The 56,883-nt window shown below is 54.6% G+C and carries 50 protein-coding genes, 1 tRNA gene, 2 pseudogenes and 1 riboswitch; of the genes and pseudogenes, 32 read left to right on the top strand and 21 right to left on the bottom strand.

Features of this window, described 5'->3' with window-relative positions:
* Positions 1-23: 23 nt before the first annotated feature.
* The 3 genes from Q3A88_RS13840 to Q3A88_RS13850 all read right to left on the bottom strand — a co-directional run bounded on the left by Q3A88_RS13840 (position 24) and on the right by Q3A88_RS13850 (position 1,633).
* Positions 24-99, bottom strand: a tRNA-Asn gene (locus Q3A88_RS13840).
* 110 nt (positions 100-209) lie between these two features.
* Complete coding sequence (mtfA, locus tag Q3A88_RS13845) at positions 210-1,007, bottom strand: DgsA anti-repressor MtfA (RefSeq protein ID WP_317178114.1); 798 nt, start codon at positions 1,005-1,007, stop codon at positions 210-212.
* Between the two features lie 239 nt (positions 1,008-1,246).
* Positions 1,247-1,633: a lysozyme inhibitor LprI family protein gene (locus Q3A88_RS13850; RefSeq protein WP_014914890.1), complete on the bottom strand. Its 387-nt coding sequence runs from the start codon at positions 1,631-1,633 to the stop codon at positions 1,247-1,249.
* Positions 1,634-1,875: 242 nt separating this feature from the next.
* On the opposite strand from Q3A88_RS13850, the gene Q3A88_RS13855 reads away from it, so the two are divergent.
* Positions 1,876-2,355: a hypothetical protein gene (locus Q3A88_RS13855; protein ID WP_317178115.1), complete on the top strand. Its 480-nt coding sequence runs from the start codon at positions 1,876-1,878 to the stop codon at positions 2,353-2,355.
* A 54-nt stretch (positions 2,356-2,409) separates the two neighbouring features.
* Here the strand turns inward: Q3A88_RS13855 and Q3A88_RS13860 are convergent, their stop codons facing one another.
* On the bottom strand, positions 2,410-3,006 hold the full coding sequence (locus tag Q3A88_RS13860) for a YolA family protein (RefSeq protein WP_205546296.1): 597 nt from the start codon (positions 3,004-3,006) through the stop codon (positions 2,410-2,412).
* 441 nt (positions 3,007-3,447) lie between these two features.
* On the opposite strand from Q3A88_RS13860, the gene Q3A88_RS13865 reads away from it, so the two are divergent.
* Positions 3,448-3,615 carry a YqaE/Pmp3 family membrane protein gene (locus tag Q3A88_RS13865; RefSeq protein ID WP_010280855.1) on the top strand — a complete coding sequence of 56 codons (168 nt, stop codon included), beginning with the start codon at positions 3,448-3,450 and terminating at the stop codon, positions 3,613-3,615.
* An 82-nt stretch (positions 3,616-3,697) separates the two neighbouring features.
* Here the strand turns inward: Q3A88_RS13865 and Q3A88_RS13870 are convergent, their stop codons facing one another.
* The gene (locus Q3A88_RS13870) at positions 3,698-5,173 is read right to left on the bottom strand and encodes a sensor domain-containing diguanylate cyclase (RefSeq protein ID WP_317178144.1); all 1,476 of its coding nucleotides are present in this window, start codon (positions 5,171-5,173) and stop codon (positions 3,698-3,700) included.
* A 283-nt stretch (positions 5,174-5,456) separates the two neighbouring features.
* On the opposite strand from Q3A88_RS13870, the gene Q3A88_RS13875 reads away from it, so the two are divergent.
* Entirely contained in the window at positions 5,457-6,365 is a 909-nt protein-coding gene (locus Q3A88_RS13875; protein ID WP_317178116.1) for a lipid kinase, read from the top strand.
* A 76-nt stretch (positions 6,366-6,441) separates the two neighbouring features.
* Here the strand turns inward: Q3A88_RS13875 and Q3A88_RS13880 are convergent, their stop codons facing one another.
* From Q3A88_RS13880 to moeA, 3 genes are all read right to left on the bottom strand, one after another.
* Positions 6,442-7,041, bottom strand: a complete 600-nt coding sequence (locus Q3A88_RS13880; RefSeq protein ID WP_193398864.1) for a nitroreductase family protein — start codon at positions 7,039-7,041, stop codon at positions 6,442-6,444.
* Positions 7,042-7,141: 100 nt separating this feature from the next.
* Entirely contained in the window at positions 7,142-7,900 is a 759-nt protein-coding gene (gene moeB / locus Q3A88_RS13885) for a molybdopterin-synthase adenylyltransferase MoeB (protein ID WP_317178117.1), read from the bottom strand.
* 2 nt (positions 7,901-7,902) lie between these two features.
* Positions 7,903-9,138 (bottom strand): molybdopterin molybdotransferase MoeA, encoded by a 1,236-nt coding sequence (gene moeA, locus Q3A88_RS13890; protein WP_317178118.1) that lies wholly within the window; start codon positions 9,136-9,138, stop codon positions 7,903-7,905.
* A gap of 601 nt (positions 9,139-9,739) precedes the next feature.
* Between moeA and Q3A88_RS13895 the strand changes: the two genes are divergently transcribed.
* The 4 genes from Q3A88_RS13895 (at position 9,740) to gsiD (ending at position 15,155) form a co-directional block, all read left to right on the top strand.
* Positions 9,740-11,641, top strand: a complete 1,902-nt coding sequence (locus Q3A88_RS13895; RefSeq protein WP_317178119.1) for a dipeptide ABC transporter ATP-binding protein — start codon at positions 9,740-9,742, stop codon at positions 11,639-11,641.
* A gap of 25 nt (positions 11,642-11,666) precedes the next feature.
* Entirely contained in the window at positions 11,667-13,211 is a 1,545-nt protein-coding gene (gene gsiB / locus Q3A88_RS13900; protein WP_010280876.1) for a glutathione ABC transporter substrate-binding protein GsiB, read from the top strand.
* Between the two features lie 108 nt (positions 13,212-13,319).
* Complete coding sequence (gsiC, locus tag Q3A88_RS13905) at positions 13,320-14,240, top strand: glutathione ABC transporter permease GsiC (protein WP_010280879.1); 921 nt, start codon at positions 13,320-13,322, stop codon at positions 14,238-14,240.
* Positions 14,241-14,249: 9 nt separating this feature from the next.
* Positions 14,250-15,155, top strand: a complete 906-nt coding sequence (gene gsiD, locus Q3A88_RS13910) for a glutathione ABC transporter permease GsiD (RefSeq protein WP_317178120.1) — start codon at positions 14,250-14,252, stop codon at positions 15,153-15,155.
* Positions 15,156-15,213: 58 nt separating this feature from the next.
* Here gsiD and Q3A88_RS13915 read toward each other — a convergent pair whose 3' ends face one another.
* The 5 genes from Q3A88_RS13915 to bioA all read right to left on the bottom strand — a co-directional run bounded on the left by Q3A88_RS13915 (position 15,214) and on the right by bioA (position 20,774).
* Positions 15,214-16,911, bottom strand: a complete 1,698-nt coding sequence (locus Q3A88_RS13915) for an NAD-dependent malic enzyme (protein ID WP_110162597.1) — start codon at positions 16,909-16,911, stop codon at positions 15,214-15,216.
* A 206-nt stretch (positions 16,912-17,117) separates the two neighbouring features.
* A complete protein-coding gene (cdd, locus tag Q3A88_RS13920) occupies positions 17,118-18,008 on the bottom strand; it encodes a cytidine deaminase (protein WP_233990638.1) in 891 nt (296 codons plus the stop codon).
* 174 nt (positions 18,009-18,182) lie between these two features.
* On the bottom strand, positions 18,183-18,878 hold the full coding sequence (locus Q3A88_RS13925) for a CidB/LrgB family autolysis modulator (RefSeq protein ID WP_014914902.1): 696 nt from the start codon (positions 18,876-18,878) through the stop codon (positions 18,183-18,185).
* On the bottom strand, positions 18,878-19,285 hold the full coding sequence (locus tag Q3A88_RS13930; protein WP_014914903.1) for a CidA/LrgA family protein: 408 nt from the start codon (positions 19,283-19,285) through the stop codon (positions 18,878-18,880). Before Q3A88_RS13930 ends, Q3A88_RS13925 begins: the two co-directional genes overlap by 1 nt.
* Before the next feature lie 184 nt (positions 19,286-19,469).
* Positions 19,470-20,774 carry an adenosylmethionine--8-amino-7-oxononanoate transaminase gene (gene bioA / locus Q3A88_RS13935; protein WP_317178121.1) on the bottom strand — a complete coding sequence of 435 codons (1,305 nt, stop codon included), beginning with the start codon at positions 20,772-20,774 and terminating at the stop codon, positions 19,470-19,472.
* Positions 20,775-20,869: 95 nt separating this feature from the next.
* Between bioA and bioB the strand changes: the two genes are divergently transcribed.
* The 6 genes from bioB to Q3A88_RS13965 all read left to right on the top strand — a co-directional run bounded on the left by bioB (position 20,870) and on the right by Q3A88_RS13965 (position 27,869).
* A complete protein-coding gene (bioB, locus tag Q3A88_RS13940) occupies positions 20,870-21,907 on the top strand; it encodes a biotin synthase BioB (RefSeq protein ID WP_010280900.1) in 1,038 nt (345 codons plus the stop codon).
* 39 nt (positions 21,908-21,946) lie between these two features.
* Positions 21,947-23,104, top strand: a complete 1,158-nt coding sequence (gene bioF / locus Q3A88_RS13945; protein ID WP_317178122.1) for an 8-amino-7-oxononanoate synthase — start codon at positions 21,947-21,949, stop codon at positions 23,102-23,104.
* Positions 23,085-23,846 (top strand): malonyl-ACP O-methyltransferase BioC, encoded by a 762-nt coding sequence (gene bioC, locus Q3A88_RS13950; protein ID WP_039469331.1) that lies wholly within the window; start codon positions 23,085-23,087, stop codon positions 23,844-23,846. The genes bioF and bioC overlap by 20 nt, the downstream gene beginning before the upstream one ends.
* Positions 23,839-24,519 (top strand): dethiobiotin synthase, encoded by a 681-nt coding sequence (gene bioD / locus Q3A88_RS13955; protein WP_233990632.1) that lies wholly within the window; start codon positions 23,839-23,841, stop codon positions 24,517-24,519. Before bioC ends, bioD begins: the two co-directional genes overlap by 8 nt.
* An 877-nt stretch (positions 24,520-25,396) precedes the next feature.
* Complete coding sequence (gene uvrB / locus Q3A88_RS13960) at positions 25,397-27,409, top strand: excinuclease ABC subunit UvrB (protein ID WP_010280912.1); 2,013 nt, start codon at positions 25,397-25,399, stop codon at positions 27,407-27,409.
* Between the two features lie 28 nt (positions 27,410-27,437).
* Complete coding sequence (locus Q3A88_RS13965) at positions 27,438-27,869, top strand: glyoxalase (protein WP_233990678.1); 432 nt, start codon at positions 27,438-27,440, stop codon at positions 27,867-27,869.
* Here Q3A88_RS13965 and yvcK read toward each other — a convergent pair.
* Positions 27,845-28,777: a uridine diphosphate-N-acetylglucosamine-binding protein YvcK gene (gene yvcK / locus Q3A88_RS13970; protein ID WP_039518982.1), complete on the bottom strand. Its 933-nt coding sequence runs from the start codon at positions 28,775-28,777 to the stop codon at positions 27,845-27,847. The two genes, Q3A88_RS13965 and yvcK, sit on opposite strands and share 25 nt — an antisense overlap.
* Positions 28,778-29,188: 411 nt before the next feature.
* A riboswitch (molybdenum cofactor riboswitch) is annotated at positions 29,189-29,337 on the top strand.
* Between yvcK and moaA the strand changes: the two genes are divergently transcribed.
* From moaA to Q3A88_RS14000, 6 genes are all read left to right on the top strand, one after another.
* Entirely contained in the window at positions 29,325-30,314 is a 990-nt protein-coding gene (moaA, locus tag Q3A88_RS13975) for a GTP 3',8-cyclase MoaA (protein ID WP_317178123.1), read from the top strand. It overlaps the preceding riboswitch by 13 nt.
* Before the next feature lie 34 nt (positions 30,315-30,348).
* Complete coding sequence (gene moaB, locus Q3A88_RS13980) at positions 30,349-30,867, top strand: molybdenum cofactor biosynthesis protein B (RefSeq protein WP_317178124.1); 519 nt, start codon at positions 30,349-30,351, stop codon at positions 30,865-30,867.
* Between the two features lie 18 nt (positions 30,868-30,885).
* Entirely contained in the window at positions 30,886-31,380 is a 495-nt protein-coding gene (gene moaC / locus Q3A88_RS13985; protein ID WP_205592650.1) for a cyclic pyranopterin monophosphate synthase MoaC, read from the top strand.
* Complete coding sequence (moaD, locus tag Q3A88_RS13990) at positions 31,377-31,622, top strand: molybdopterin synthase sulfur carrier subunit (protein WP_010280925.1); 246 nt, start codon at positions 31,377-31,379, stop codon at positions 31,620-31,622. Before moaC ends, moaD begins: the two co-directional genes overlap by 4 nt.
* A 2-nt stretch (positions 31,623-31,624) precedes the next feature.
* Complete coding sequence (gene moaE / locus Q3A88_RS13995) at positions 31,625-32,077, top strand: molybdopterin synthase catalytic subunit MoaE (RefSeq protein WP_010280927.1); 453 nt, start codon at positions 31,625-31,627, stop codon at positions 32,075-32,077.
* Positions 32,078-32,189: 112 nt separating this feature from the next.
* Entirely contained in the window at positions 32,190-32,897 is a 708-nt protein-coding gene (locus tag Q3A88_RS14000) for a Bax inhibitor-1 family protein (protein WP_010297658.1), read from the top strand.
* A 321-nt stretch (positions 32,898-33,218) separates the two neighbouring features.
* Here the strand turns inward: Q3A88_RS14000 and Q3A88_RS14005 are convergent, their stop codons facing one another.
* From Q3A88_RS14005 to hlyD, 4 genes are read right to left on the bottom strand one after another with little or no spacing between them, the layout of a single operon-like run.
* Positions 33,219-34,355 (bottom strand): ABC transporter permease, encoded by a 1,137-nt coding sequence (locus Q3A88_RS14005; protein WP_317178125.1) that lies wholly within the window; start codon positions 34,353-34,355, stop codon positions 33,219-33,221.
* Positions 34,356-34,364: 9 nt separating this feature from the next.
* Positions 34,365-35,540, bottom strand: a complete 1,176-nt coding sequence (locus Q3A88_RS14010) for an ABC transporter permease (protein ID WP_100017108.1) — start codon at positions 35,538-35,540, stop codon at positions 34,365-34,367.
* Positions 35,533-37,275, bottom strand: coding sequence for an ATP-binding cassette domain-containing protein (locus Q3A88_RS14015; RefSeq protein ID WP_317178126.1), 1,743 nt, complete (start codon positions 37,273-37,275; stop codon positions 35,533-35,535). The genes Q3A88_RS14010 and Q3A88_RS14015 overlap by 8 nt, the downstream gene beginning before the upstream one ends.
* Positions 37,268-38,296: a secretion protein HlyD gene (gene hlyD / locus Q3A88_RS14020; RefSeq protein ID WP_233990622.1), complete on the bottom strand. Its 1,029-nt coding sequence runs from the start codon at positions 38,294-38,296 to the stop codon at positions 37,268-37,270. The genes Q3A88_RS14015 and hlyD overlap by 8 nt, the downstream gene beginning before the upstream one ends.
* A 552-nt stretch (positions 38,297-38,848) precedes the next feature.
* Between hlyD and Q3A88_RS14025 the strand changes: the two genes are divergently transcribed.
* The 7 genes from Q3A88_RS14025 to rhlE all read left to right on the top strand — a co-directional run bounded on the left by Q3A88_RS14025 (position 38,849) and on the right by rhlE (position 47,472).
* The gene (locus tag Q3A88_RS14025) at positions 38,849-40,954 is read left to right on the top strand and encodes a TonB-dependent receptor (protein WP_110162731.1); all 2,106 of its coding nucleotides are present in this window, start codon (positions 38,849-38,851) and stop codon (positions 40,952-40,954) included.
* A complete protein-coding gene (locus Q3A88_RS14030; RefSeq protein WP_233990620.1) occupies positions 40,944-41,963 on the top strand; it encodes an ABC transporter substrate-binding protein in 1,020 nt (339 codons plus the stop codon). Before Q3A88_RS14025 ends, Q3A88_RS14030 begins: the two co-directional genes overlap by 11 nt.
* On the top strand, positions 41,960-42,949 hold the full coding sequence (locus tag Q3A88_RS14035; RefSeq protein ID WP_233990618.1) for a FecCD family ABC transporter permease: 990 nt from the start codon (positions 41,960-41,962) through the stop codon (positions 42,947-42,949). The genes Q3A88_RS14030 and Q3A88_RS14035 overlap by 4 nt, the downstream gene beginning before the upstream one ends.
* Complete coding sequence (locus tag Q3A88_RS14040; RefSeq protein WP_233990616.1) at positions 42,942-43,973, top strand: FecCD family ABC transporter permease; 1,032 nt, start codon at positions 42,942-42,944, stop codon at positions 43,971-43,973. The genes Q3A88_RS14035 and Q3A88_RS14040 overlap by 8 nt, the downstream gene beginning before the upstream one ends.
* A gap of 12 nt (positions 43,974-43,985) precedes the next feature.
* Complete coding sequence (locus Q3A88_RS14045; protein ID WP_317178127.1) at positions 43,986-44,837, top strand: ABC transporter ATP-binding protein; 852 nt, start codon at positions 43,986-43,988, stop codon at positions 44,835-44,837.
* Complete coding sequence (locus tag Q3A88_RS14050) at positions 44,827-45,639, top strand: IucA/IucC family C-terminal-domain containing protein (RefSeq protein WP_110162578.1); 813 nt, start codon at positions 44,827-44,829, stop codon at positions 45,637-45,639. The genes Q3A88_RS14045 and Q3A88_RS14050 overlap by 11 nt, the downstream gene beginning before the upstream one ends.
* Positions 45,640-46,059: 420 nt before the next feature.
* On the top strand, positions 46,060-47,472 hold the full coding sequence (rhlE, locus tag Q3A88_RS14055; protein ID WP_317178128.1) for an ATP-dependent RNA helicase RhlE: 1,413 nt from the start codon (positions 46,060-46,062) through the stop codon (positions 47,470-47,472).
* Positions 47,473-47,510: 38 nt separating this feature from the next.
* Here rhlE and Q3A88_RS14060 read toward each other — a convergent pair whose 3' ends face one another.
* Positions 47,511-48,410, bottom strand: a complete 900-nt coding sequence (locus Q3A88_RS14060; RefSeq protein WP_317178129.1) for a DMT family transporter — start codon at positions 48,408-48,410, stop codon at positions 47,511-47,513.
* Positions 48,411-48,525: 115 nt separating this feature from the next.
* Here Q3A88_RS14060 and Q3A88_RS14065 point away from each other — a divergent pair, with 115 nt between their 5' ends.
* The gene (locus tag Q3A88_RS14065; protein WP_100017092.1) at positions 48,526-49,398 is read left to right on the top strand and encodes a helix-turn-helix domain-containing protein; all 873 of its coding nucleotides are present in this window, start codon (positions 48,526-48,528) and stop codon (positions 49,396-49,398) included.
* Between the two features lie 82 nt (positions 49,399-49,480).
* On the opposite strand, the pseudogene Q3A88_RS14070 reads toward Q3A88_RS14065, so the two are convergent.
* Positions 49,481-50,329 (bottom strand): annotated as a pseudogene (locus Q3A88_RS14070) (peptidase T); the annotation flags it as partial.
* Between Q3A88_RS14070 and Q3A88_RS14075 the strand changes: the two are divergent.
* Positions 50,329-51,570: pseudogene (locus tag Q3A88_RS14075) on the top strand (ABC transporter substrate-binding protein); the annotation flags it as partial. The pseudogenes Q3A88_RS14070 and Q3A88_RS14075 overlap by 1 nt on opposite strands.
* A 50-nt stretch (positions 51,571-51,620) precedes the next feature.
* On the opposite strand, the gene Q3A88_RS14080 reads toward Q3A88_RS14075, so the two are convergent.
* Positions 51,621-52,292 carry an epoxyqueuosine reductase QueH gene (locus tag Q3A88_RS14080; protein ID WP_110162572.1) on the bottom strand — a complete coding sequence of 224 codons (672 nt, stop codon included), beginning with the start codon at positions 52,290-52,292 and terminating at the stop codon, positions 51,621-51,623.
* 209 nt (positions 52,293-52,501) lie between these two features.
* Here Q3A88_RS14080 and dusC point away from each other — a divergent pair, with 209 nt between their 5' ends.
* From dusC to Q3A88_RS14100, 4 genes are all read left to right on the top strand, one after another.
* The gene (dusC, locus tag Q3A88_RS14085) at positions 52,502-53,434 is read left to right on the top strand and encodes a tRNA dihydrouridine(16) synthase DusC (protein WP_039519016.1); all 933 of its coding nucleotides are present in this window, start codon (positions 52,502-52,504) and stop codon (positions 53,432-53,434) included.
* Positions 53,435-53,622: 188 nt separating this feature from the next.
* Entirely contained in the window at positions 53,623-55,035 is a 1,413-nt protein-coding gene (mmuP, locus tag Q3A88_RS14090) for an S-methylmethionine permease (RefSeq protein ID WP_039519018.1), read from the top strand.
* Entirely contained in the window at positions 55,028-55,975 is a 948-nt protein-coding gene (gene mmuM / locus Q3A88_RS14095; protein ID WP_317178130.1) for a homocysteine S-methyltransferase, read from the top strand. The genes mmuP and mmuM overlap by 8 nt, the downstream gene beginning before the upstream one ends.
* Positions 55,976-55,991: 16 nt before the next feature.
* Positions 55,992-56,540 carry a hypothetical protein gene (locus Q3A88_RS14100; RefSeq protein ID WP_317178145.1) on the top strand — a complete coding sequence of 183 codons (549 nt, stop codon included), beginning with the start codon at positions 55,992-55,994 and terminating at the stop codon, positions 56,538-56,540.
* The last annotated feature ends 343 nt before the right edge of the window (positions 56,541-56,883 follow it).

Here is a 56,883-nt window from a genome sequence, read left to right on the forward strand (position 1 = left end):
GTGAACGTCTGCTTTCTTTAAATTGGCTCCTCTGACTGGACTCGAACCAGTGACATACGGATTAACAGTCCGCCGTTCTACCGACTGAACTACAGAGGAATCGTGTGAACGGGGCGCATGATATCCGCCACCCGCGGTACTGTCAACGGCAAAATCAGCTTTATCGTCTGACTGTTTAGGCTGTGTACAATTCGCTGTTTTTTTATGAGTTAGTAAATCGATGGCGCACGGTAATGGGTGCTGCTTTGCCAGTTTTTTAGACGGGTTAGCGGATCCTGCTGATAGAACTTTTGGAAGCAGCGGTACAGATCGGGGAAACGCGCGTCGAGAAGTTCGGGGGCGCTGAAGAAGTATTCCGACAGCACCGCAAAGCACTCTGCTGGATCGTGGACGGCGTAGGGATCCATGCTGGCGGCATCTTCGCCCACCAGATCGATTTCTTCCTGCAAGGCATCCATCGCGCCGTGCAGATGCTGTTCCCACGCAGCAATCTCACGCAGAGGGATAAGGGGAACGCCCGTCGCTTCGCCGCTGCTGCGGATGTCCAGCTTGTGCGCGACTTCATGAATGATGAGGTTGAAACCGGAGAGGTCGAAGGAATCCTGCACTTCCTGCCAGTTGAGGACAATCGGCCCCTGATCCCAGCTTTGGCCGGATTGCACCATTTTTCCCTTATGCACGAGCCCGATGTCATCCTGCCACTCTTCCTCAACAATAAACGGGCCGGGGTAAATCAGAACTTCATGGAAGCCATCCAGCGCATCTATTCCCAGCGACAGCACCGGCAGGGAAAACAGCAGGGCGATGCGCTGCTGCATGATGTCCGTCAACACCAGCTCCTGCAACGGAATCAGGCGCTTTTGCTTCAGAAACTGATCGGCAAGGGCGACCAGCTGCTGGCGCTCTTCATCGCTCAACGGCGCGAGAAGCGGGATGGAAATCGCAGCGTGCCAGTGTTCAAGCGTCTGCACCTGAGGTTGAGTGTTTTTCCACGGCCATTTAATCATTGTTATTGCTCGTTCAGTCGTCACTTGAATTTAAAGGCGAGGGCGGGTGCTGTTAACATGCCGTAAAAATAGGCATCATGGCAACTGCTAACGAGAGATGCTGGAGCGACTGACCGAACCCGTCCCGAAAACGGGAGTAGGGCAACGCTACCGGGGGTTCAAATCCCCCCGTCTCTCTACCGCTATTCAAACACTTACCCCGCATTGAGTCTGTGACGCTTTCCACACTTGGTAGTGGCTTAAAGCGGACAGCTCAAATCCCCTTCTTCACAACGTAGCATGCTTTTAAATTCTTCTACGCGCTCGGCGGTTTTCTGCGTCAGGCACTGGGAATACACCATGCCATGCACCGATCCCCCGGTTGTCGGGAAGGTCTGAAACTCACAGTCAGCGTCGCGGTACGCGATCCATTTTCTCTGTGCTGATTTAAGCAACGCCTTGTGTTCTTCAATCACCAGACGTTTGACGACGTCCTGATACAGCCGATTAAGCTCGCCATCCACTTTTTTATATTCATTAGCCGCACACTGGCTCATCTCCAACTGCGTGTTGGCGTTGCCACAATCTGTGGCGGCGGCTTGAGTGATGGGCAGTAGCGCAAAAAGAGCAATGGCTCGCTTTTTCATTATTGATCCTCTGTAAGTCGGTACTAGGTATGAGTATTTATTATACCTGCCATGCGTTCAGGTACACATAAGCTGAGCGAGGAGGGCGCTTTTATGTCGCTGAACATTTGAGCACGTTGAAGTTTACGGTGCTATTCCTCCAATCAAATAGGGACATTTTCATCGAGAATCCTATACTGAAAGCGCTGACATATCGTTTGCTTGGATGCATTGCATATTCATAACGACTGAGAGGGAAGAATATGAAAATTGAGACTGGAGAGAATGGCCTTTTTGCGCATCGCGCTTCGATCGCTAACTCAACGGCTCAGGTTGGTAATCAAGCCTCGTTTGCTGCTGTTTTAGCTGAAAAAACGCAGGAAACGAGTGCAAATAACGCTGCCACCTCCGCTACTCAGGTTAAGAAATACGATTTCACGAATATGACGCCACAGGCGTTAACCGAAGCCGTAAATAGCCTGATCCAAAGTGGAGAGATGGATCTCGACGAATCGTCATCATTGTTGGGTTTCATGGCCCCTAGCGCGTTGTCTAAAGTCGTTTACGATGGCACCGCACCCGCTTCATCGCACCAGCCTATGAACGTGTTCTCCAAAATTCAGGAAGGGATTGATGGCGCACTATCGCGTAATGAAAGGGCGAGCGCAGAAGGCCTGCAACGCGCTGCTGATGCATTGCTTCGTTTTCAGGATAAAGCCGTAAAGGTTAATATGTTCGCGTAATAAAAAAGGCCAAGTGTGAATTGGCCTTTATTTATTGATGGGGACGGAGATAGATTATTGAATGCTGATCTGAGTGTATAGGGTATTCCAGGGCGCGTTGATTGAGGTGTCCTGGAATTTAAATATACCATTCTGCGAACCGTCAAGGTTGTAATATTTCATCCAGCCAACAACCGTGCCACCGACGGGGCAAGGGAAAACGTAGGATGTCCCTACCACGCAAATAGAATCATTTTGGTAATTCTTAGAATTTGCTAATTGGCCTGAGTTCATCCAGGCAATGGCATTACCACCATAGCCAATTTCCTGTACGGCAACGCGAAGTTGTGCTCCTCCGTGATCGCACGTTGTTGAAAATTGGCCAACCGTGGTCATATATTCCCAATTGCAGTTTGATGAACCGACAGCATAGATAGCAAGCCGACTCAGCGGTGGCGCAGGTGCCCGCAGTGCACCGTTTTGTGCAGGTGCCTCTCCCGTTTCAGAAGCGGATAATACGCTGTTGCTTCCATCCAGTTGGGCGAAGGCTGTTTCGGCGAATTTAACTGGCGGGCCTTCTTTATCATTAAGACTGGATGTTTCTGAATAAGCATACGCGCTAAAAATCGTAGTCAGTGACAATAATAAAGGGAATGCGAATTTCTTTTTCATAACAATCTCCAATGTTAATCGCTGTTTTTAGATGCAAGTCCTTGCATCGCGATTAAGTGTAGAAAATTAAGTCTGGTTTGCAAGGTGCTCGGAAAATATAAATTCAGAGCGTATTTAATTATTGAGGGAATTATTTTTCCTCTGCTATGTATTTCAAATAATATGTTTTGACGGTTTTTCTTATTATTATGAATAGTTAATTGAATTAATAATGAGGAGAGTAGTACGTGGCATAACGCCTTCGGTCATCTTATCAATAGGGCGCAGAGACGAGTACTCGCCATGTGACATGTCCTGATGGATGGCGGTGTGGTTCTGGGGCACTGAAACACAGGCTTTCATTTTACCAGCAAAGATTACTCTCAATCATCTCGTACCGTACTGACAAATCCCATGTGCTGAACTACTTTCATAAGGAATCATCACGTTACGGAGGTTGATATGGGATTTTGGCGTATTGTACTGACTATTCTCCTGCCACCGTTGGGCGTGTTACTGGGGAAAGGCATCGGTGGGGCATTTATTCTGAATATTATTCTGACGCTGTTAGGTTATTTTCCTGGGTTGGTGCATGCGTTTTGGGTGCAGACAAAAGATGATGGTATTTAGTGGCTGAAAAGCCTGTTTGACGATTTAGGATGAAATAACGGGGAGACATAATGCTCCCCGTTACCTTTTTATTGATGGCGCGCTATTGCGCGGCACCGACCACCTGATTACGTCCTTGCTGTTTTGCCTGATAGAGCGCGATATCGGCGCGGTTAATCAGCATGTTTAGCGTTTCGCCCGCCCGATATTCAGCAACGCCGCAGCTGGCTGTCACCTGAATTCTTCCTTCACGGTAGGGAAGATGCGTGGTTTCAATACTCTGACGCAGGGCCTCGGCGCGCTGTTGTGCGGCGTTGAGATCGCAATCGTCGAGCAAAATGACGAACTCTTCTCCTCCCCAACGGCAGGATTGATCGCTGGAGCGGGTATTGGCCGATAGGATGGCGGAAACCTCTTTTAAAACCATATCTCCGACATTGTGGCCGTACTTGTCATTAATTTTCTTAAAGTGGTCAATATCAATCAAAATAATGGAGAGCGATTTATGCTGTAAGGCATTTTTCGTCCCGAGACGACGGAATAAATAATCGAATGCCTGACGGTTCATGAGGCCCGTTAATTTATCGGTCGTCGCCATCTGTTCCAGACGGCGTTGATATCCGCCAATCGTCAACCACAGCAGAAACAGAAAAAGGATGCTGACAAACGTGCTGATACCCAGATTTTTTAGCAATGTGGTGAACAGTCGTTTTTCACTGGGATGACTGGTTTGCTCAACCATCAAATACCAGCCGAATTCAGGGATTAAACGGGTATTGAGGAAAATATGTTCTCCGTTTGACTGATATTCGTAAGCGCCGCCGGGGGAAGTTAAAATCGTGGTCGCGATCCGGTTCAGCCCCTCCTGCTCTTGAAGTTTTAGTGAGCGCGCGTAAGTTTCTCCATGTAGCGTAATATTACCTTGTTTATCAACGAAATAGATCGTCCTGTTATAGCGCTGTTCGTATTTTTCAATCAGGTGCTTAACACGATCAACCGGGATGCCCACGCCAGTAATGCCAATGAAGTTGTCTTCATAATCCATCACTTTGTGGTTGATGAAAATGTCCAGACGCGTGCGGTTCTCAGGATCGACGCGGAGATCGACAACGTAAGGCATGTCATCCGATAGCGCTTTGTGCTGGAAATACCATTGATCGTCGGGGGACGATTCCGAGACGGTTTTCAGGATGCGCTGCTGATCGTAATAGAGCCCGGTTTTATCAGAAATGAAAAAAGAAAATACGGTGTTGAAGCGGCGATCGATCTCTTTCAGATAGCGGAATAGGGCCTGTGGATCGCTTTCATTTTTTAGTACCCAGTCACGTAAAAACGTATCGTGCGCCATTAGGGATGAAATAAAGATAGGCTTCAACAAATCCTGCTGGATTTCAGAATAGACATTATCGCTGGTGAGCGGCAGGGTATTTTCTTCGATTTCTTCTTCCAGTGATTCTTTAGCCACTTCATAGCTGGTCCAACTGATAACCAGAAAGGCGGCAAGCAGCATGGATCCAAGTATTACGACTGCGCGCGTTTTGTCTAACCAACGTGAGTTATTAATGAATCCGGTCTGCAACATAGTTTCCCCAGAGAATCATTCATGAGATAGGTGAATAAGTAATAAGTCTCTGTTTTCGCCTAAAAATAGTGGTGCGACATTTTACTGGAATGACGCCATAGCACAACTGGCTAAAGAGTTCGCTGGCTTGTTGGATTCAGTATAGTGGTTTCGGTGTGGAAGTATGAGCAGCAGGCTGCTGGAACGTAATGTTTTGTATTTTATTGTGGGCTTGTTAAAGCTCCCTTGTCGGTTTGATTATCCCTATGGTTAGATTTAATCAATCAATGATGTTGGGTGGATGACCATGAGCCATTATTCAGCAGCGAAGGAGTCAGGCCCAACAGCGCTTTTATTGATTAATAAACATGCGCGGAATGGCGATTCCTCAGCACGCTATGTGAAAGAATTATTGCAACAAAGCCAGATCAATATCGTCGAACCTGATGAAAAAGAGACGGGTTCATGCAGTGATATTATACGTGCGTATGCGGATCGGGTGGACTTTGTCATTATTGGCGGTGGCGATGGCACGCTAAATTCAGCCGCGCCAGGTCTGGTGGATACTGGCTTGCCGCTGGGCGTGCTGCCCTTAGGGACAGCGAATGACTTTGCCCGTACGGTGGGAATCCCCCGAGAGATTCGGCAGGCCGTGCAGGTTATCGCTAGCGGGCAGCGGCGCGCCGTTGATTTGGGGGAGGTCAACGGGCATCTGTTCTTTAACGTTTCCAGTATTGGGTTTTCTGCGGCCTTGGCGCGCGGACTGTCGGCGAAATCCAAGAAACGGTGGGGCACATTGGGCTATGCGCTGGCGGCCTTCAAGCTTTTGAAGCAAAGTCGTCCTTTCCGCGTCGAGATTGAGCACGATGGCATCAAAGAGCGGGTGAGAACCGTGCAGGTGTCGGTGGGAAATGGGCGTTTCTACGGCGGCGGCATGGCGGTGGCAGACAGTGCCGCGCCCGATGATGGCCGGCTGGATGTATATAGCCTGGAGGTGTCTCACTGGTGGGAAATGGTGGCACTGATCCCCTTTATCCGCAAGGGAACGCACGGTCGCTGGCGCAAAGTCCGCGCCTTTTCCGCCAGACAACTGACGCTGAATACCTCGAAGCCGCACGATATCAATGCCGACGGTGAGCTGATTGGTAAAACGCCCGCGGTATTCGGGATCAGAGAAAAGGCGATTCAGGTTTTTGCGCCACCGCGTTGATGCCGTAAATAGGGGAGAAAACAAACAGGGACACCGCGCGGTGTCCCTGTTTGTTGATAAAGGCTGATTCAGCGGATTATTTAAATACGCGGAAACGCTCTTCAAAGGAAATATAGGTTTTCTCACCGGCTGGCTGCTCGATTGAGCCAAATGGCATTTGAGCACGCAACTTCCAACTGGCTGGCAGATTCCACTGTGATTTAACATCATCGTCAATCAGCGGATTGTAGTGCTGGAGCGAAGCGCCAATTTTTTCCTGCGCCAGCGTAGACCACACGGCAAACTGAGCAATACCGGTTGAATGTTCAGACCAGACCGGGAAGTTATCGGCATAAAGCGCGAATTTTTCCTGTAGCGCTTCAATCACGGCGGTGTCTTCAAAAAACAGGACGGTACCTGCGCCAGCGGCAAAGGAAGCCAGTTTATTTTCTGTCGGGGCAAAAGCGTCTGCCGGTACAATTTTCTTCAGCTGCTGTTTAACAATATCCCACAGTTTGTGATGCTGCTCGCCGAACAGAATCACAACGCGTGAGCTTTGTGAATTAAAAGAGGAGGGGCTTTCATTAACGGCTTCGGTAATGAGGGCGGTAACCTGATCTTCTGATATCGGTAATGTATTGCCGATGGCATAGATTGAACGACGGGCCTTGATTGACTGCAAAAAAGCATTACTCATGGTGTGTTCCTCAGTTTACGTGATGATTCGCCTTGATAATGTGTCACTGATTTTCGCCGTATTCAATGGCTTATCGTGCCGGATGCCAATCTTTCCTTTGTCAGCCCGCTCCGCCGCAGACGTCGCAGTGCGGGTTTTTCGGCAGCATCATTTCGCGAAATTGCAGCGTCATCGCATCGAACATCAGCAGTCGGCCTGTCACTAGCCTACCGTAACCGGTTAGCAGCTTAATGGCTTCCATCGCCTGCAAACTGCCGATGGTGCCTACCAGCGGCGACATCACGCCTGCCTCGACGCAGGTCAGCGCATTGGCACCGAACAGACGGCTGAGACAATGATAGCAAGGTTCCTCGGGCTGATAGGTAAAGACGCTGATTTGGCCTTCCATCCGAATTGCCGCTCCAGAGATCAGCGGCTTCTTGAGCTGAAAGCCAATGCGGTTTAGGCGGTTGCGAATGGTGACATTGTCGGTACAGTCCAGCACGGCATCGTGTTTGCTGACCAGTTCGCTCAACGCCTCGTCATCGAGATCGCCATCAATCGTATCGAGCGAAAGATGCGGATTCATATCGGATAACGTCAGACGCGCAGATTCGACCTTCGCCATGCCGATACGATCATCACGGTGCAGCACCTGACGTTGCAGGTTAGACAGAGAGACGGTATCAAAATCCAGCAGCGTTAAATGGCCGACGCCCGCCGCGGCCAGATACTGCGCGGCGGCACAGCCTAGCCCACCCAGCCCGACAATCAGCAGACGTGACGCTTTCAGCTTTTCCTGTCCGTCAAAATCAAAGCCGCGCAGCACAATCTGTCGATTGTAGCGCAGCATCTCTTCATCGCTCAGCTCCGGCAACATGCTCAGTGCCCCAGCAGCGCGTTGAAGGGCTCGATCTCGACCCATTCGCCAGCGGCGACGCGACCGCGATCTTGCTCCAGTACGATGAAGCAGTTACCGAGGCTGAACGAGCTGAAAACATGTGAACCCTGATGCCCGGTGGTTCTGACTTCCAGCTCACCCTGTGCGTTGCGACTGAAAACACCGCGCTGGAAATCGGTGCGCCCCGGTGTCTTTTTCAGTGCGCTGGTGGTTTTGACGCGAACCCGTGGCGGTAAGCGCCATTGCGTATAGCCAGACAGGCGAGCCAGCAGTGGCTGAACCAGTTGATAGAACGTCAGCGCAGCAGAAACCGGATTCCCCGGCAGGCCGCAGAACCAGGCGTGTTGTAATTTGCCAAAAGCGAAGGGCTTACCGGGTTTGATCGCCAGCTTCCAGAAATGGATATCACCCAGCTCATCCAGCATTTGTTTGGTGTAATCCGCTTCGCCAACGGAAACACCGCCGCTGCTAATCACCAGATCGGCAAGCTTATCTGCTTCATGAAAAGCGGCGCGCAGGGCTGCCGGATCGTCGCGGATAATCCCCAGATCGTGAACCTCGCAACCTAGCTGTTCCAGCATCAAACGGACGGCGAAACGGTTGGTGTCATAAATCTGGCCGTCTGCCAGCGGTTCGCCGACGGGTTGCAGCTCATCACCGGTTGAAAACACTGCGACTTTCAGGCGGCGCACCACGTCAATCTGCGCAATCCCCAGCGAAGCCAACAACGGCAGCTCCGCCACGCCTAGCTTACAGCCCGCAGGCAGCACGCTGGCACCAGCCTGAATGTCTTCTCCTGCCAGACGAATATTCTGGCCGGGTTTTACCTCGTTCGGAAAGCGGATGCCGTCCTCGCTGACGTCAGCCTGTTCCTGCATGATGACGGCGTCGGCTCCTGCGGGAATCGGCGCGCCGGTCATAATGCGAATGCAGGTTCCCGCCGGCCAGTCGCCGGTGAAGGGCGCACCCGCAAAGGCTTTGCCGGCCAGCGGCAGCGTTGCTGAGGCGAACAAATCGGCGCAGCGTACGGCATAGCCATCCATCGCGGAATTGGCGAAAGGTGGGACGTTAATCGGGGAGGCGATGGCATGGGCGGTAATCCGTCCTGCGGCGTCGAACAGGGATACGCGCTCTGTCTCGGTAAGGGAAGGAACCTGAGAAAACATGTTTTCCAGAGCTTGTTCAAGAGTCAGTAAACCTGCGTTAACGCTTTCCATCTTCACTCCACAGTGTGTTTCATCAATACGACTGATTTCATTAATATGATTTATTTCATCAGTAAGAATCGTGTTCCGGCAACGCGTCATTCATGGGCGAAAACTCGTTTCCTATGCCAGTATTAATTATGTCAGAGTTCGTAACGTGGGTGAATGTACGCAGGTCAATGAATAGGGCTTTTATACCCGTCATACTTCAAGTTGCATGTGCGTTGGCTGCGTTCAGTCACCCGAATCACTTACTCAAGTAAGCTCATCGGGACTCCTTCGCTTGCCGCCTTCCTGAAACTCGAATTATTTAGGGTATAGCGCATGACTTGTCAGGCATCAAACGACAGGGGCGGGGTGCGAAAGCGTCACTTTTTTCCCACAAGTCGAACCATTTCGGGCAAAAGTGGGCGGATTTGCAGGACATATTGCCCCTGATGGCGTGTCTTTATGACAATTAACTTAATGTTATAAAAAGAAATTTTTCACCGTGCCGATTTCAGTTTCCGCTTTACATCATACCTTGCGCTAAATATAGTCGAAAATCGCTGATAATTTGTCCCTGACCGCGTTGCGCTGATTCCAGCCGCATTTATATGGAGATTCGCCGTTCATGTCGCCCACACAGGATCATTATGCCTCGCTGTCTTCCCCTGTTCCGGGGCTGATTTTGCCTGAAAAACGGGTGGTGGAGGTGCGCAACCTGAGCGTCTATTTTGAGCAGCAGGGGCAGCGGACAGATGCGGTGCGTAATTTGACGTTCTCTGTCGATCGGGGCGAGACGCTGGCTATCGTCGGAGAATCGGGATCGGGTAAGTCGGTAACGTCGCTGGCGCTGATGCGGCTGGTTGAACATGCGGGCGGCGTGATTCATCAGGGCGACATGCTATTTCGCCGTCGCGATGGGCAGGTGCTGGATATCCGCGGTGCCCGTCAGCGTGCGATGCGCGTATTGCGTGGGGCGGATCTGGCGATGATTTTCCAGGAGCCGATGACGTCGCTGAATCCGGTTTTTCCCGTCGGCGAACAAATTGCCGAGTCGATTCGTTTGCACCAGGGGATGGACAGACGCGCCGCGCGGGCAGAAACCTTGCGTATGCTGGATCTGGTCAGAATACCGGAAGCGCGCAACGTGCTGGATCGCTATCCCCACCAGTTGTCTGGCGGTATGCGCCAGCGGGTGATGATTGCTATGGCGCTCTCCTGCAAGCCGTCGCTGCTGATTGCCGATGAACCGACGACCGCGCTGGATGTCACCATTCAGGCGCAAATTCTGCAACTTATTCGTGTGCTACAGCGTGAAATGGAAATGGCCGTGATTTTCATCACCCATGACATGGGCGTGGTGGCGGAAATGGCCGAGCGTGTACTGGTTATGCACCGTGGGGAAAGTGTCGAAGCGGGGAGCGTTGGGCAGATCTTTACTGCACCGCAGCATCCGTATACGCAGGGGCTGCTGGCGGCAGTACCGGCGTTAGGGTCTATGCGCGGCCAACCGTTCCCGGAAAAATTTCCGCTGCTGGATCAACTCTCGGGGCGTATTGCGGACAACGTACCGCAGGATACCGTTCCCGCGCAGTCAGAACCGATCTTACAGGTGAGCAATCTGGTGACGCGTTTTCCCATTCGCAGTGGTTTATTGAACCGCGTGACCCGGCAAGTGCATGCGGTGGAAAACGTCAGCTTCGATCTCTGGCCGGGGGAAACGCTCTCGCTGGTCGGCGAATCGGGATGCGGCAAATCCACCACCAGCCGTGCGTTGCTCCAGCTAGTTGAAAGCCAGAAAGGCGAAATTACTTTTAATGGTCAGCGAATCCATCAGATGAAAGGGGCGGCGTTACAGCACCTGCGGCGTGATATTCAGCTGATTTTTCAGGATCCCTATGCGTCGCTGGATCCCCGTCTGACGGTCGGTTTCTCCATTATGGAACCGCTGCTGGTGCACAACATTTGCCGTCGGCAGGAAGCGGAAAAACGCGTTGAGTGGCTGTTGTCGCGCGTAGGGCTGGAGCCGGAACACGCTCGCCGCTATCCGCATGAATTTTCCGGCGGCCAGCGCCAGCGCGTTTGCATCGCCAGAGCGCTGGCGCTGAACCCGAAAGTCGTGATTGCGGATGAAGCGGTATCCGCGCTGGACGTGTCGATTCAGGCACAAATCATCAACCTGATGCTGGAACTGCAACGTGAATTCGGCATCGCGTTTTTGTTTATTTCACATGATATGGCGGTGGTTGAGCGTATTAGCCATCGCGTGGCGGTGATGTACATGGGGCAGATTGTCGAGATTGGCTCGCGGCAAGATGTATTCGAGCGCCCTCGGCACCCTTATACCCGCAAGCTGATGTCGGCAGTATCGGTTGCTGATCCCGCACGCCGTCAGCGTGAGCAGGTGCTGCTGGTTGATGAAATACCCAGCCCGATTCGGGCGCTTGGCGACGAGCCGATCATGGCGCCTTTGGTTCAGGTCGGTGAGCGGCACTTTGTTGCGCACCATCCGATAGCCGGCGCGTATTGACAGTGATTCACAAGGAGAACGTAGCATGAGCGTAATGACGATAAAGCGGCGCTGGTTAGTGGCCGCAGGCGTAACCGCTGCGATGGCGGCTTCACCCGTCTGGGCAGCCAAAGATGCGGTTATCGCCGTGGGTTCCACGTTTACCAGTCTGGATCCGTATGATGCCAACGATTCGCTATCGCAGACGGTGGCGAAGTCCTTCTATCAGGGGCTCTTTGGCTTTGATAAAGAGATGAAGCTGGTGAACGTACTGGCGGACAGCTATGACGTGAGCCCCGATGGTCTGACGTATACCGTCAAGCTGCATCCGGGTGTCAAATTTCACGATGGAACGGCGTTCAACGCCGCCGCCGTGAAAGTGAATCTGGATCGCGCCAGTAACCCCGACAATCGCCTGAAGCGATATAACCTGTTCAAGATGATCGAAAAAACCGAGGCGGTTGACGATCTGACGGTGAAAATTACGCTGAAGACGCCGTTCTCGGCGTTCGTTAACAATCTGGCGCATCCGGCGGCGGTGATGATCTCGCCGGCAGCGTTAAAGCAGTACGGCAAGGACATTGGTTTCCATCCGGTCGGCACCGGCCCGTACCGTTTTGTGACCTGGAATCAGACCGACTTTGTCAAAGTCGAGAAATTCAACGGCTACTGGAAGGCTGGGCTGCCTAAACTGGACAGCATTACCTGGCGTCCAGTCGTCGATAACAATACGCGTGCGGCGCTGCTGCAAACCGGTGAAGCGCAGTTTGCTTATCCGATACCGTTTGAGCAGGCCAAAGTGCTGGAGAAAAATGACAAGCTGGCGCTGGTGGCGTCGCCGTCGATTCTGCACCGCTACATCAGTATGAATGTCACGCAGAAGCCGTTTGATAACCCAAAAGTACGCGAGGCGTTGAACTACGCGATCAACAAAGAGGCGCTGATTAAAGTGGCGTTCTCCGGCTATGCGACGCCAGCCGAAGGGCCACTGCCGAGCAGCATTGATTATTCAGTAAAATATCACCCGTGGCCTTACGATCCGGCCAAAGCGCGCGAACTGCTGAAAGAAGCGGGCTACCCGAACGGCTTCACCACTACGCTCTGGTCATCGCATAACCACAGTACGGCGCAGAAAGTCTTGCAGTTCACGCAGCAACAGCTGGCACAGGTTGGCGTGAAAGTGCAGGTGACTGCGATGGATGCAGGACAGCGGGCGGCGGAAGTGGAAGGCAAGGGCGTGAAAGAAACGGGCGTTCGCCTGTTCTACACCGGCTGGTCGGCCTCGACGGGCGAAGCTGACTGGGCGCTGTCGCCGCTGTTTGCCACGGCTTCCTGGCCACCCGCGCAGTTCAACACGGCGTTTTACAGCAACCCGCAAGTTGATGCGGATCTGGCGAATGCGCTGAAAACGACGGATCGGACGGAAAAACAGAAGCTGTACAAAGATGCACAGGACAAAATCTGGGCAGATGCGCCGTGGATTTTCCTGGCGACAGAGCGCCTGGTGTCGGCAAACAGCAAAAAACTGACCGGGTTCTACGTGATGCCGGATACCTTATTCAGTTTTGAGGATGCCGATCTCGCGGAGTAATCCGCTGCAAAAGAATGACCAGGGAGTCGGGTGGCCGTGAGGCTGCCCGCAGTGGTCAACACACGTTCACTGATAGGGAGTCCGACGCATGTCTGTGGAAAACTGTTCATGCTGAATTATTTTATTAAACGACTACTGGGACTGATTCCCACGCTCCTGATTGTGATGGTGCTGGTGTTCCTGTTCGTTCATCTGTTACCCGGCGATCCGGCGCGTTTAGCCGCCGGACGGGAAGCGGATGCTGCCGTTATTGAGATGGTCCGGCAGGATTTGGGGTTGGATAAACCGTTGCCGCACCAGTTCTGGCACTTCTTTACCAATATCCTGCAAGGGGATTTTGGGACGTCGATCGTCTCGAAACGACCGGTCACCGAAGAGATTGCCATGCGCTTTATGCCGACGTTTTGGCTGACGGTGTGCAGCATGGTGTGGGCCGTAATTTTTGGCATGGCGATTGGTATCGTGTCCGCCGTGTGGCGCAACGGCTGGCCGGACAGAATCGGGATGACGCTGGCCGTCTCCGGTCTCTCTTTCCCTGCGTTTGCGCTCGGCATGCTGTTAATGCAGGTCTTTTCTGTTGAACTGGGATGGCTGCCAACGGTGGGGGCAGACACCTGGCTGCACTATATTTTGCCCTCGTTGACGCTGGGTGCAGCGGTCGCAGCGGTGATGGCGCGGTTTACCCGCGCGTCGTTTGTTGATGTCTTGCAAGAAGATTATATGCGTACGGCGCGGGCAAAGGGCGTGCGCGAATCGCTGGTGGTAGTGAAGCACGGGCTGCGCAATGCGCTGATTCCGGTGGTTACGATGATGGGGCTGCAATTTGGTTTCTTGCTCGGCGGCTCAATCGTCGTCGAGAAGGTCTTCAACTGGCCGGGGCTAGGACGGCTGCTGGTGGATGCGGTGGAGATGCGCGACTATCCGGTGATTCAGGCCGAGGTGTTGCTGTTTTCGCTGGAGTTTATTCTGATCAATCTGCTGGTGGATATGTTGTATGCCGCGATTAACCCAGCTATTCGTTATAAATAAGGAAAGGGAATGAGACACTGGCGACGTAACGCTATGCTGGCGACGCTCCCTGTCATTAGGGATAAATCGGTTCGTACGCCGTGGCGTGAATTCTGGCGGCGCTTTCTTCAGCAGCATGTCGCGGTCATTGCAGGCGTGTTTGTGCTACTGCTGATTGCGATCGCGTTTCTGGCACCGTACCTGATGCCCTATGATGCCGAGAACTATTTCGATTATGAGCGCCTGAATGAAGGCCCGTCGGCGGCACACTGGCTGGGGGTGGATTCATTAGGACGTGATATTTTCAGTCGGATCCTGATGGGGACGCGTATCTCGCTGGCGGCGGGCATTCTCTCGGTGCTGGTCGGGATGATTATCGGCACGACACTCGGTCTGGTGGCGGGCTACTACGAAGGGTGGGCAGACAGGATCATCATGCGCCTCTGCGATGTGCTGTTTGCCTTCCCCGGTATTCTGCTGGCGATTGCCGTTGTGGCGATTATGGGCAGTGGGATGGCGAATGTGATTGTCGCCGTCGCGATTTTCAGCATTCCGGCTTTCGCCCGTCTGGTGCGCGGCAATACGCTGGTGCTAAAGCAGCTTACCTACATCGAATCGGCCCGCAGCATTGGTGCCAGCGACCGGACGATCCTCTTTCGGCATATTCTGCCCGGCTCGGTGTCTTCTATCGTGGTGTTTTTCTCGATGCGCATTGGGATGTCGATCATCACGGCAGCCAGCCTGTCATTTCTAGGGCTGGGCGCACAGCCGCCGATGCCGGAGTGGGGTGCGATGCTGAACGAAGCGCGGTCGGATATGGTGATTGCCCCGCACGTCGCGATCTTCCCTAGTTTGGCGATCTTTCTGACGGTCCTGGCGTTTAATTTACTGGGTGACGGTTTGCGCGATGCGCTCGACCCGAAATTGAAAAGCTGAATAAAAAGCAGTGATAAAAAAAGCGCGGCAAATGCCGCGCTTTCTAGCAGTCAGACCGTTAGAACGAGGTACGTTTGTAGCTGCGGTACTGCGGTTGCCAGAAGTTATGGTCAATCGCCTTCTGCAACGCATCGGCTGACGTCACCACGGCTGCGCCCTGCAGCTGTGCGGCTTTACCCACATCCAGTGCAATACGCTTGGACACCTGCTGGATATCGGACAGATCCGGCAGCAGCGCGCCTTCACCGTTATTCGCCAGCGGCGAGCAGTCAGCCAGCGCACGGCTAGCGGCCATCAACATACCGTCAGTGATACGTTTGGCGCCCGACGCCAGTACACCTAACCCGATACCTGGGAAAATGTAGGAGTTGTTGCACTGGGCGATAGGGAAGATTTTGCCCTGATAGTTAACCGGAGCGAACGGGCTGCCGGTTGCGACCAGCGCTGCGCCTTCTGTCCAGCGAATGATATCTTCTGGACGGGCTTCCACGCGGGATGTCGGGTTAGACAGTGGCATCACGATAGGACGCGCGCAGTGCTTGTGCATTTCACGGATGATTTCTTCCGTGAACAGACCCGGCTGGCCGGATACACCGATCAGGATGGTCGGCTTGGCATTGCGTACCACTTCCAGCAGTGAAATTGCGTCGCTGTTGCAATCCCAATCAGCCAGCAATTCACTTTTCTGCACCAGCTTGCTCTGGAAATCGAGCAGGTTCGGCAGTTTGTCCGTCAGTAGACCGAAGCGATCAACCATAAAGACGCGTGCGCGTGCTTCTTCTTCGCTCAGCCCTTCAGACTTCATCTGCGCGACGATTTGCTCAGCGATACCACAGCCTGCGGAGCCCGCACCCAGGAAGGTCACTGTCTGATCGCGTAGCTGAGTGCCTGCTGCACGGCTGGCGGCAATCAGGCTGCCAATCGCAACGGCAGCGGTGCCCTGAATGTCATCGTTAAAGCTACAGATCTCATCACGATAGCGGTTCAGCAGCGGTGTCGCATTTTTCTGTGCGAAGTCTTCAAACTGCAACAACACGTTCGGCCAGCGGCGTTTAACGGCCTGAATGAATTCGTCAACAAATTCATAGTATTCGTCGTCGGTGATACGTGGGTGGCGCCAGCCCATGTACAGCGGATCGTTCAGGCGCTGCGGGTTGTTGGTGCCGACATCCAGAACGACAGGCAGAGTGTAGGCTGGGCTGATACCGCCACATGCGGTGTACAGCGACAGCTTACCGATTGGGATCCCCATGCCGCCGATACCCTGGTCGCCCAGACCCAGAATACGCTCACCGTCGGTTACAACGATGACTTTTACATTCTGCTTGGTGGCGTTTTGCAGCATATCGTCGATATGCGCGCGGTTAGGGTAGGAGATAAACAGCCCGCGTGCGCGACGATAGATATCGGAAAAGTGTTCACAGGCTTCGCCAACGGTCGGGGTGTAGATGATCGGCATCATCTCACTGAGGTGACCGTCCAGCAGGCGGTAGAACAGCGTCTCGTTGGTGTCCTGAATGTTGCGCAGGTACACGTGTTTTTCAATATCGTGTTTGAATTCCTGATACTGACGCCAGGCGCGTTCTGCCTGTTCTTCGATAGTTTCGACGGCTTCAGGCAGCAGACCATGCAGGTTAAAGTTAGCGCGTTCTTCTTCGGTAAACGCGCTGCCTTTATTCAGCAGGGGAAATTCAAGCAAGATTGGGCCAGCGTAGGGAATATGGAGAGGACGTTTGCTTTCGTATTCTAATTCCATGACTTTTTACTCTCGGATAACAGAAAAAACTCAGGTGTTGTCGATAAAAACTGTTGCGGATCTTAAATTACCCAGAAAATATGTACAGGAATTGTTAATTTAAATAGTTACAGATGGCTTGCATCTTAGTCAAAATGCAGGCTTTATCGATTCACCTCTCGTTTCTCACACTTCTCTTTGCTGAAATCCTGTGCTGACCTCTGCCGTTATTCCTCAATAAAGTGATGTTCAATGTCGGTACAGCCCAATTCAGCCAGCATAATTTGCGAAATGGCCCAGTGGCTGACAACCGCATGGCGACGCTCAACGACAGCCGCGTGTTTAATGGTGCACGGAGCGTCACCAGCAAGGTTCATCAGATTCAATGCAACTTGCAAAGGCGGCAGGCTCGGGTTAAATGCCGCATTTTCTGCGTAGCGTCCGGTATAAATGTTGCCACTTGAGGTTTCCAGCGCAATGCCGCTGATGGCTTTGCTATAGGGCGCGTGGCTACGGTTGGCGGCATCCAGAGCCAGACGTGCAAGCGCGTTCACATTCTGCAAGGTTGCGCCGTGGTTGACGTCATCCATCAGTAAGGTATCGATGTGCAGATCGACGGGGCCAAAGGAATCCGGCAGATAGTGGCTGAGCACCGCAGGCTGGCGACCCGGCAATTGAATGCGCAGCGACGCTGCATTACGCAATTCATTCATAAACTGACGACAGTGGCCGCATGGCGTGTAGTTCACGGTCACGGCTCGCAATCCACGCTCATTGCGCATCCAGGCGTGGCTGACAGCGCTTTGTTCGGCATGCACCGTTTGCTGCAACTGAACCGCGCTGAACTCCATGTTGGCACCAAAGTAGAAATTGCCACTGAGCCCTTGCGCAATTGCGCCAACCTGAAAATTCGAGATAGGCGCTTGTGCGCAGGCAGCGGCCAGAGGCAATAGCGCAAAGGCCAACGTGTCGGCGTCTAGCTGGCTGGCTTCGCAGACGGCATTCACGTCATCTGCGGTGAGCATGGCGGCGAAATCGGGTTTATCGATCAAGGGACCGATCGCGGCTTGCAGACTGGCAGGTAATTGCTGGAAGGCGTTTTCAAATCGTGGATGCATATCGGCGTACTCTTTTTACCCGTCAATGACGTCATGTTAGGGAGCAGAGTAGCAATAAATTGTGATCAAAATCTCTTTGTTGAATGAAAGGAATGCAAATTAACTGTTAAATGCGAGATGTATCTCAATTTTATGGCGGGGCGGTGCGAGGCACGCACCATCCCCCCGCTAGATTCAGCCAGCGACGTGCAAGAGTAGAGGGAAGATGAGCGGCGCAATTAGCGACGTGATGATCCCGCAGATGACCAGCGCCAGCGAACTGAATGCGCCTTCCTGATAATCAACTTCCGCACAGCGCGCCGTTCCGAGTGCGTGTGAGGCGGTGCCCATCGACAGCCCACGCGCGGCTTTAGTTTTAATACCGAGGCGGTTGAACACACTGTGGCCTAAGACTGCGCCGAGAATACCGACAAAAATCACGCAGACGGCGCTGATAGCCGGAATCCCGCCAATCGAGCTGGCGACGGCCATCGCAATCGGCGTGGTGACGGATTTAGGCAGCACCGAGGCCGCGATTTCTGGTGAAGCGCCCATCCACAGCGCTACCAGCGTGCCGGAGATAATGGCGGTCAGGCTGCCGATGAAGCACACGCTGATGATCGACTTCCAGCGCGCGCGAATTTGGTGCAGCTGTTCATAAAGCGGGAACGCCAGCGCGACCACCGCCGGTTGCAGCAGATCGTTAAGGACTTTACTGCCCTGAAAATAGTGCTCGTAGGGAATCTTCAATACCAGCAGCAGCGGAATAATAATCGCCATCGACACCAGCAGCGGGTTCAACAGGGAAATCCGGGTCAGCACGGCCAGTTTACGCGCGGCGAAAAAGACAATCAGAGTGAGGGGAAGCGACCACCACAAATAGCTGAACATTATTCATTATCCTTCGGCGGCGTACGATCGCCAGCCACGGCTCGTTCACGCTGCATTATCTGGGTACTGAAACCCACAACCAACATCACAATAAAGGTACTGATCAGGCAGGAAACGACGATAGGGCCAAACTGTTGGCTGACCAGATCGTAATAATTCATCACGCCGACGCCGATTGGGACGAACAGCAGCGCCATGTGACGAATAAGCAGGTGGCAACCTGGTTTTACCCACTGCGCGGGCAGAATTTGCGAGGCGAGAAGGATGAACAAGACCAGCATGCCGATGATACTGCCGGGGATAGTGAACGGAAGTAACGCGGATACCGCATTGCCTGCCAGCAGGCAGAGATAAATCAATGCGAAAGCGCGTAAATACTGCCAGCACACGATGAACGTATTACGCATGGGAAATTCCTGATTAGCTGAGGGGATTATCATAACGCTAATGGAATTTACGTGCTACAGCGCACATTGCTAACGTTATACAGCAACACATAGCAGGGGATATGGGGTGAATGGCCTGAGGGCGACAGCAAACGTGCCGCACTCAAGCCTTTATTGAGCCAAATACTTCGATACAAATATGTAGTCAGTCAAATAGCCGTTCATCACGAATCGCGGCACAGACCGCATCGGTCAGCTTACGCAGTTCATCAGGCTGAATGATAAACGGCGGCATCAGATAAATGAGTCGGCCAAAGGGACGAATCCACACGCCGCGCTCGACGAAGAAACGCTGTAGCCGCGCCATATTAACCGGACGCTGTGTTTCCACCACGCCGATAGAGCCCAGTACGCGAACGTTCGCCACCAGCGGCGAATTCGCGCAGGGTTGCAGCGCTTCTCGCAGCTGTCGTTCAATCTGTTTGACCTGCTGCTGCCAGCGGTTCTCCGCCAGCAGCGATAAACTGGCATTGGCTGCCGCGCAGGCGAGTGGATTGCCCATAAATGTAGGGCCGTGCATAAAACAGCCTGCCGCGCCGTTGCTGATGGTTTCCGCAACTATCCGAGTGGTCAGCGTGGCGGAGAGCGTCATATAGCCGCCGGTAAGCGCTTTCCCCAGACACATAATATCGGGTGAAATCCCCGCATGTTCGCAGGCAAACAGCTTGCCAGTGCGGCCAAATCCGGTCGCGATCTCATCGGCAATCAGCAAGATCCCCCATTGATCGCACAGTTCCCGAACCCGACGCAGATAGGCTGGATGATAAAAGCGCATCCCGCCCGCGCCTTGTACGATGGGTTCCAGAATCACGGCCGCAATCTCATGGGCGTGCGCTGACAGCATCGACTGGAGCGGCGCGATATCCGCTTCCTGCCAGTCGTCGGTAAAACCGCCTTCGTTGATCGCGGCGCATGGCGGCGCATCGATAAATAGGTGAGTCGGCAGATAGCCCTGATACAAGCTGTGCATCGAATTTTGCGGATCGCACACGGACATCGCACCGAAGGTGTCGCCGTGATAGCCATGACGCAGGGTGAGAAAGCGCTGACGGGTTTCACCGCGTGCTTGCCAATATTGCAGCGCCATTTTCATTGCCACTTCGACGGCTACCGAGCCGGAATCCGCCAGAAACACGCATTCCAGCGCATCCGGCGTGATGTCCACCAGTTGGCGGCACAGCGCCACCGCCGCCGGATGGGTGATCCCGCCAAACATCACGTGCGACATCTGGCTGAGCTGAGCCTGTACTGCCTGATTGATCGTTGGATGGTTGTAACCGTGAATCGCTGCCCACCACGATGACATACCGTCAATCAGGCGACATCCGTCATCCAACTGAAGCTCGACGCCGCTGGCCGATACGACCGGATAGCAGGGCAGCGGTTCGGTCATTGAGGTGTAGGGATGCCAAATGTGGCGCTGGTCAAAAGCAATGTCTTCCGGGCTCATGATGATCTTTCGTAAACCAAAATAGATTCTATCTGGTTGACAGTATATCGGGTTAATTTACACTGGCGAAACGTTTTTAGTTTGGAGATGCCGAAGTGGCTGACCGCATGTACTGGACGCTTGAGCAAGCGCAAGACTTATTTAATAAACCCTTTCTGGAACTGATGTTTGAAGCGCAGCAGATCCACCGTCAGCATTTTGATCCCCGTCAGGTGCAGGTTAGTACGCTACTGTCGATCAAAACCGGTTCCTGCCCTGAGGACTGTAAGTATTGTCCGCAAAGTTCCCGCTACCGTACCGGGATTGATACTGAACGCCTGATGCAGGTTGAACAGGTGCTGGAGTCGGCCCGTCAGGCGAAAGCCGCAGGATCGACGCGCTTTTGTATGGGGGCTGCGTGGAAAAATCCGCACGAGCGTGACATGCCGTATCTGGAACAGATGGTGCAAGGCGTGAAAGCGATGGGAATGGAAACCTGCATGACGCTGGGGACGCTGCACAACGATCAGGCCGAGCGTCTGGCCTCTGCCGGACTGGATTTCTATAACCATAACCTCGATACCTCACCGGAATTTTACGGCAGCATCATCACGACCCGCACCTATCAGGAGCGTCTGGATACGCTGGATAAAGTGCGCGGCGCGGGCATTAAAGTTTGCTCGGGTGGCATCGTTGGGTTGGGGGAAACCGTGCGCGACCGCGCCGGGCTGCTGGTGCAACTGGCTAACCTGCCGACGCCGCCGGAAAGCGTGCCGATCAACATGCTGGTGAAAGTGAAAGGTACGCCGCTGGCGGATAACGATGATGTCGATCCGTTTGATTTCATTCGGACTATTGCCGTTGCGCGTATCATGATGCCGGCCTCCTATGTGCGCCTGTCTGCCGGACGCGAGCAGATGAGCGAGCAAACGCAGGCAATGTGCTTTATGGCCGGTGCGAACTCCATTTTCTACGGCTGCAAACTGCTTACCACGCCAAACCCGAAAGAAGACAAGGATCTGGCGCTGTTCCTCAAATTAGGTCTGAATCCGCAGCAGACGGGGACCGAGTACGGGGATAACCAACAGCAACAGCGGTTGGCGGAACAGCTGATTAACGCCGATAGCGAGCAGTTTTATAATGCTGCGGTATAACGTCCAGCCTGCAAACCGTCGGGCAAGGTGTACTGCATCATGAGCTGGCAGCAACGTATTGACGCCGCGCTGGTACAACGCCAGCGCGATGATGCCTACCGTGTGCGGCGGGTGAATCAAGGCGGTAGCGGGCGCTGGCTGATGCAGGGCGACCGCTGCTACCTGAATTTTTCCAGCAACGACTATCTGGGGCTGAGTCACCACCCAGAGATTGTGCGCGCCTGGCAGCAGGGCGCTGAACAATACGGTATTGGCAGCGGCGGTTCCGGGCATGTGACGGGGTATACCGATGCCCATGCCGCGCTGGAAAATCAGCTTGCCGACTGGCTGGGCTACCCGCGCGCGCTGCTGTTTATCTCTGGCTATGCCGCGAATCAGGCGGTGGTGGCTGCGCTGGCACAGGCGGAAGACCGTATTTTCGCCGATAAACTCAGCCACGCTTCACTGCTGGAAGCGGCTGCACAGTCGCCCGCGATGCTGCGCCGCTTTAAACACAATCAGGTCGATAGCCTGCAAGCGCTGCTGGAAAAACCGACGGGCGGTCAGACGCTGGTGGTGACCGAAGGCGTTTTCAGCATGGATGGCGATACCGCACCGCTGTCGGCGCTGCAAGCTCAGTGCCGAGCGCACGATGCCTGGCTGATGGTGGACGATGCACACGGGATTGGCGTGCTGGGTGATGAAGGTCGCGGCAGCTGTTGGCAGCAGGGCGTTAAACCCGAACTGCTGATTGTCACGTTTGGCAAGGCGTTCGGTGTGAGCGGCGCGGCGGTACTGTGCGCGGAACCGCTGGCCGAGTATTTCCTGCAATTCGCTCGTCATTTGATTTACAGCACCTCGATGCCTGCCGCACAGGCCTGTGCGCTGAGTACGGCAGTTAACTGTGTCCGACAGGGCGACGCGCGGCGCGAGGCGCTACAACGCAACATCGCACAGTTCCGCGCAGGTTTTTCCAACTCCACCTATCAACTGATGGATTCACAGAGTGCGATTCAGCCGCTGATTGTCGGTGAGAACGCGCGGGCAATGGCCCTGATGAGCCATCTGCGTGAACAGGGCGTGCGGGTCAGTGCGATGCGTCCGCCGACAGTGCCTGTCGGCAGCGCGCGTCTGCGGATTACGCTAACGGCGGAACATCAGCCGGAAGATATCAGTCGCTTGCTTACGGTATTGCACCATGCTGACAGAAAACTATAACAAGCAGGCGATTGCGCAGGCGTTTGGGCGTGCGGCGGGGTGTTACGATCGCTTTGCCGAGCTGCAACGTACCAGCGGAGAACGTCTGCTGGCATTAATGCCGCCGCACGGCGGTCTACAGGTGCTGGATGCGGGGTGCGGAACTGGGCATTTTAGCCGCCACTGGCGTCAGGCTGGTCACTATGTGACCGCACTGGATTTATCGGTAGACATGCTGGCGTATGCCCGTGAACTGGATGCAGCAGACTGCTACCAGGAAGGGGATATCGAAAATCTGCCGCTGGCGGATGGCTGTGTGGATATCAGCTATAGCAATCTGGCTGTGCAGTGGTGCGACTCGTTACCGCGTGCGCTGGCCGAGCTGTATCGGGTTACACGACCGGGGGGCGTGATTGCGTTTGCGACGCTGGCGGACGGCTCCTTAAGCGAACTGTCACAGGCGTGGCAGCGGCTGGACGGCACACAGCGGACGAATCGCTTTCTGCCGCTCTCCGCTATCGATGCGGCCTGTCAGCCTTACCGGCATCATTTAGTACAAGAACGTGAAGTCTGCCTTTTTCCCGATGTATTGACGTTGATGAAATCGCTGAAGGGGATTGGCGCGACCTGGCTGCACGAAGGGCGTACGCCGGGGCTATTGAGCCGGACACGTCTGGCGGCATTGTCTGCTCATTATCCGCAAGAACAGGGCGGCTACCCGCTCAGCTATCAACTGGTTTATGGAGTGATTTATCGTGATTGAGCGCTGGTTTGTGACGGGTACGGATACCGAAGTTGGGAAAACGGTTGCGAGTACGGCGCTGCTTCAGGCAGCGAATCAGGCAGGATACCGCACCGCAGGTTATAAACCCGTGGCGTCCGGCTGTGAAATGACGGCCGACGGCATTCGCAACAGCGATGCGCTGGCGCTTCAGGCCAATAGCAGCGTCCGGCTAGAGTATCAGGCGGTGAACCCGCTGGCGTTTATGGAGCCGACGTCACCGCATATTATCAGTGCGGTGGAGCAGCGGCCTATCCATCTCCCCGCGTTGTCCGCAGGGCTACGGGCATTAGAAACACAGGCAGATTGGCTGCTGGTCGAAGGCGCTGGCGGGTGGTTTACGCCGCTGTCAGAGCAGGATACGTTTGCTGACTGGGTGGTTCAAGAACAGCTTCCCGTGATTTTGGTGGTCGGCATCAAGCTGGGTTGTATCAACCACGCGATGTTAACGGCCCACGCCATTCAACACGCGGGCCTGCGACTTGGCGGCTGGATTGCTAATGACATCACGCCACCCGGAAAATGGCACCAGCCGTATCTGCAAACGTTGCAACAGCGCCTGCCCGCGCCGATGCTGGGCGAAATTCCTTATGTATCGGATCTTCAGCGGCATAATTTGGGGCAGTACGTTGATATTGGGTTATTAGCGGAGTAATCATTTTTGCTAACCTTCGCCTGTGTTTAATCAAGCACTGGTTTTTGTTATTTTTTACTGGCATCTGTTTCATGAGCATAAAACCTACATTTTCAAGCCGATTAATAGCTAAAACCTTCTTGAGTTTTCCCCTAACTCCCCGCTATGCCTGAATTGTTGAGATTTAGCCCTCTGCTGTTTTTAGTCTTTTTCCGTCTAATACTTATGCGATAAATCACAGAAAGAGTGTGAAGAAAATCCATATCAGGGGGAATAGCGAATGAAGCGGGTATTTCTCTAACTCAGTGCTGATGCGGAGTTGTGGGAGTTATCCACCATTTCTGTGGATAACTATGTGTATTATGGATAGACAACGCGCCCTAACCGAGAGCTGGCGCGGGTTGTCGCCAGGTTGACGCTATTCTCCACGGTTTTGCTAATCTATTTGTTATCATATGCTTAAGTAAAATCAAGCGTCTTGAACATCAATGGGACGTAGTTGCATAAATTAACGTCATCGTGCATCCCCGCATGTTACATTTTTACCAAATCTGGGGATAAATGATGATGATTTTATCTGGTAGATTGAATATGAATGTGCTAGGAAATTCATTTGTCGATTAATCATCCAATCCAGCGATAATTTCCTTGATGCTGTTTTTATATCCAGTATCATTGCGGTGGCGAATTTCGTCATTGGCATTCAAAATAAAGCATCGTGTGTCGCACACTGTCAGTGTTATCGCTGTCAGGGTGATAACGGTACGACGAGGGATGACGATGACACCTCGCTGCCGTGCCTGAAATCGTCAGTCTGTGCCTTTTACCTGCCTCCGAGCATCCACCCACGAACATCGCATTGCGCGATGGGTAATAACGATAAGTAGCGTGCTTAACGATGAGTAAAGTATTTACACTGAATTCCGACTTTAAACCGGCAGGCGATCAGCCTGAGGCCATTCGTCGTTTAAAAGAGGGTCTGGAAGACGGGTTAGCGCACCAAACGCTGCTCGGGGTAACAGGTTCAGGTAAGACGTTCACGATCGCCAACGTGATTGCCGACCTCAATCGGCCGACGATGATGTTGGCACCGAATAAAACGCTGGCAGCTCAGCTGTATGGCGAAATGAAAGAATTCTTTCCTGATAATGCCGTCGAGTACTTCGTGTCGTACTACGACTATTATCAGCCAGAAGCCTACGTTCCAAGCTCGGATACCTTCATCGAAAAAGACGCATCGGTTAACGAACATATCGAACAGATGCGTCTTTCCGCGACAAAAGCGCTGCTGGAGCGGCGCGATGTGATCGTCGTGGCTTCGGTGTCCGCGATCTACGGTCTGGGCGATCCCGATCTCTATCTGAAAATGATGTTGCACCTGACGCAGGGGATGCTGATTGACCAGCGTGCTATTTTGCGACGTCTGGCCGAATTACAGTATGCCCGCAACGATCAGGCGTTTCAGCGCGGTACGTTCCGCGTGCGTGGTGAGGTGATCGATATCTTCCCCGCGGAATCTGACGAAATCGCGCTGCGTGTTGAACTGTTCGATGAGGAAGTGGAGCGGCTGTCGCTGTTTGACCCGCTGACGGGGCATGTCCTCCAGACGGTGCCGCGCTATACCATTTATCCGAAAACGCACTACGTCACGCCGCGTGAGCGTATTTTGCAGGCGATGGAAGACATCAAGGTTGAACTGGCTGACCGTAAAAAGGTGCTACTGGCCAATGACAAACTGGTGGAAGAGCAGCGGCTGAGTCAGCGCACGCAGTTTGATTTGGAGATGATGAACGAACTGGGTTACTGCTCCGGTATCGAAAACTACTCGCGCTACCTTTCTGGTCGCGGTCCCGGCGAGCCGCCACCGACGCTGTTTGACTATCTGCCTGCAGACGGACTGCTGGTCATCGATGAATCCCACGTCACCGTTCCTCAGATCGGCGGTATGTATCGCGGTGACCGCGCGCGTAAAGAGACGCTGGTCGAATACGGTTTCCGGCTGCCTTCGGCGCTGGATAACCGACCGATGAAATTTGAAGAATTTGAAGCGCTGGCTCCACAGACGATCTACGTGTCTGCGACGCCGGGTAATTATGAATTGGAAAAATCGGGCGGTGAAGTGATCGATCAGGTGGTGCGTCCCACCGGATTGCTCGATCCCATCATCGAAGTGCGGCCTGTCGCAACACAGGTGGACGATCTGCTCTCCGAAATTCGCCTGCGTGCCGCGATTAACGAACGGGTACTGGTCACCACGCTGACCAAGCGAATGGCGGAAGACCTGACGGAGTATCTGGAAGAGCACGGCGAGCGGGTACGTTATCTGCACTCGGATATCGATACCGTCGAACGTGTGGAAATCATCCGCGATTTGCGCCTTGGTGAGTTTGACGTGCTGGTGGGTATCAACCTGCTGCGTGAAGGACTGGATATGCCTGAAGTGTCGCTGGTGGCGATTCTGGATGCCGATAAAGAGGGCTTCCTGCGCTCTGAACGTTCCCTGATCCAGACAATTGGCCGTGCGGCACGTAACTTGCGCGGCAAAGCCATTCTCTACGGCGATAAGATTACGGCATCAATGGCGAAAGCGATTGGTGAAACGGAGCGTCGCCGCGAGAAGCAGGAAGCCTACAACACCGAGCACGGCATTGTGCCGCAGGGAATCAATAAGAAGATTTCCGATATCCTGCAGTTGGGGCAGCCGACGAACAAAGGCAAAGGGCGTGGTAATCGTAAAGCGGCAGAGCCAGCAGCACGCTATGAACTTATGACGCCGAAGGCGCTGGAGCTGAAAATCCGCGAGTTGGAAAGCAAGATGTTGACGCACGCGCAGAACCTTGAATTTGAAGAGGCAGCCGCGCTACGCGATGAAGTACAAGCACTGCGCGCACAATTTATCGCTGTATCTTAACGATGCAAACGCTCACTGAGGATCAATGATGGATCAGACTATACCGGGTGTAGAAGTGCTGTTTGTGGCGGGTTTCGGACCGATCGTGAAATCCCTTTCTGCCAGCCATGCGCTCTATGTTGATACGCTGAAGTTGCCGCTGAAGCCCGTTGCGGAAGGGAGCGACTATCTGGTGAGCGATGAGATGGAGGGCGTAAAGCATTTCGCGCTCTGGCCGCTGTCACAGGCTAGCGAGTCTTGTTTCGGGCATGGAAGTTGGCCTACGGATCTGCCTGAACCGCAAAGCTGGCTGGAGTTCGAAGTGACTGACATGGTGGAAGCGACCAGCACGCTGAAAGCGCAAGGCTATGTGTTGCTGGTGGAAAATCGTCTTGAGCCTTGGGGACAGCAGGTCACGCGTTTCCTGAGTCCCGAAGGCATTCTGATTGGCGTGACTTATACGCCGTGGTTGCGGGGTTGAGAGCCCAACAGCTGTAGCGCACGATCGATGGCCTGGCGCAGTAACTCACGGTCGTGATGGTGAGGAACATCTTCTGCTGCCAGCGCCTGCTGCACGACCAGTCGGTCGCCAATCTGGCTGATATCGACTTTTGGACCGACAATCGCAGCATCAACCACGGGTTTCCCTACCTTGTGTTCAATCCAGGATAGCTTCTCCACCAGCGTCAGGCGGGCTGCGGGGTTGCTCTGCTCATTGCCCAGATTGCCGATGTACACCATGGGCGCGGGCGTGCGGCGGAGTGCCTGTGTCAGATCATCCAGCAGCAACAGCGGCATCAGGCTGGTCAGAAAGCTGCCGGGACCAATCAAAATCAGGTCAGCTTTGGCGATGGCATCAATCGCCTCGCGCGTGGCCTGCACCGTCGGGTACAGCATCAAATCCTGTGGCAAGGCTGCCAACTGATCGATCTCGACTTCACCATAAACGGGGTTGCCCTGTTCATCAATTGCCATCAAATCGACAGGATGTTCGGACATCGGAATTAAAAAAGCGTCCACTTTGAGCAGGTTGCGAATCAGGTTAATGGCTTCTAGCGGTCGCACGCTCAGGTGGTCGAGCGCTTTCAGCATCAAATTACCCAGATTGTGTCCGGCCAGTTCCCCGTTACCGTTAAACCGATACTCAAACATCGCAGATGCCACGCTGGGCGTCGTAATGAGTTGATTCAGGCAGTTGCGGGTATCGCCCCAGGCAATACCGCCTTCAGAACGACGGATGCGGCCAGTCGAGCCGCCGTTATCTGTCGTCGTGACAATGCCGGTTAGCCGTGAACCCAGGGAAGAGAGCGAAGACATCACACGACCTAAACCGTGTCCACCTCCGAGTGCGACAACCCTGTCGAGGTCGGCCAACGTGCGATTGCGCATAGAAAACCTTATGAATGAGTCAGAGGAATATGAATAACGTGTATACCCGTCATACTTCAAGTTGCATGTGCGTTGGCTGCACTAAGTCACCCGAATCACTTACCTGAGTAAGCTCATCGGGATGCCTTCTCTTGCCGCCTGCCTGAAACTTGAATTATTTAGGGTATAAGAATTGTCGCTAAGGTAGCTGATTTCACCTTAAAACGCGAAAAATCCTCACGCAGGCATGACCTGAGACAATTTCTGCCGCGTATTTTTCCGTATGCTGTACACCATAAGATATTGAAAATTCGCTATATATTTATTTATATACCGATTTTGAGAGTGGTTGACTGTGCTTTTTCGCAGTAGACTGCTTAATGAAATCACGATTCCTGACCGGTTATCTCGCTGCTGTTTAACGGATAACTGAGTGGAATCAAACTCCTAGCCTTGGTGCCTAAGTGATGCGCGTAGTGCGTGTGATACGGTGCCCTGGCCGTGGCCTTCGCGGTCACCAGGGTGCGAGGCAGAAATGCCTGCATCTCCCGAATTTGGAAAGGTGTTTATGGTGAGTCAACTGACTGATGCGTTTGCGCGCAAGTTCTACTATTTGCGTCTGTCTATCACAGACGTCTGCAATTTTCGCTGTACCTACTGTCTGCCGGATGGTTATCAGGCCAATGGCACTAATCCACATCGCTTTTTATCACTCGATGAAATTCGTCGCGTCAGCCGCGCCTTTGCCGAATTAGGGACGGAAAAAGTCCGCCTCACCGGTGGCGAGCCGTCTTTGCGCCGTGACTTTGTCGATATCATCGCAGCCATTCGTGAAAATTCCGCGATTCGCACGCTGGCGGTCACGACCAACGGTTATCGCCTTGCGCGGGATGTCGCACAGTGGCGCGATGCGGGGCTAACGGCGCTGAACGTGAGCGTGGACAGTCTGGATGCACGCCAGTTTCACGCCATTACCGGGCAGGACAAATTCCGGCAGGTGATGGACGGCATCGACGCTGCCTTTGACTGTGGCTTTGCCAAGGTCAAAGTTAACACGGTGCTGATGCGTGATGTGAACGCGGGCAGCCTGCAAACCTTTCTCGACTGGATTAAACACCGCCCGATTCAACTACGCTTTATTGAGCTGATGGAAACCGGAGAAGGAGGCGATCTGTTTCGCCGCCACCACGTTTCCGGCGAGGTGATCCGCCAGCAACTACTGCAGCAAGGTTGGCAGCAGCAGCAACGCGCACGCAGCGACGGTCCCGCGCAGGTGTTCAGCCATCCTGACTATCAGGGCGAAATCGGGCTGATTATGCCGTATGAGAAAGATTTCTGCCTGAGCTGCAACCGCCTGCGAGTCTCGGCCATAGGGAATCTTCACCTGTGTCTCTTTGGCGAACAGGGTATCCCACTGCGCGATTTACTGGCCGACGATCGTCACCTCGATGATTTGAAAATGCGTATCTCGGGTGGATTATCGACGAAGAAGCAGACCCACTTCCTGCATGAAGGGAATAGCGGCATCACGCAAAACCTGTCATTTATCGGCGGTTAATCCGCGACATCACTGATTCTTAAAGGAGCCTGACATGAGCAAAGTCAGCAGCGAATTTGTTTCTCTCAATCTTGCGGTTCTGACCGTTTCCGAACGCCGTACGGCGGAAGATGACACCTCCGGCGACTATTTGCGCGAAGCGGCGCAGTCTGCGGGGCACCGCATCGTCGACAGCGCCATCGTGAAAGAGAACCTGTACCAGATTCGGGCACGGGTCTCGGCGTGGATTGCCAGCGACGGGGTGCAGGGCATTTTGATTAATGGCGGAACGGGCTTTACCGCAGGAGATGTGGTGCCGGAAGCCATTGGCGTCTTGTTCGATCGGGAAATTGAAGGTTTCGGCGAGCTGTTTCGCATGGTGTCGTACGAAGATATTGGTACGGCGACGCTGCAATCCCGTGCGCTTGCCGGTCTGGCTAACCAGACGGTGATTTTCGCCATGCCGGGTTCGACTCGCGCCTGTCGCACCGCATGGGAACGCATCATTCAGGAACAGCTGGATGCGCGCCAGAAGCCGTGCAATTTTTACCCGCACGTGAAAAAAACCTCTTAACGGTAAGCCTTATTAATTATGTCATCATCTAAGCCACAATTGACCCACATTAACGCCGCTGGTGAAGCTGCGATGGTGGATGTGTCCGCCAAAGTTGAAACTGTACGCGAAGCCCGCGCGGAAGCCTTCGTTGAAATGGCACCGCAGACGCTGGCAATGATTATTGCCGGCAGCCACCACAAGGGCGATGTGTTCGCCACCGCACGCATCGCCGGCATTCAGGCGGCGAAACGCACCTGGGAACTGATTCCGCTTTGTCATCCGCTGCTGCTGAGCAAAGTTGCTGTCGAGCTGGAAGCGCAGCCGGAGCACAATCGGGTTCGCATTGAATCCGTGTGTCGTCTGACGGGGAAAACCGGCGTGGAGATGGAAGCGCTGACGGCGGCCTCCGTCGCCGCGCTGACCATCTATGATATGTGCAAGGCCGTGCAGAAAGACATGGTGATTGGTCCGGTGCGTTTGCTGGCGAAAAGCGGCGGCAAATCCGGCGACTTTATGGCGGAGGGCGCATGATCAAGATTCTGTTTTTTGCACAAGTCCGTGAACTGATAGAGACAGACAGCCTGTCACTGCCTGCCGAGTATGCCACCGTAGAAGACGTCCGGCAGGCGCTATGCCAACGCGGCGCACGCTGGGCGCTGGCGCTGGAGTCCGGCAAATTGCTGGCTGCGGTGAACCAGTCGTTGGTTGAGCTCACGCATCCGTTACAGGACGGCGATGAAGTGGCGTTTTTCCCACCGGTAACGGGAGGTTGATCGTGGCAGAGACGCGTATTCGGGTCGGCGAAGAGAACTTCAACGTAGGTGATGAATATCAGTGGCTGGCGCAGTGTGATGAAGACGGCGCGGTCGTGACGTTCACCGGTAAGGTGCGTAACCACAATCTGGCGAAAGACGTTAGCGCGTTGACGCTGGAACACTATCCCGGCATGACGGAAAAGGCACTGGCAGAGATTGTCGAACTGGCACGCGAGCGCTGGGAACTGCCGCGTGTAAGCGTGATTCATCGGGTGGGCGCACTCTATCCGGGCGATGAAATTGTGTTCGTTGGCGTCAGTGCCGCTCACCGTAGCGCGGCGTTTGATGCCGCCCAATTTATTATGGATTACCTGAAAACCCGCGCGCCATTCTGGAAGCGGGAAGCGACGCCGGAAGGCGAACGCTGGGTGGAATCACGCGACAGTGATAAGCAGGCCGCGCAGCGCTGGTAGTCCATTTCTGTGTTAGGATAAAAGGATGCGGGGAAGGCGTTTTTTAGTGTCCTTTCCTCAAACGGGCGGTTTGCGCCGCGTTAATCAGATAACTTTATGCAAAGGTAACATCATGGACAGATATCCACGCTCGGGTTCAATCGTTGAACGCTCGCAGTCTGGTCTTCAGGCCTATATGGCACAGGTTTATGGCTGGATGACCTGCGGCCTGCTGTTGACGGCGTTCGTCTCGTGGTACGCGGCGAATACGCCCGCCGTACTGAACTTTGTTTTCTCCAGCCAGATCACGTTCTTCGGCCTGATCATTGCCCAACTGGGGCTGGTCTTTGTGATTTCAGGCATGGTACAGCGCCTGAGCGGTACGGTCGCCACGTCGCTGTTTATGCTCTATTCGGCGCTGACGGGGCTGACGCTCTCCAGCATTTTCATTATGTACTCCGGTGAATCCATCGCCAGCACCTTTGTTATTACGGCAGGGATGTTCGGCGCAATGAGCCTGTACGGCTACACCACGAAGCGTGATTTGAGCGGCTTCGGCAGCATGCTGTTTATGGCGCTGATCGGAATTGTGTTGGCTTCGCTGGTGAACCTGTGGCTGAAAAGCGAAGCGCTGATGTGGGCAGTAACCTATATCGGTGTGGTGGTGTTTGTCGGCTTGACCGCGTATGACACCCAGAAGCTGAAAAATATCGGCGAGCAGTTGTCCGTTGATGACAAAGACAGCTTCCGTAAATACTCCATCGTGGGCGCGTTGACCCTGTACCTCGACTTCATCAACCTGTTCCTGATGCTGCTGCGTATTTTCGGTAATCGTCGTTGAGGACAAGGCTGTAACCTAAATGCTTTACTGCGTTATGTGAATCAGTGCAAAGGTTTCGGGCGTGTCAAACATAGCGTTTTTTGTGCCTAATCACACGCCCGACAAGGAGCGCTCAGTTGCCGCAGCTCCTTGACCTCTGGCTGTTTGGCGTTAATTGTGCCGCTACGCGGTGCCTTCAGCGCTCGTGACCGCTATTCGTGCCGCCAGTGACGCGTTCCCGACGCGGCACTGGCTTTCGCGGCGTCCTGCCACTCACACGGCGGTCACGTCACCTCAGCACAATTTTTACGCCACTTGGTTATCTTTTTCCCTTACCTGCTATTACGCAATATTCCGTCTAAAAATCGCGTAGGCCGCCGAGCCGGTGGTTAGCGTGATGATGAACAGCGGCCATAGACTGCCCCAGATAATGCTGAAATCCGCGTCCTTGAGGTAAATCTGCTTGGTGATGTCGGTGAAGTGACGAATCGGGTTAACCCAGGTGAGGTGCTGCAACCAGATCGGCATGTTCTCAACCGGCGACACATAGCCGGAAAGCAGAATCGCGGGCATCAGGAAGACGAACACGCCGATAAACGCCTGCTGCTGCGTTGAGCATAGCGAAGAAATCAGCAGACCGAAGCCCACCAGCGACAGGCCGTAGATGAGCATCGTGGTGTAAAACAGCAGCAGCGATCCGGCGAAGGGGATATGGTAAATTAGGATGCCCGCCAGCAGTGCGATCGTGGCCTGAAACGTGGCGACAATCAGCGCGGGCACGGCTTTGCCAATAAAGATCTGGCTGGTGGACAGCGGCGAAACCAGCAGTTGTTCCAGCGTACCCTGTTCCCGTTCGCGTGCCACGGAAAGCGCTGTGACAATCAGCACACCGATAGTGGCGATCATGGCAATCAGCGACGGCACGACAAACCATTTGTAATCCAGATTCGGGTTATACCAGTGACGTACCACCAGCTCGCTGTTGTTTGGATTGGAAGAGCTCTGATTCGCGCCGCTTTGAACCGGCCTGGCCGCCAGCAACTCCAACTGATAATCCCGCACGATGTGTTGTACATCGTTAGCGGCGATCTGTGCGCTATTTGAGCGTCTGCCGTCGAGAATAAGCTGGAGCGACGTGCTGTTCCCACTGGCGATATCGCGTGAGAACTGCGGCGGGAAGCGCAGAATGAGAAGCGCGTGCTGATTATCTAACGTCGGTGCAATATCCTGCGAATTATGCAGCATCAGCACGTGAGAAAAGGATTTCGCTTTGGCAAAGCGCTGCGTCAGTTCTATCGCATGGGGGCCGTTGTCTTCGCTGTAAATCGCAATGGTCGCGTTGGTTACGTCGAGCGTCGCGGCGAAAGGAAACAGGGAAACCTGAAGAATAACGGGCAGCACCAGAATGGAGCGCGTTTGCGGATCGCGCAGCAGCGATTGCAGCTCCTTAATAATCAACGTCCACAGGCGATGCAGCATAGTCGCTCCCTAATCCAGCCTGCGCCGGGTTTGCCAGGCCGTCAGGCCAATAAAGACCAACGCGGAGAGAATGAGAAACAGCAGGTTAGTCATCAGCACCGTACCGATATTCCCCGCGAGAAACAGCGTTTGCAGCGTGCTGACAAAATAGCGCGCCGGGATGATGTACGACACGCCGCGGACAAATTCCGGCATGCTGTCGATTTCAAAAATAAAGCCGGACAGCATGATGGCAGGCAGAAATGCTGCATTCAGCGCCACCATCGCGGCGTTGAACTGGTTGCGGGTGAGGGTGGAGATCAGCAGCCCCATGCCCAGCGTGCTAGCAAGAAACAGGCTGCTGATGACAAACAGCAAAATCAGCGAGCCGCGATAGGGCACCTGCATGATGAAAGTGGAGACCAGAATACACAGCGTCATGGCGATCATCCCAAGAAAGTAATAAGGGATGAGTTTGGACAGCAGCAGCTCGGTACGGGTGACCTGCGTAGAGAGCAGCGCCTCCATCGTTCCGCGCTCCCACTCGCGGGCAATCACTAGCGAGGTGAGGATCGCGCCAATCACCGTCATGATGATGGTAATCGCGCCGGGAATGATGAAATGCTGACTGATAGCAGCTGGATTAAACCAGTAGCGCGATTGCACCTCGATAAGCTGCTCGAACGTCTCGCCGCGATCTTCCGCCCGCTGCTGTTGCCAAAGCAGCCAGATGCCTTCCGCGTATCCCTGCACAAAATTCGCCGTATTGGGTTCGCTGCCGTCGGTAATGACCTGGATCGGTGCACGATCGCCCGGCCGCGCCAGCCGTTCGGCAAAGTCGGTGGGGATGACGATCAAGCCGCGAATGCTGCCGGCCTGCATCTGTTGGATCAGGTACTGACGATTATTGCTGATGGTCGGTTCGATAAACGGCGACGCTGCGAAGGTATTCGCCAGATCGCGCGCATCTTCGCTCTGCTGCTCCATCAGGATACCAACGTGCAGGCGGCTGGAATCCAGATTGATGCCGTAGCCGAAGATAAACAACAACAGCAGCGGAATGACGAACGCAATCAGCCCGCTACTGGGATCGCGCAAGATTTGGCGGGTTTCTTTCAGGCACAGCGCCCGCAGGCGACGCGTGGAAAAATGCGTGCTGCCGTGCTGGCTCGTTTTATCCTGCTCTGGCCTATTCTGTTCAACCATGTTCCGCCTCCCCGTCGTACGCCTGAATCAGCGCGATAAACGCTTCCTCCATCGTCGGTGATGGCGTCTGTGTGCTGGCCGCCTGATGCTTCAGTTCGTCCGGCGTGCCGCTGGCGATCAGCTTGCCGTGATACACCAGCCCGATGCGATCGCAATATTCGGCTTCGTCCATGAAGTGCGTGGTGACCATCACAGTGACGCCGCGGTTGACCATACCGTTGATATGTATCCAGAACTCGCGCCGGGTTAGCGGATCGACGCCGGAGGTCGGTTCGTCGAGAAACAGAATGTCGGGTTCGTGCATCAGTGCACAGGCTAGCGCCAGCCGTTGTTTGAACCCCAAGGGCAGGGCGTCCGGCGTTTGGCGATAAATGGGTTGGAAATTGAAGGCGTCGGTCATTCCGGCCATTTTATCGCGCTGCACCTTGCCCTTGAGTCCATAAACGCCGGAGAAAAAGCGCAGGTTCTGTTCGACGGTCAGGTTGCCGTAGAGCGAGAACTTTTGCGCCATGTAACCCAAATGCTGGCGAGCTTTGCCGGAGCTGGTTTTCAGATCCATGTCGAGCACCAGCGCTTTGCCGTCAGTCGGTACCAGCAGGCCGCACATCATCTTGAACGTGGTCGATTTTCCCGCGCCGTTCGGGCCGAGCAGGCCGAAGATTTCTCCTCGCTTCACCTGAAAACTGACGTGATCGGTTGCCGCAAAATCACCAAATTTTTTCGTCAACGTCTGGGCTTCAATCACCGTTTCACCACCGCTCACGTCAATCTGCGGCATGATGCTCGCCAGCGATGAATCACTGGCCGGGCCGCCGCCCAGCAGGTCGATAAAGGCATCTTCAAAGCGCGGATCGGTGTCGTGCAGGCTGCCTGCTTCCAGGTGCAAGGCGGAGAGCAACGATGCTCGATCCGCATCGGGTTTTAGCATCAGCCTGACGTACTGCCCCTGAATCACCCCATCGCTGACCTGTGGCAGACGCAGCGCTTCCTGTAACACATCCCGGTGTCGACGAGCGCCGCTATCAATCAGAATGCAACGTCCCGCCATACGTGCGGTCAGATCGCGCGGCGCACCGCGATACAGCAGTTCACCTTCGTTCAGCAGCAGCACATCCCGACACTGTTCCGCCTCATCAAGATAAGACGTGCTCCACAGGATCAGCATGCCGTCGTCGGCCAGTTCATGCACCATGTGCCACAGTTCGCGGCGAGAGATCGGGTCGACGCCCACGCCCGGTTCATCCAGCAGGAGCACCTTAGGTTGCCCCAGCAATGTACAGGCCAACCCCAGCTTCTGTTTCATGCCACCAGACAGTTTACCCGCCAGCCTGTCGGTAAAGCGGGTCAGATCGGTAAATGACAGCAGGCGCTCGAACGTTTCTCTGCGCACTTCGCCAGTGATACCGCGCAGGTCGGCATACAGCGTCAGGTTTTCCATCACCGTCAGGTCTTCATACAGGCCGAATTTTTGTGGCATGTAGCCCAAAATGGCATGCAGTTGACGATCCTCCTGGATGGGATCCAGATTCGCCACGCGCAGTGTTCCGTGACTGGGGGTTAATAATCCGGCCAGCATGCGCAGCAGGGTGGTTTTACCCGCGCCGTCGGGGCCAACCAGCCCGGTAACCGCACCGCTGTGTATCTCGGCGGTGAGGCTGGCGAGCGCGGGTTTCTCCTGTCCGGCAAAGCGTTTTTCCAGCCCGTCCAACGCGATCTGCGCGGGAGAGTTAGTCATGGCGAACGGGCTCGTGAGCGCGATTGGCATCCTCCGTGCGCGTATCGTCAAAACGTAGCGTGACCGGCATCCCTTGCCGTAATCCGTCATCGGGGTCGTTAACGACAATACGCAGGCGATAAACTAAATCGGTGCGGAGATCTTCCGTTTCGACGCTTTTCGGTGTGAATTCGGCGCTAGGTGAGACAAAACCGACTTTGCCATGATAGGGCTGATTGGGGCGGGCGTCGGTGTAAATCAGCATCTGGCTACCGGGCACGACGCGGCCAAGATCTTTCTCGCTCACGTAGGCGCGTACCCAAACCGGGCGAGTGAGTGAAAGGGTGAAAACGGTACTGCCCGATGCCAGCATGCTGCCTTTTTCGGCGGCGCGAGTGAGGATCACGCCGGGAGACGGTGCCAGCAGTTCGGCATCCTGTTTATTCAGTTCTGCCTGCGCCAGTCCGGCTTCGGCCTGTGCCACCGCTGCCTGCGCGGCGGCAATTTCCTGCGGTCGGTTACCGCTTTCGAACTGGCTCAGTTTGTCTTTCGCTGCCTGTAGTGTTGCAAGCGCCTGATTACGTGACGTTCTGGCATCGTCGAGCATGTTGGCGGAAATCGCACGTTTGTCCCACAGCCCTTGCTGACGCTGGTAGAAGCTGTTGGCGTAATCATAGGCCGCCTGACTCTGGACAACCTGAGAGCGAACCTGCGCGATCTCTTCCTGTCGGTAGCCTTCCTGCGACAGCTGAAGCTGTGCCTGCGCGCTGGCGAGGTTCGCCTGTGCCTGATGTTGTGCGTTCAGATAAGGTGCGGCGTCCAGCGTTGCCAGCGGCTGCCCTGCCTGCACGGCATCGCCCTCATCAACGTTCAGCTCGGCTACTCTGCCGCCGACGCGGAAGGCCAAATTGACAGTGCGGATATCGACATTGCCGTAGAGCGTTAACGGCTTTTCCTGCTGTTGCTGGTGGTGATAAAAACCATAACCCGCACCGAGCAGGACAAGAACCAAGGCAGCGAACGCCAGTTTTCTCTTGTTCATCACGCATAGTTCCTTGTTTATCAAGAATAGCTCCTTTTTTATCAGCGGTCGGCTTGTCAGCGGTAGCGATCCCACAGGCTGTTCAGAGGACGCCTCGTCGCTTATTTCTGGAAGCTATTAATCATATGACGGGTTACAGGGGTTTATGGCGATATAGAGTGATCAAGTTCACAAAAATGCATTGCGTTCGGTCGGTTTTTTCACCTATTTCCGTCCGTATCTGACGTAACTCCTTTATTTTGTTAAAAAATAGAAAGAATTCGAAAGAATTGTAATTTATTTAATTGAATGATAATAATTGTTATTAGCAATTACATATGTATTGGTACTGACATAGTGATCTGACAGCAACGATCGCGGCGTACAGAATGAAATACTCTGCGTTCTATGCCTGAACCGATCATACCCGCCAAGATGTTTCGCGTGAGACGAAGCATTTTGGCATTTTTTTGTCTGTGCCGAGGTGGTGGTTTCCAGGTAAGCACCTCGTCACGGACGGTGACTTTTATTGACGGTTGGATACATAACCAAAGGGGAAGGACAGTGAACCAGATGCGCACTTTACTCGCATTGATGCCATGCGTGCTGATTGCTCCGGCGTATGCACAGGATGACACGACCAAAAAGGATGAGACGAGCGGTGATGAGATGGTGATTACCGCCTCACGCTCGAATATCCAGCAGCAGAAAGCGCCGCAGGTGGTCACGGTGATTACCAAAGAGCAAATCGAGCAGCAGATGCAGGTCACCTCCGACTCGTCACAAATTCTAAGCAACTTGCTGCCTTCGTTCTCCCCCAGCCGTCAAAAAATGAGCGGCAGCGGTGAAACCTTCCGCGGTCGTGCCGCGCTGGTGATGATCGACGGTATTCCCCAGTCCAACCCCTTACGTCCGACCGGGCGTGAGATGCACACGATAGACTACTCGATGGTCGAGCGCATCGAAGTGATCCATGGCGCGAACGCCACCAACGGCATGGGCGCAACGGGGGGCGTGATTAACATCATTACCCGTCGACCGGAAAACGGCTCATTTAATCAGCACGTCAACGTGCAAACCACGATCCCGACGGAAAAGATTCGCGGTGAAACCGCCAGCTATAAAACTACCTATCGGGTCGATGGGCGTGAAGACTATCTCGACTATCTGTTCGCGATTGGCTATGAGAATCAGGGGCTGTATCTGGACGGCAACAATCGGCCTGTTGGTGTGGATAACACCCAGGGCGACACCATGGACTCCCGTTCTTATGACCTGTTAGCGAAAGTCGGGTACTGGCTGGATGACTATCAGCGCATTCAACTGAGTGTAAACCGCTATAACATTAAAAATGAGAATAACTATCTGAGCGTGGATGGTATTCGTAATCAGGGTATTCCTACTACCTCAGTGCGCGGCACACCACCTGGTGAAGCACCCCATAACAGCATATGGACGACCGGCTTAACTTATGAACACCACGATCTGGCAGGAATGAAACTGTCTGCGCTGGTATTTAATCAGCGTTATGAGGCGCTATTCGGCGCAACGAACTCGAACACGTTTCAAGACCCTGCGATAGCGCCCAGAGGGACGCTTTACGATCAATCTCGCTCAGTAGCCAATAAGTATGGCACCAAGCTGGCGCTGACCAAGGACGATTTACTGGATGACACGCTGAAAGTCACGGTCGGTTTCGATACGCTGTACGATAAGGGTAAACAAGACCTCTACCTGACCAAGCGTACCTATGTGCCGGAGATGGAGTACACCAACTATTCACCGTTTATTCAGGGTGAATATCAACTGCTGGATAACGTCACGCTGCACGCGGGAATTCGTCATGAAATCGCCAAGCTGAAGGTCGGTGACTATCAAACGCTGGCGTCTAACAATGGCGTGACAGTACAAGGCGGTAGCCCGAAATTTAATGAAACGCTGTATAACGCTGGCATCGTCTATGCTGCAACGGATTCACTGAGCCTGTTTGCCAACTACTCGGAAGGGTTTGGTATGCCGGATGTGGGGCGTGCGTTGCGTTCCATCAGGCGTTCAGGTGTTAGTCTGAAAAACTTTGACGGCTTTAAGCCGATTGTGACAGATAACGTAGAGACGGGGTTCCGTTTTAAGCGGGATAAGTTTGATTTTGAAGCCAGCTATTATGAGTCCAAATCGAAACTGGGCGAAAACGTGACGGAGAGCGGTGGCGTATTTTTGTCCGAACGCCAGCGCACACAGATTCGCGGTGTTGAAGTGACTGCCGGCTATCAGATCAACGAGCAGCACAAAGTTAATGCTTCCTATGCGCACAGTGAAGGAAAGTATGACGACAATAAAGATGGCAAAGTGGATAAAAAATTCAACGGCCTGAATATCGCGCCGGATCGTCTGATCACCAGTTGGTCGGCGAATTGGAATGATAAATGGAGTTCGTTCGTGCAGGCGAATTACGCCTTTGGCCGCAGTTTTGACGATGCGGGGATGGCGTTTGACGGCTACCTGCTGATGGATGCTGCCGTGGGGTACAAGCTGCCGTATGGTCGCCTCAACGTTGCGGTGGCGAACCTGCTGGATAAACAGTACATCACCTACTATTCGCAGGCGGGGCTTGTTAACGATACGCGCTATTTCTCTGGGCGCGGCCGCACGGTAACGCTGGGTTATTCGATTGATTTCTAAGCTTAACCGATTTAATTCCGTTCTCAATTCAGCAACACGGCAGCGTTTTACGCTGGCCGTGTTGTTGTCTTTTCTGCTGGTGACGTTCGTGCAGGCGGCGGAATCGCCGCGTCAGATTCATCATGCGTTGGGCGTGACCACCGTGGACGGGACGCCGCTGCGTATCGTGACGCTGTTTCAGGGTGCAACCGACTCTGCCGTGGCACTGGGAATCAAGCCGATTGGCGTGGTGGAATCATGGACGGAGAAGCCGATTTATCGCTACCTTCGCCCCGCCTTGCAGGACGTAACGCTGGTTGGGCTGGAAACACAACCCAGTCTGGAAACCATCGCGCTACTCAAGCCCGATCTCATCGTGGCGTCTACGTTTCGGCATGAGAAAATCTACGGTCTGCTGTCGCAGATCGCGCCGACGATTGCGCTGGACAGGGTGTCTGAATTTAAAGAAACGGTGCAGATGATGGGGGTGGCGCTGAACAAGGAAGAAAAAGCGAACGAGATTTTATCCCACTGGAATCAGCGCGTGGATGCGCTGCGTGACCGCCTGAAAGCCCAGTTCGGCGAGCGCTGGCCGCTCAGCGTCTCTATTCTCGAATTCCGTGAAGATCACATGCGTACCTATCTACCTGCCAGCTTTGCCGGATCGGTACTGTCGGAAATCGGCTTTGTCTGGTCGCGACCGGAAAGCTATACGTCAGGCGTGATGCAAAAGCTCACCAGCAAAGAGAGTATTCCGGTGGTGGATGCCGATCTGTTCTTTGTTTTGCTGCGTTCAGACAAACCGGCGGTGGCAAAGAACTATCGCGACTGGCAGGCTCACCCGCTCTGGCAGCGACTACATGCGCCTCAGCAGCAACAGGTGTATCCGGTGGATAACGTGGCCTGGAGCCTGTCCGGCGGTATTTTGGGTGCGAATCAGATGCTGGACGATATCGAACAACAGTTTGCTGGCAAGACAGAGTCTGCTGATAAAAAAAGCGATATCGCAGAGGAGAGTCATACGCGATGAGACAAGGCATCGTGACAGCAGCGGGTGTCGTATTGCTGCTGCTGAGTGTCGTCGCCAGCCTGATGCTGGGGCAAACCACCATTTCGTTGGGAGCCGTGTTCAATTCACTGTTCCATTACGATCCGCAGCAGATCGATCACATACTGGTGCTAACGACACGCCTGTCGCGGACGGTGATTGCCATCGTCGTCGGTGCCAGTCTTGCCGTTGCCGGGGCGTTAATGCAGGCGCTGACGCGTAACCCGCTGGCGTCGCCGGGGGTATTCGGAATTAACGCGGGAGCCATGTTTGCCATCGTCCTGCTGTCTTCGGTGTTTACCTTTTCCTCGCAGATCGCGCTGGCGTGGACGGCCTATCTGGGTGCGGCTGTGGCTGGCGTCATGGTGTATGTGCTGGGAACGCTGGGCAATGCGCGTTCCAGCCACTTACGCATTGTGCTGGCCGGTGCCGCGATTAGCGCGCTGTTTATTGCGTTTACGCAAGCGCTGCTGGTGATCAATCAAGACGGGCTGGACAGCATGCTGTTCTGGCTGGCTGGTTCGGTGTCTGGCCGCAGCCTATCGATGCTGTTACCGCTCCTGCCGTACTTTGTTATCGCGCTATTCCTCGCGCTGCTGCTGGCGCGTCACCTGAATATTCTGGTGGCGGGCGACGAGATCGCTAAAGGATTGGGGCAGCGAACCGCGTTGGTGCGTGCGCTATCCGGGTTGTGCGTGATTGGGCTGGCGGGTGGTGCGGTGGCGATAGCCGGAAATATCGGTTTTGTCGGGCTGATCGTACCGCATATTGTGCGTCGCGTGCTGTCTGCCGATCACCGCTGGCTGTTGCCCGGCTGTGCGATTTTCGGTGCCACGCTGCTGCTGCTGGCTGATGTCGCCTCGCGTCTGCTGATTGTGCCGCAGGAAGTGCCCGTCGGGGCGATGACCGCGCTGCTGGGCGCGCCTTTCTTCATTTATCTGGCGAGAAGGGGGATGCGGTATGGGTAAGGTGTATACCGTGCGCGTGGGAATGGTCTCGCGCCAGATTGATCGCTGCACGTCTGCGGTGGCGTTGTCGCTCCTGCTGGTGTTGCTAGCCGTCGTGTTCCTGTCGCTGTCATTAGGGCAGGTGGTGCTGTCTCCCGCGCAGGTGATGTCGGCGCTGCTGGGAAAAGCAGACAGCGGCGTGCATTTTATCGTCAATGACCTGCGTTTACCGCGCGCGCTGCTGGCGCTGTTGGTGGGCGGCGCGCTGGCGATATCCGGTCTGATTCTGCAAAGCATTGTGCGCAATCCGTTGGCCTCGCCGGATATTCTGGGGATTACCAGTGGTGCATCGGCGGCGGCGGTGTTCTTCCTCTCGTTCCTGGCGACGGCAATAAGCCAGCGTTGGCTGCCGCTGGCGGCAATGGGCGGGGCGTGGGTGACGGCGGTCGCCATTTATCTGCTGGCCTGGAAGCAGGACGCATCGCCGCTGCGTCTGGTGCTGGTTGGCGTTGGGCTGTCCGCCATCATGGGCGCGGCGGTCACGATGATGCTGGTGTTTAGTCCGATAGGTACCACGTTGACGGCCTATGTGTGGCTGACGGGCAGTATTTATGGCGCGCAGTGGCAGCATGTGTCTGAGTTAGCGGGTTGGTTGCTGCTCGGTGCGCCGTTTTTGGTGGGGCTGGCGAGACACGTTAACGTGCATGAGCTGGATGACGCGCTGGCCTGCGGCGTTGGGCAATCCGTCGGACGCATCCGGCTTGCACTTCTGACGCTGAGCGTCGCGCTGGCTGGGGCGGCCATTGCCTATGCAGGCGCGATGGCCTTTGTCGGCCTGCTGGCCCCGCATATTGCGAAAAAGTTGGCGAGCCGTTCATTCCCCGGATTGGCGCTAGTGTCGGCGCTGACGGGCGGCTTATTGGTGATGGTGGCCGATTTGATTGGCCGCACGGCGTTCTTACCGCTGGATTTGCCCGCCGGTATTTTTATCTCCGTGCTCGGGACGCCTTTCTTTATCTATTTATTGCTTCGGCAACGTTATTGAGATTGCAAGATTATGCCAGAGAATGTGCAGCCAGCACGCATCCCCCCAACTGACCGCGAGGCGATTGCCAGCCAGTCGCTGACGCTGAGTTACGAAAAACAGGTCGTGATTGATGCGCTGGATATCACGCTGCCAGCCGGGAAAATCTCGGTGCTGGTGGGCAGTAACGGCTGCGGCAAAAGCACGTTACTGAAGTCGTTTGCCCGTTTGCTGAAACCCACGAGCGGGACGATTATTGTTAATGGGGCGGATATTCATCGGCAATCCACCGTTGAGGTGGCGAAGTCACTGGCGATTCTTCCGCAAACGCCGACCGCGCCGGAGGGCCTGACGGTCTATCAACTGGTGAAAATGGGGCGCTACCCGCATCAGTCATGGTTGAAGCAGTGGTCGGCCACGGATGAAGAAAAAGTGCTTCAGGCGTTGCGCAGCACCGGCGTGCTGGCATTAAAGGATCGCGCGGTGGATTCGCTGTCCGGCGGGCAGCGTCAGCGCGTCTGGATTGCGATGACGCTGGCGCAGGATACCGATATCGTTCTGCTGGATGAACCGACGACCTATCTCGATCTGGCGCATCAGATGGAGGTGCTGGATTTGTTGCGGGAACTGAACGCGCAGCAGCACAAAACCATCGTGATGGTGTTGCATGATCTGAATCTGGCGTGTCGCTATGCGCATCACATGGTGGCCGTACATAACCGGACGGTATTTGCGCAGGGCAACCCGCGCGACATTCTCACAGAAGCCACGGTAAAGACGGTGTTTAACTTGAACTGTCGCATTATTGACGATCCGTTCTTCGGTACGCCGCTGTGTATTCCGTTTGGGCGTGAAGCGGCGGAGACAACGGCCGATGTCGGCTAATCGCCTGACGGCACCGCAGTGGGCGATGCTCTCCGGCACGCTGCAATTAACGGATGCTGCACAGCGGACAGGGCAGGATAGCTGCCCAAGCCGTAGGGTGTTAGATCCAGACTATTGCCGCTGGCTGCTGGAAACGCTGACGCCGCCGCTGCTGTCGCCATCAATCAAGATTACCGCTTCGCTGCTGGCGAAGCGGATTGGCTTCTTAACCACGGCCGCCAGCCTGTACGCCATGTCGGTGTATAACAAAGGGCTGAACATGACGCTGGATAACAGTGTGCTGGAATTCGGACACGCTCGCCTGTGGACATCAACCATGCCGCTTTACGATCTCACCGTCTCCCAACCGGAATTGGGACAACGAGACGCGTGGCGCGATAGCCTGTTCGACACGCTGTTTGCTCAACACCTGTCGCCGATCCTACATATGCTGTCGACGGTGTCGGGCGCGCCGCTACGCATTCTGTGGGAAAACGTAGCTGTACGGGTATTTTCATTATACGAACAGCGCATTGAGTGGGACGATCCAGCAGCGGTGTGCTCGCCGGGAATGACGCTGGCACAGCAGGTGCAGCAGGACTTTGACGCCTTGCTGGCTGCGCCCGGCGAACGTTTTGGCTGTGATGATAATCCGCTGAAACCGTTCTTTCGTGCAAAAACGCGGGTTCCCGTAGCGGGGCGTTCGGTGAGCTTTCGTGACGTGCGCTTTCGCCGCACCTGCTGTTTTTATTACAAGGCATCGCAGCCGCAGGAATACTGCCAAAATTGCCCCTTACTGCGCCCCGCCAGAAAAACGGGCTGATGCAGATAAAAATCCTCTCGTAGTTATACCCTAAATAATTCGAGTTGCAGGCAGGCGGCAAACGCGGGAATCCCCAGGAGCTTACACCAGTAAGTGACTGGGGTGACAAATCTGCCGGGAGCAGATTTGAACGCTGCTTGCAGCGGCCCTTTAGGGCGAGGCCCACGACGGGCCGAGTATTTAAGAGAAGCCAACGCACATGCAGCTTGAAGTATGACGGGGATAGAATCTCTGCTACAATCGGCGGCAGTCATGCACCGTAGTTGTGCTCGTTCACCGTGGTTGTTGCGTATGTCGTTGTTACGTGAAGTGTTACGTGAGTTGTTACGTAAATAGTGGCCCAGCAAACCCGTCTTACTGACCCTCTGAAAACTACACCGGCTGCTGTCCGGTCAGAGCGGATCTGGAGTTGTTCTTTTTATGTCATTTGATTCTCTCGGCCTGAGTGCCGATATTCTGCGCGCGATTGACGAGCAGGGTTATCGCGATCCTACTCCTGTTCAGCGTCAGGCGATTCCTGTCGTGCTGGAAGGGCGCGATTTAATGGCCAGCGCACAAACCGGTACGGGTAAAACAGCGGGCTTTACGCTGCCGTTATTACAATTGCTGACCAGCCGTGAAGCGCAGAATAAAGGGAAAGGTCGCCGTCCGGTACGTGCGCTGATCCTGACACCAACCCGTGAGTTGGCTGCGCAGATTGATGAAAATGTGAAGGCTTACAGCAAGTATCTGAGCCTGCGTTCACTGGTCGTATTCGGTGGCGTGAGCATTAACCCACAGATGATGAAACTGCGCGGTGGCGTAGATATTCTGGTGGCAACGCCGGGACGTCTGCTCGATCTGGAGCATCAACGCGCCGTTGACCTGTCACAGGTTGAAATTCTGGTGCTGGATGAAGCGGACCGTATGCTGGATATGGGCTTCATTCACGACATTCGCCGAGTGCTGGCGAAGCTGCCTGCTAAACGTCAAAACCTGCTGTTCTCCGCGACTTTCTCTGATGAGATCAAAGCGCTGGCGAACAAGCTGCTGACTAATCCCGCCTCGGTTGAAGTCGTGCGCCGTAATACACCGTCTGAACTGGTTACGCAGCACGTGCATTTTGTTGATAAACGCCGCAAGCGTGAACTGTTGTCGCAGCTGATTGGTGAAAATAACTGGCAGCAGGTGCTGGTGTTTACGCGTACCAAGCACGGCGCTAACCACCTCGCTGAGCTGCTGGAAAAAGACGGTATTACCGCTGCCGCTATCCACGGCAATAAAAGTCAGGGGGCGCGTACGCGTGCACTGGCAAACTTTAAAGACGGCAGCATTCGTGTGCTGGTGGCGACGGATATCGCCGCGCGTGGTCTGGATATCGACCAACTGCCGCACGTGGTGAATTATGAGCTGCCAAACGTGCCAGAAGATTACGTTCACCGTATCGGTCGTACCGGTCGTGCGGAAGCAACGGGTGAAGCGCTGTCGCTGGTCTGTGTGGATGAACACAAACTGCTGCGCGACATCGAGCGTCTGTTGAAGCGTGAGATTCCACGTATCGCTATCGAAGGCTACGAGCCGGATCCGTCGATCAAGGCTGAGCCGATTGTGAATGGTCGTCAGGGCAACCGTGGCGGCGGCGGTGCGCGTAACGCCTCTCCTCGCGCGCAGTCTGAGCGTAGCCAGGGTCAGGGCGAACGCCGTCCGGCCGATGGCAATCGCCAGCCGCGTAAAGCGGGCGGTAATAGCGATAGCCCGTGGGGTGGGAATAAAGGCAATAGCGGTAAGGGCAATGGCGAAGGCCAACGCCGCGCGCCGCGTCCGCAAAACCGCAGTAAGCCAGCGGACAAGTAAAATCGATAGGGAGCCATTGGCTCCCTTTTTTTATCGCGCTATTTCGCCGTGGCAGGCTGCGCGGTCGGATGGCGTGGACGGTAGAACATCACCGCGTTGCCCGCCAGAATCAGCAGCAGGCCGATAAGCGCGTTGGGCCGCCACTGGTAGTCTTCAAATAGTGTCGAAATCGACAGCGCCACCAGCGGAAAGAGTAGCGTGGTATACGCTGCCTGACTGGCACCGATGCGACCGATCAGGCTGAAGTAGGCACCGAAGCCGATGACCGAACCAAAGATAGCCAGATAGAACAGGGAACTCAGATAGCTGGCGCTGTACTCCGGTGTGAAGCTATACCCCTGAATCAGGCTGAATAACCCCATCCATAGCGCACCATATCCCATGCCCCAGCCGTTGGTCGTCAGTATGTCGCGACCCTGTCGCTGGTGCTGGGCGCTAATCATATTGCCGAGTGAGAAGCAGTAGGTGCCCAGAATGCTCAATCCCACGCCCCACAGCAGATAGGGCTGCGCGTCGATTTGCATCAGGTCATGCCAGAACAGCGCGACAATGCCGATCAGCCCGAGCGGTGTGGCGATCGCCACGTTGCGTGTTAACGGCTGGCCGAAGAAAATACGGCTATTAAAGGCGTTAAACAGTACCGCCATCGAAAAAATGATGGATTCCAATCCGCTCGAAATCCAGGCGATGGCGTGGTAAAAACAGAGAAAGTTGACGCCGAATACGCATAGCCCTTGTACCATACACAGCAGGTGAGCGCGTGACGAAAGCGGACGCAGGCGGCGCGTCAGGGCCAGAAACGTCAGCAAGATGGCCGATGCCAGCGCAAAGCGCCAGAAAACGGAGATTTCGGCAGCGACCTCGCCGTGTTGCAGGCTAATCGCGATCCAGGTTGTGCCCCAAATCAGGACGACAGAAAAATAGAGCAAGGTATTCATTGAGTGATTCCGCATGAGTGCATAGCGGCAGTATGGCGTGTGCGTTTGTTGCTGGCTTTCAGCACCTTGCGGTGAATAACAGAATCTTGCGGTTAAGTGAAAAACGGAGGCAGCAATGCATCGTTATAAAGCGTTCGATACCATGCTGCATCATAAAACCGAACTGCGTGACACCGTCGAGCTGACCTCCGGCGTGCGGCTGGCTGCATGGTTTAACCGCCACGATCGCGTCACGATGGAAAACACAGAACACCATACGCTCAGTCTTTATACCGCCGGTGGCTATGAGAGCTATCATAAAACGGCAGATGGCTGGCATAACGGTGGCGGGCCGGATCGTTTCTGCCTGATGCCGAAACAAAGCTCGTCGACCTGGGATATTCGTGGCGACCTCGATTTTGTGCACCTGTATTTTGACGATGCGCACCTGCGGCAGCTGGCTGAGCAAACCTGGGATCGCAGTCCGGCATCAATCTGCACGGAAGAGCGGATATTTGGTAGCGATCCGTTGATTACCTCGCTGTATCGGCAATTTCTGCTCAGCAATCGCTGGGACGACTCGGCGAACCAGCTTGTGCTGAGTAGCGCCGCAACGCTGTTGATGATTCAGGTGCTGCGTGGCTACACCCAGTTGCAGTGGGAACTGCCGACGGTGCGCGGCGGACTGGCGCCCTCGGTACTGCAGCGCAGCAAGATGCAAATTGAGGCACATCTCGATCAGCCGCTGACGCTACAGACGCTGGCGGCGGAAGCAGGGCTTAGCGAGTTTCACTTTGCACGCATGTTTCGCCAGAGTGTGGGAATGGCACCGCATCAGTATGTGCTGAAACAGCGGCTGGCCCGCGCGGAAGCGCTCGTGCGTCACGGTACGCAGCCGATCACGGACATCGCGCTGGCCTGCGGGTTCAGCTCCGCCAGCCACCTAAGCCACCAATTCAAAAAGGAATACGGTCTGACGCCGTCGGCGCTGAGGCTGGCGCAGAAGTAGAGCGGAAAATGTAGACGGGCAAACAGTCAGTGAGGCGTTATTGAGGCGGACGAGTGTCCGCCTCACGCTTTTCTGGACGCGATTATTTCGCTGCCAGCAGGCATAAATTCAGCGCAACTTCATACGATTTCACAAATGACGGCACAGGAAGAAACTCAAAGCGCGAATGGAAATTGTGCGCGCCGGTGAAGAAGTTTGGCGTCAGCAACCCTTTGGCAGACAGCGCCGCGCCGTCCGTGCCGCCACGCATTGGCGTCACTTTGGGTTCAATGCCCAGCGTCTCCAGTGCGGCAAACAGCAGGTCGATCGCGCGGCGATCGTCGGTGATGGCGTTGCTGATATTGCTGTAGATATCGGTGAGGGTATAGGTCACGCTGCCAGTCGGGTACTGTGCGGCAATCTTCTCTGCGATTGCGGCAATCTGCTGCTTCCGCTGTTCAAACGCGGCTAAATCAAAATCGCGGATAGAGGCTTTGAGCTTCGCTTCATTAGCGTTCGCCGTCAGGTCGTTAAACCAGACATAGCCCTCGCGTCCCTCCGTGTGCTCCGGCGTCTGCTGGCGATCGAACTGGCTGATAAAGTCATGTGCCATGAGCAACGGGTTAACCAGCACGCCTTTCGCCGACATCGGGTGCGCAGGCACACCGGTAAAGCGAATTTCCGCGGAAGCTGCGTTGAAGTTCTCATACACCACTTCACCCAGCTCACAGCAGTCGATGGTGTAGGCAAAATCAACATCGAAGCGTTTGAGATCGAGCGCTTTCGCCCCACGCAGCCCAATTTCTTCGTCCGGCACGAAGGCTACCACGATATCGCCGTGCGGCGTCGCGTCAGTCAGGTTCTCCATGAGTGTCATGACCACGGTAACGGCGGCCTTGTTGTCCGCGCCGAGTACGCTGGTGCCGTCGCTAAAAATAATGTCCTGCCCAACGGCAAAAAGATCCGCAGCACCCTTACCACAGCGTCTCGAAAGGAACTTATGCCAATTTTGAAAGCTTGTCCTTTGGCTCGTTGATTCAGAGCATTGAGAAAGTGGATGACCACACGGTACGCTTTACGCTCTCCCATGCGGAAGCCCCGTTTCTGGCTGATTTAGCCTGGTACTTCGCGTCTATTCTCTCTGCGGAATATGCCGATGCGATGCTCAAAGCCGGGACGCCGGAGCGTGTGGATATGGAGCCGATTGGCACCGGACCTTTTGAATTAGCGCAGTATCAGAAAGATTCCCGCATTCTGTTTAAAGCGTTTCCCGCCTATTGGGAAGGCAAGGCCAAGCTGGATCGACTGATTTTCACCATCACACCGGATGCCTCCGTGCGGTACGCCAAGCTGGAGAAGAATGAGTGCCAGGTGATGCCGTTCCCTAATCCCGCCGACCTGCCGCGCATGAAAGAAAACAAGGACATCGTGCTGATGCAAAAGGCCGGACTGAACACCGGCTTCCTGTCGTTCAATACCCAGAAGGCACCGACGGACAATGTGAAAGTACGGCAGGCGTTAACGATGGCGATTAACAAGCCGGCGATTATCGAAGCCGTTTTTCAGGGAACCGGAACCGCAGCGAAAAACCTGCTGCCGCCGGGCGTCTGGAGTGCCGACAGTGACCTGAAGGATTATGACTACGATCCCGAGAAGGCGAAGGCGTTACTGAAAGAAGCCGGTTTGGCGGAAGGCACCACTATCGAACTGTGGGCGATGCCGGTACAGCGTCCGTACAATCCGAACGCCCGCCGTATGTCGGAGATGATTCAGGCCGACTGGGCGAAAGTTGGCGTACAGGCCAAAATTGTCACCTTCGAGTGGGGTGAATACCTGAAGAGGGTGAAAGGCGGTGAGCATCAGGCGGCATTGATGGGCTGGACAACGGCGACGGGCGATCCTGATAACTTCTTCGGGCCGCTCTTTACCTGTACCGCGGCTAACGGCGGCTCCAACTCGGCGAAATGGTGTTATGCGCCGTTTGATAAAATCATTATCGAAGCGCGCGCTTCACAGGATCACGAGCAGCGTATTGCCTTGTACAAGCAGGCGCAGCAGATGATGCACGATCAGGCACCGGCCGTCATGATTGCGCATTCCACCATCTTTGAACCCGTGCGTAAGGAAGTGACCGGGTATGAGATCGACCCGTTCGGTAAGCATATTTTCTATCAGGTAGACGTGAAGAAGTAAGATGCAGTGAAAATGGCACGCCGCACGGCGTGCCTGACTCTGGCGTAGCGTTATTCGGTTTCGTCACCGTAATACAGCTTACCGATGCGGATAATATCGCGCCCCTGTGATTTGCGATGTTTATTGGAATCGCGCAGGGAATAAATGCAGCCGCAATACTCCTGTTGATAGAAACGTTCGCGTTTGCTGATTTCGATCATGCGCGACGAGCCGCCGCCTTTGCGCCAGTTGTAATCCCAGTAGGTGATGCCGGGATATTTCTGCGCAGCGTTCTTTCCGCATTCGGTAATCTGCTGCATGTTTTTCCAGCGTGAAATCCCCAGCGAACTGGAAATGACGCTAAACCCGTTTTCTGCGGCGTACAGCGCTGTGCGCTCAAAGCGCATATCAAAACACATGGTGCAGCGAATGCCGCGTTCCGGTTCCCATTCCATGCCTTTAGCGCGCGCGAACCAGTTATCCGAATCGTAATCTGCATCAATGAAAGGCACGTTATGCTGTTCGGCGAAACGGATATTCTCTTCTTTGCGGATCAGGTATTCACGCTGCGGGTGGATGTTGGGGTTATAAAAGAAAATGGTGTAGTCGATGCCAGAAGCGGTGATGGCTTCCATGACTTCACCTGAGCAGGGCGCGCAGCAGGAGTGCAGCAGCAGCTTGTCTGCGCTGTTGGGCAGTGAAAGCTGCGGGCGTTTAAATTCTGCGGTTTTGACATTCGACATAAAAAATAGCCACTTCGTTGTGGTCCGTAAGGACGGTGTCGGTACAAATTCGTCACGAATTATTGATGATATGTTCACAAGAGGCAACCTCATGGCCTGCCCTGCGTTATCTTTCCCGTTGCGTTCCCCGTACAATACCCCCTAAGATTGCCTGCTTTTTTTGGCCTGAATGGCTGTGATTAACGATCGAATGGTTACCGAGTAGCGTTATGCGTGTTCTGCTTGCTCCGATGGAAGGGGTTCTCGACTCATTAGTGCGAGAACTGCTGACTGAAGTAAATGATTATGACCTGTGCATCACCGAATTTTTACGCGTGGTGGATCAGTGTCTGCCGGTTAAATCCTTTTATCGCCTTTGCCCGGAACTACAGCATGCCAGCCGTACGCCGTCAGGCACGCTGGTGCGTGTTCAGCTACTGGGGCAATACCCACAGTGGCTGGCGGAAAATGCGGCGCGGGCGGTAGAACTGGGCTCATATGGTGTCGATCTTAACTGCGGTTGCCCGTCGAAGCTGGTGAACGGCAGCGGGGGCGGGGCGACGCTGTTGAAAGATCCCGAGTTGATTTATCGGGGTGCAAAAGCGATGCGTGAGGCGGTGCCTGCGCATTTGCCAGTCACGGTGAAAATCCGTCTGGGCTGGGATTCCGGCGCTCGCCAGTTTGAAATTGCCGACGCGGTGCAGCAGGCGGGCGCGAGCGAGCTGGCCGTGCATGGCCGAACGAAGGAAGATGGTTATAAAGCCGAATGTATTAACTGGCAGGCAATAGGGGAAATCCGCCAGCGATTGCGGATTCCGGTGATCGCCAACGGCGAAATCTGGGACTGGCAGAGCGCGCAGGACTGTATGGCGACAACGGGCTGCGATGCGGTGATGATCGGGCGGGGCGCGCTGAATGTGCCGAACCTGAGCCGCGTGATTAAGTATAACGAACCGCGTATGCCGTGGCCGGAGGTCATGCTGCTGCTACAAAAATATGTGCAGTTGGAAAAGCAGGGCGACACGGGACTGTATCACGTCGCGCGCATCAAACAGTGGCTCGGCTATTTGCGTAAAGAGTACGACGACGCCACCGAGTTATTCAGCGAGATCCGCACCCTGAAGACCTCAACAGATATTGCCCGCGTGATTGGTGAGCCATAAGTGCTCACCGCTTCCTTACGCGTTATTTCTCTCTCTTCTTTTTCCCCCTCTCTATATTTCTGACATAGCTGTTCAGATTTAACGCACCTCATCACTCTCCCGCTGGCCTGTACTTTACTTTACGAATCAGTTGGCGGTATAACACTCCATCTATCTGGAAGTTTAGACGTCTATAATGAAAGGTCATCATGGAACAACACGCATCAGGCACGGAAGGGCAGTTTAAGCGCACGATGAAAGCTCGCCATTTGGTGATGCTTTCGCTCGGTGGCGTCATCGGCACCGGTCTGTTTTTTAATACGGGCTACATTATTTCCACGACGGGTGCGGCCGGGACGCTATTGGCGTATCTGATCGGCGCGCTGGTGGTGTATCTGGTGATGCTGAGTCTGGGTGAGCTGTCCGTCGCGATGCCGGAAACCGGGGCATTTCATGTGTATGCGTCCCGCTATCTCAGCCCGGCAACCGGCTATACCGTGGCGTGGCTGTATTGGCTGACGTGGACGGTTGCACTGGGATCCAGCCTGACCGCCGCCGGTTTTTGCATGCAGTATTGGTTCCCGCAGGTGCCGGTCTGGACCTGGTGTTTGCTGTTTTGTGTGCTGATCTATCTGCTGAATATCGTGTCGTCCCGTTTCTTTGCCGAAGGGGAATTCTGGTTCTCTATCGTTAAAGTCGTCACGATTCTCGCTTTTATTGTGCTTGGTGCTGGCGCGATGTTTGGCTTTATTCCGATGCAGGACGGCTCACCCGCGCCGTTCTTCCAGAACATTACCGCGTCTGGCTGGTTCCCACACGGCGGCCTGCCGATCCTGATGACAATGGTGGCGGTAAACTTCGCTTTCTCCGGTACGGAGCTGATCGGCATCGCCGCTGGAGAAACCGAGAATCCGCAGAAGGTCGTGCCGATGGCGATTCGTACTACCGTTGCGCGACTGGTGATCTTCTTTCTGGGCACGGTGCTGGTACTGGCAGCGATCATTCCGATGGAAGAGGCCGGTATCGCTAAAAGCCCGTTTGTGCTGGTGTTTGAAAAGATTGGTATTCCTTACGCCGCCGACATTTTTAATTTCGTGATTTTGACGGCGATCCTGTCTGCCGCTAACTCGGGGCTGTATGCCTCGGGGCGTATGCTGTGGTCGCTGTCCAACGAAGGCACGCTGCCGCGCCGTTTTTCTCGTCTGACGCGCCGTGGCATTCCGCTTTTTGCTATTTCCGTCAGTATGCTGGGCGGGTTGCTGGCGCTCTTTTCCAGCGTGGTCGCGCCGGATACCGTCTATGTGGCGCTGTCCGCGATTTCTGGTTTTGCCGTAGTGGCGGTGTGGCTGAGCATCTGCGCCTCGCACTATATGTTCCGCCGTCACCATGTCCGCTCGGGAAAACCGCTTTCGGATCTGCAATATCGCGCCCCTTGGTTCCCCATCACGCCGATTCTTGGCTTCCTATTGTGCCTGCTGGCCTGCGTCGGGCTGGCGTTTGACCCAAGCCAGCGGATTGCACTGTGGTGTGGAATTCCGTTTGTCGCGCTGTGCTATGGTGCTTATTATTTCACGCAGTCAATGAAGAAACGTAGATTAACGGGAGCGGAAGACATTGCGTAAAAATACGGTTACCGAAATGCTGGCGACGGCCTCAACGATTGTGCTGGACGGCGCGTTGGCGACCGAACTGGAAGCGCGCGGTTGTGATTTAACGGATCCGCTGTGGTCGGCGAAAGTGCTGGTTGAAAACCCGGCGCTGATTTATCAGGTGCATCTCGATTATTTCAAAGCTGGAGCACAGTGTGCGATTACCGCCAGCTATCAGGCGACACCGCAAGGGTTTAAGGCGCGCGGGTATAGCGAAGCGGAATCACTGGCGCTGATTGCCAAGAGCGTACAGCTAGCGGCGCAGGCACGGGATGATTACCGTCGTGATAATCCGCAGGCTGGAACGCTGCTGGTGGCGGGATCGGTGGGGCCGTACGGTGCCTATCTGGCGGATGGTTCGGAGTATCGCGGTGATTACAAACTGCCGCAGGCCGAGATGATGGCGTTTCATCGGCCGCGTATAACGGCGCTGCATGAGGCGGGTGCCGATCTGCTGGCCTGCGAGACGCTGCCGTCTTTTGCCGAAATAGAGGCATTGATTGCGTTACTGGCCGAGTTCCCTCAGGCGCAGGCCTGGTTCTCTTTCACCTTGCGTGACAGCGAGCACCTCAGCGACGGCACGCCATTGCGTACGGTGCTGGCGCGGGTCAACGCCTGTTCGCAGGTGGTCGCTGTGGGTATCAACTGCATCGCGCTGGAAAACGTGACGCCAGCGCTGAGGCACCTGTCCTCGCTGACGGATTTGCCGTTGGTGGTTTATCCCAATTCCGGCGAGCAGTATGATGCGGTAACGAAAACCTGGAACAGCGCTCACGATGACGCCTGCTCGTTGACCGCGTATTTGCCCGAGTGGCAGGCAGCAGGCGCACGGCTGATTGGCGGCTGTTGCCGAACCACGCCCGCCGATATCGCCGGTATTGCACGCTGCTGTCAGCATGAGGGGCAGCACTAAATAAGGGGATGCCGTGATGGAAAATGATGTGAATCTGCAACAGGCGTACTCGCTTGCCAGACAACGCGTAGCGCCAGATGTGCCGGTAACGGTGCTGTACATTGGCGAACAGCAGACGACGGTTGTCTGTGGGACGTCATCACAACCGTCGGCAACCCTGCAATTGACCATCGGTTTTGACAAAACGGCGGCGGCGTTTTTCAGGCATCTTCCTCCAACACCGGACGAAATGGAGCGGGCGATCATGGCGGTAGAGGATGAAGTGACGCGCATTCGCCACGATATTCCTGCGGATTCCGTTCTGTTTTCTTTCGACCCTGCCTTGGTCACTATTGCTCAGATTTCGGGAGCAGAAGAAGAGGAAGCAGGTTGGCACTTGCCGCAGGATGACATGGAGCGGACATTTAAACGTCTGGAGCGCGTCATGCTGGGGAGTCCGGCGACCTGGGAGGGAATTCCGCTAGAGAATGCCTTCTCCACCCGATTGCTGATTTTGCGTGAGTTTATGCACCATCACGGCTTCAATTCTGCACTGATTTTGCTATTACCAGCAGTTGCGGCGTGAAGAACTAGCGGTTTTTCTCTTCTCAGCTACTATTAACGGCGGTCAGCGTCCAGCAAGGGCGCTGACCGCTTTTTTTGCTGGGAAATCGCCGATGGCATTCGTCGACAGGCATTCTCTGACAGGAAATTGCGCTTGGGACATCTGACGTTGTAAGGTAATAACGCGGCCTGACTATCTCGATAGTGTTATTGCAATGCCAGGATGTGACAGGACGTAAGGCGTTAATCAAGGAGGATGAGAGGACGGCCCTTGGGCCATATTGTGTTACCTGTATGATCTATTTTGCGGATGACCGAATCATTATTATCTTGAATTTCCGTATGGCAGCGTAATAAAACGCTGT

The organism is Pectobacterium sp. HCp5_1 (assembly GCF_032905925.1).
Taxonomy (GTDB): Bacteria; Pseudomonadota; Gammaproteobacteria; order Enterobacterales; family Enterobacteriaceae; genus Pectobacterium; species Pectobacterium brasiliense_A.

Excerpts from the sequence above, each read along its gene's own strand:
- mtfA (WP_317178114.1), bottom strand. The coding sequence starts at position 1,007 with ATGATTAAATGGCCGTGGAAAAACACTCAACCTCAGGTGCAGACGCTT.
- Q3A88_RS13850 (WP_014914890.1), bottom strand. The coding sequence starts at position 1,633 with ATGAAAAAGCGAGCCATTGCTCTTTTTGCGCTACTGCCCATCACTCAA.
- Q3A88_RS13855 (WP_317178115.1), top strand. The coding sequence starts at position 1,876 with ATGAAAATTGAGACTGGAGAGAATGGCCTTTTTGCGCATCGCGCTTCG.
- Q3A88_RS13860 (WP_205546296.1), bottom strand. The coding sequence starts at position 3,006 with ATGAAAAAGAAATTCGCATTCCCTTTATTATTGTCACTGACTACGATT.
- Q3A88_RS13865 (WP_010280855.1), top strand. The coding sequence starts at position 3,448 with ATGGGATTTTGGCGTATTGTACTGACTATTCTCCTGCCACCGTTGGGC.
- Q3A88_RS13875 (WP_317178116.1), top strand. The coding sequence starts at position 5,457 with ATGACCATGAGCCATTATTCAGCAGCGAAGGAGTCAGGCCCAACAGCG.
- Q3A88_RS13880 (WP_193398864.1), bottom strand. The coding sequence starts at position 7,041 with ATGAGTAATGCTTTTTTGCAGTCAATCAAGGCCCGTCGTTCAATCTAT.
- moeB (WP_317178117.1), bottom strand. The coding sequence starts at position 7,900 with ATGTTGCCGGAGCTGAGCGATGAAGAGATGCTGCGCTACAATCGACAG.
- moeA (WP_317178118.1), bottom strand. The coding sequence starts at position 9,138 with ATGGAAAGCGTTAACGCAGGTTTACTGACTCTTGAACAAGCTCTGGAA.
- Q3A88_RS13895 (WP_317178119.1), top strand. The coding sequence starts at position 9,740 with ATGTCGCCCACACAGGATCATTATGCCTCGCTGTCTTCCCCTGTTCCG.
- gsiB (WP_010280876.1), top strand. The coding sequence starts at position 11,667 with ATGAGCGTAATGACGATAAAGCGGCGCTGGTTAGTGGCCGCAGGCGTA.
- gsiC (WP_010280879.1), top strand. The coding sequence starts at position 13,320 with ATGCTGAATTATTTTATTAAACGACTACTGGGACTGATTCCCACGCTC.
- gsiD (WP_317178120.1), top strand. The coding sequence starts at position 14,250 with ATGAGACACTGGCGACGTAACGCTATGCTGGCGACGCTCCCTGTCATT.
- Q3A88_RS13915 (WP_110162597.1), bottom strand. The coding sequence starts at position 16,911 with ATGGAATTAGAATACGAAAGCAAACGTCCTCTCCATATTCCCTACGCT.
- cdd (WP_233990638.1), bottom strand. The coding sequence starts at position 18,008 with ATGCATCCACGATTTGAAAACGCCTTCCAGCAATTACCTGCCAGTCTG.
- Q3A88_RS13925 (WP_014914902.1), bottom strand. The coding sequence starts at position 18,878 with ATGTTCAGCTATTTGTGGTGGTCGCTTCCCCTCACTCTGATTGTCTTT.
- Q3A88_RS13930 (WP_014914903.1), bottom strand. The coding sequence starts at position 19,285 with ATGCGTAATACGTTCATCGTGTGCTGGCAGTATTTACGCGCTTTCGCA.
- bioA (WP_317178121.1), bottom strand. The coding sequence starts at position 20,774 with ATGAGCCCGGAAGACATTGCTTTTGACCAGCGCCACATTTGGCATCCC.
- bioF (WP_317178122.1), top strand. The coding sequence starts at position 21,947 with ATGAGCTGGCAGCAACGTATTGACGCCGCGCTGGTACAACGCCAGCGC.
- bioC (WP_039469331.1), top strand. The coding sequence starts at position 23,085 with ATGCTGACAGAAAACTATAACAAGCAGGCGATTGCGCAGGCGTTTGGG.
- uvrB (WP_010280912.1), top strand. The coding sequence starts at position 25,397 with ATGAGTAAAGTATTTACACTGAATTCCGACTTTAAACCGGCAGGCGAT.
- Q3A88_RS13965 (WP_233990678.1), top strand. The coding sequence starts at position 27,438 with ATGGATCAGACTATACCGGGTGTAGAAGTGCTGTTTGTGGCGGGTTTC.
- yvcK (WP_039518982.1), bottom strand. The coding sequence starts at position 28,777 with ATGCGCAATCGCACGTTGGCCGACCTCGACAGGGTTGTCGCACTCGGA.
- moaA (WP_317178123.1), top strand. The coding sequence starts at position 29,325 with ATGGTGAGTCAACTGACTGATGCGTTTGCGCGCAAGTTCTACTATTTG.
- moaB (WP_317178124.1), top strand. The coding sequence starts at position 30,349 with ATGAGCAAAGTCAGCAGCGAATTTGTTTCTCTCAATCTTGCGGTTCTG.
- moaC (WP_205592650.1), top strand. The coding sequence starts at position 30,886 with ATGTCATCATCTAAGCCACAATTGACCCACATTAACGCCGCTGGTGAA.
- moaD (WP_010280925.1), top strand. The coding sequence starts at position 31,377 with ATGATCAAGATTCTGTTTTTTGCACAAGTCCGTGAACTGATAGAGACA.
- Q3A88_RS14000 (WP_010297658.1), top strand. The coding sequence starts at position 32,190 with ATGGACAGATATCCACGCTCGGGTTCAATCGTTGAACGCTCGCAGTCT.
- Q3A88_RS14005 (WP_317178125.1), bottom strand. The coding sequence starts at position 34,355 with ATGCTGCATCGCCTGTGGACGTTGATTATTAAGGAGCTGCAATCGCTG.
- Q3A88_RS14010 (WP_100017108.1), bottom strand. The coding sequence starts at position 35,540 with ATGGTTGAACAGAATAGGCCAGAGCAGGATAAAACGAGCCAGCACGGC.
- Q3A88_RS14015 (WP_317178126.1), bottom strand. The coding sequence starts at position 37,275 with ATGACTAACTCTCCCGCGCAGATCGCGTTGGACGGGCTGGAAAAACGC.
- hlyD (WP_233990622.1), bottom strand. The coding sequence starts at position 38,296 with ATGAACAAGAGAAAACTGGCGTTCGCTGCCTTGGTTCTTGTCCTGCTC.
- Q3A88_RS14025 (WP_110162731.1), top strand. The coding sequence starts at position 38,849 with ATGCGCACTTTACTCGCATTGATGCCATGCGTGCTGATTGCTCCGGCG.
- Q3A88_RS14035 (WP_233990618.1), top strand. The coding sequence starts at position 41,960 with ATGAGACAAGGCATCGTGACAGCAGCGGGTGTCGTATTGCTGCTGCTG.
- Q3A88_RS14040 (WP_233990616.1), top strand. The coding sequence starts at position 42,942 with ATGGGTAAGGTGTATACCGTGCGCGTGGGAATGGTCTCGCGCCAGATT.
- Q3A88_RS14045 (WP_317178127.1), top strand. The coding sequence starts at position 43,986 with ATGCCAGAGAATGTGCAGCCAGCACGCATCCCCCCAACTGACCGCGAG.
- Q3A88_RS14050 (WP_110162578.1), top strand. The coding sequence starts at position 44,827 with ATGTCGGCTAATCGCCTGACGGCACCGCAGTGGGCGATGCTCTCCGGC.
- rhlE (WP_317178128.1), top strand. The coding sequence starts at position 46,060 with ATGTCATTTGATTCTCTCGGCCTGAGTGCCGATATTCTGCGCGCGATT.
- Q3A88_RS14060 (WP_317178129.1), bottom strand. The coding sequence starts at position 48,410 with ATGAATACCTTGCTCTATTTTTCTGTCGTCCTGATTTGGGGCACAACC.
- Q3A88_RS14065 (WP_100017092.1), top strand. The coding sequence starts at position 48,526 with ATGCATCGTTATAAAGCGTTCGATACCATGCTGCATCATAAAACCGAA.
- Q3A88_RS14080 (WP_110162572.1), bottom strand. The coding sequence starts at position 52,292 with ATGTCGAATGTCAAAACCGCAGAATTTAAACGCCCGCAGCTTTCACTG.
- dusC (WP_039519016.1), top strand. The coding sequence starts at position 52,502 with ATGCGTGTTCTGCTTGCTCCGATGGAAGGGGTTCTCGACTCATTAGTG.
- mmuP (WP_039519018.1), top strand. The coding sequence starts at position 53,623 with ATGGAACAACACGCATCAGGCACGGAAGGGCAGTTTAAGCGCACGATG.
- Q3A88_RS14100 (WP_317178145.1), top strand. The coding sequence starts at position 55,992 with ATGGAAAATGATGTGAATCTGCAACAGGCGTACTCGCTTGCCAGACAA.